The organism is Polaribacter sp. (assembly GCF_036480315.1).
Classification (GTDB): domain Bacteria; phylum Bacteroidota; class Bacteroidia; order Flavobacteriales; family Flavobacteriaceae; genus Polaribacter.
Map to the genome: position 1 here is coordinate 57,672 of NZ_JAZGGG010000021.1, position 46,039 is coordinate 103,710.

A 46,039-nucleotide genomic window follows, 5' to 3' on the forward strand; every position below is an offset into this window, starting at 1 on the left:
AATACATTTCTTAATGTTTAATTTTGTGCAAAAATAATTTTTTTGCTGAATTATGCAAGTCTTTTTTAAGAAATTTATTGTGAAGTAAATTTATTTTTTTATTATCTACTCAAAATCAATTGTTTATATGATAAATAAAATTTTTAATTTTCTTCTAATCGATAAAAAAAGAACTTATGATTTTTTTTCAGGAATCCATTTGATTTCCTCTACTGATAAGTCTTTAGACAACTTTCGTGCCAACGTAAAAAGATAGTCAGAAAGTCGGTTTAAGTATTTTAATATGTCATTGTTTATGTTTTCTTGGTCGTTTAATTCTACAGAAAGACGTTCTGCTCGCCTACAAACACATCTTGCTACGTGACAGAATGACACTGCTTGATGACCACCAGGAAGTATAAAATGAGTCATTTGAGGAAGTTCTGCATCCATCTTATCGATTTCATTTTCTAAAAAAAGAATTGAGTCTTCATCAATTTTAGGAATATTCAAACGTTCTTTTCCATTTTTTAAAGTTTCTTTTTCTGGTGGAGTTGCCAACATTGCGCCTAAAGTAAATAATTCGTTCTGAATTTTTAATAAAGATTCTTTAATAGCGTAACTTATTTCTTGATCTTTAATTAAACCTATATAAGAATTCAATTCGTCTACATTCCCGTAACTTTCTATGCGTAAATTATATTTTTTTACTCTTGTTCCTCCAAAAAGTGCAGTTGTACCAGTATCACCAGTTTTTGTGTATATTTTCATTTTTTTAATAGTTGCAAAGTTAGAAAGTATCAAAGTTACAAAGTTTAAGAATTCTGTGGATAACCACTTATACGATTTAACACTTAAACTTTTAGACTCTTATTTTAAAATGTTCTTTTGCTTGTTCATTTCTTAAAAATACAATTCCAAAATAAAAAACATCTACAGTTACTGTAACTTTTGGGTGTGCTTTTATTTCTAACCAAGTTTCTTTCATTTCTTTACTCCAATATATATCATCAAAAACCCAAACAGAGTTGTTGTTTATAGTTTGTAAGCAAGTTTCAAAATATTCTAAAGTTGCTTTTTTTGTATGATTTCCGTCAAAATATATGAAATCGAATTTATTATTAATTACGGCTTTAGGAAGTGTTTCTTTAAAATCACCTGAATGAACATCAATGCTTTTGAAATTGTTTTTGATGAATAATTCTTGTGCAATAGTACTAGTTTCTGAACAACCTTCTAGTGTTGTGATTTTAGTGTTGTTATTTCCTATTTTTATAGCTGATGTTCCTAAACCTAAAGATGTACCAATTTCTAAAACACTTTTAGGTTGAAAGAAGTGTACTAAACGAATTAATAATTTAGCTTTCTTATTAGAAATCCCTGCAACTTTAGCAATCTTTGAAACTTCTCTTTCATCGTTTTTAAAAACTTTAGAACCAGAACCAAAATCTGTGACTTTTATACTTTTTTTGTTGTCTAATAAATGATATCTAATTTTTAAGAAAGAATTCCAAAAATTATGATCTGTTTTTTTATAAAAACATTTAGTAACAAGTTGATAAACAAAAGGAGAGTGCACTCCATGTTGATTACTAGATTTTAATAAAAATTTTATGTATTCTATTTGTTGGTATAACATTCTTTGAAATGAAGAACGAAAATAAAATAAAATTATAGGAAACCACTTATAAAAAGTATATTTGTCCTTACTCTATTATAATAAATAAAAATGAAAAAATACTCCTTACTAATTTCACTAACAGTTATCTTTTTTTCATGTGTGCCTAATAAAGATTTAATATATCTACAAGGTGAACCAACTACAAATAAAGAAATTCAAAGAATAAATGATATACCTTATAAATTACAGGTAGATGATATGATTCGAATAGATATTAAATCTACAGAAGAAAATTTGGTAAATATTTTCAAAAAAGGAGGAAGTCAAGGTGGTGGTTCTAGTCAAGGTTCTTCCAGTTATTTTACTGACTATAGTGTAGATAGCTACGGAAATATTCGAATTCCTACAATTGGAGATTTAAATGTGTTGGGTTATACAACAGTAGAAGTAAGAAAAAAGGTAGAAAATGAATTGAAAAAATACATTAAAAGCAAAGAAAATTTATTTGTTGATGTAAAATTATCTGGAATAAAATATACGATATTAGGAGAGATTGGTAGTCCAGGTCCAAAAACGATCTTTCAAAATAAAGTATCTATTATAGACGCAATTGCAAACTCTGGAGATATTACAATTGTTGGTAATAGAAAAGAGGTAGAAATTATAAGAAAAACAATAAACGGTATTGAAAAATATACTGTTGATTTAACAGATATAAATATATTGAATTCGAATAAATTTTATATTAAACCTAATGATTATATTAATATAAGAGCTTTAAAACAAAAATCTTGGGGTACTGGTACTACAGGTTTACAATCTTTTACCACAATTATTTCTATTTTTACTTTAATCACATCAACTATCGTTATAGCTAGAAACTTATAAATATCATGGATAGCAAAACAAATTTTAGTGCTAACTCTGCCCAAAATAATATAGATGTTAAAGGTTATTTATTTAAAGTTTTAGCGTATTGGCAACTCTTTTTAGTAACAATTATAATATCTTTTATTGTTGCAAAATTTCTTGTAGGCTACAAACAAAAAATTTATAGTTTAAATACCACTATTTCTGTTAAAGAAGAAAATAACCCTTTATTTTCTACTGGAACTAGTATTGCCTTTAATTGGGGAGGCTCCAGTAATGAAATGGAAACAGTAAGAGTTATTTTAACATCTAGATCTCACAATGAAAAAGTAGTTAAGAAACTTAATTTTTTTATAGAGTACTTAAAAGAAGGAAGATATAGGTTAGAAGACGTTTACGGTTATACACCATTTACTGTAAATATTAATGCAAAAAAAACTCAATTATACGGAAAGTTAATTGAAGTTGAAATAACAGGAGAAAACACCTATAAATTATCTTTTGATTATAACCTTTCAGGAGCTAATAGTTTAATTACCTATGATACGAATATAGTAAGTGGTTTTAATACATCTGAAGTAAGATTCTCTAAAGAGTTTAGAGTTGATGAAAAAATTGATACACCCTACTTAAATTTTGTATTAAAAAAAGTGAGTAAGTTTAATGTTGGTGAAAAATATTTTATAAAATTTTCTAGTTTTGATGGAGCGGTTGGAGCAAATAGAGGTATTGGTGTTGGTACAATTACCAATGCGGCTTCTATGCTTACTTTAACAAAAAATGGGTCTAATAAAAGAAGAATTGTAGATTATTTAAATGCTACTGTACAAGTTTTAGAGAAAGATAAAAAGGATCAAAAAATTGCATACGCTGTAAAAACTAGAGAATATATTGATACTCTTTTTATACAAGAATCTGAAAAATTAAAAAGAATAGAAAAAGATTTAGGAAACTTTAAAGAATCTAACAATATTTTTAATTTATCTACCGAAGGAGATAATGTCTATCAAGAAATACAGGATTTAGATAAAGATAAAAAGGAATTACAAGAATTTAATGATTATCTAGAGAATTTAAGAACTTATATCTTAACTCATAATAAATACACAGAAACTATACCTGTACCTGCATTAATTACAATACAAGACTCAAAAATTTCAAGTGAAATAAGTGTTTTAATTACGAAATCTAGTTTAAGAGAAACTTTAAGAAATTCAGTTACAGAGAATCATCCAGATTTAATTAAATTAAATAATGAAATAACAATTGCAAAAAATAATTTATTTGAGAACATATCTACTTTAAAAAGAGTAAATATCAACAGCATTAGCAAAATTAGTAGTAGGTTATTAAATTATAGTAGTAAATTAAAGAAACTTCCTAGAAAGGAACAGGGCTTAATTGGTTATCAAAGAAATTATGAAATATCTGAAGCAAATTATAATTACCTAAAACAAAAAAAGTATGAAGCTGGTACTGTTATAGCTGCAAATGTTTCTGATGTTAAAATTATAGACACGGCTAAAGATTTAGGTCAAGGACCTTTTTTTCCAAAACCAAGTTTTAATTATTTAGTTGCTTTAATGATTGGTATTATTATTCCATTATTTTACATTATATTAAAAGAAGTTTTAGATAATAAAATACATACAGCCGAAGAAATACAAAACAATTACGCAATACCAGTATTAGGTGTAGTTGGTAGAAACAAAGGGGAGAATAATCTTGCTGTTTTTGAAAGACCAAAATCATCAGTAGCAGAATCTTTTAGGGCAATAAGATCTAATATTCAATTTTTATTTAAAAATGCTCAAGAAGATGAATGTAAAACCTTAGTATTAACCTCATCGGTTAGTGGTGAAGGAAAAACGATGATATCTATAAATATGGCTACAGTTTTTGCTTTAAGTGGTAAAAAAACTGTTTTAATTGGTTTAGATTTAAGAAAGCCAAAAATTTATGGAGATTTTGGATTTACAAATGAAGTTGGTGTGGTTAATCATTTAATTAAACAAAAAACATTAGATGAAATAATTAGACCAACAAAAATTCCTAATTTAGATGTTATTTTATCAGGCCCAATCCCTCCAAACCCATCTGAATTACTTTTAAACAAAGTGACAGATGATATGATCTTGCAACTTAAAAAAGATTATGATTATGTTATAATTGATACACCACCAGTAGGTTTAGTATCAGATGCTTTAGAGTTATTTAAATATGCAGATGCTATAGTATATGTTATACGTCAGGATTATTCTGAAAAAGGAATGATGAAAATGATAGACGATAAATATAGGAATAAAGAAGTGACAAATATAAGTTATATTTTAAACGACTTCTCTATTAAAAATAGGTACGGTTACGGTTACGGTTATGGATACGGCTATGGATATGGTTATGGGAAGTATGGTAATGGATACCATGAAGAAGAAGAAACTAAAGGTTTTTTATCTAAAATTTTAAGTTTTATTAAACCAAAAGAATAATAAAAAAAGCATCGTTAGTTCGATGCTTTTTTTCCTTTTAAGTAAACTGTTTCTATTAAATTAGTACCAAAACTATAAGGAATAAAACCATAACTCGGTATTTCTTTTGTAATAATAAAATTTGCAAGTTTACCTTTTGTAATACTTCCAACTTTTTCTGATAAATTCATTGCAAATGCTCCGTTTATTGTAGCGGCATTTATTGCTTCTTCTGGTGTCATTTTCATTTTTATACAAGCTGTAGCAACTACAAAGTTCATATTTCCTGAAGGAGTGGAACCGGGGTTGTAATCTGTAGCTAAAGCCAAAGGTAAATTTGCCTCAATTACTTTTCTTGCTGGAGTATATGGTATACTTAAAAAATAAGAGCAAGAAGGTAATGCTACTGGCATTGTTTTAGATGTTTTTAATACTTCTAAATCTTCATTAGATAATACTTCTAAATGATCTACAGATAAAGCATTATGTTTAACTGAAACCTTTATACCGCCTATTGAATTAAATTGATTGACATGTGTTTTAGGAATCAATCCATATTTCTTACCTGTCGATAAAATTCTATCAGTATCTTCTACAGTAAAGTAACCAACTTCACAAAAGATATCTATAAAATCTGCTAAATTTTCTTTGGCAATTTTAGGTAACATTTCATTAATTATTAAATTTAGATATCCTTCTTTATTTTTTTTATATTCTTGTGGTATAGCATGTGCGCCTAGAAAAGTTGCCTTTATAGGTATATTAAAGTTATTTTTTAATTTCTTAATTACACGAAGCATTTTAATTTCTGCATCGACTGTTAATCCGTAACCAGATTTTATTTCAATAGCACCAGTACCCAAAGCAATTACTTCTTCTAATCTTTTTGCAGATTGTTGGTATAAATCTTCTGCTGATGTTTTTTGTAATTTTTTAGCAGAATTTAAAATTCCACCACCATTATTAGCTATTTCTTCATAGGATAAACCGTTAATTCTATCTACAAATTCTTGTTCTCTATTTCCAGCAAAAACAATGTGCGTATGAGAATCACACCAAGTTGGTAAAATCATTTTACCAGAACAATCTATAGTTTTATCAATAGAAAAATTTGTTATTTCATTCATCAAACCAAAATCCGTTATTATATCGTCCTTAATCAATAGAAAAGCATTTTTTATTGTTGGTAAAATGCTCATTTCTTTACCAGAAACTTTTTTTATTGAAGCATCTCTGACTTGAATTAACTCTTTAATATTGATAAATAATTGGGTCATTAGAATTCTTTATTTACAACAAAATTACACAATTTGATTCAAAAAAAAATTCAGTGTAATTACATTGATTTTTTATTTGTTTAATATTCAGTTTTATCTTGCTTTTCTGCCCATTTGTTAAATGGTTCAAGTGCAATTTCTCTTCCTATTTGTTCAAAAGGAATGCTCCTTTTCTCATAGGGTAAAGGAATTTCTTTATAAATAAATTCATCATCAAAGCCAATATTTGCTGCGTCTTGCTGATTACTTCCATAATACACTTTATCTGGTCTTGCCCAGTAAATTGCACCTAAACACATTGGGCAAGGTTCACAAGAAGTATAAATAATACATCCATCTAACTGAAAAGAATCAATATTTTTACAAGCATCTCTAATCGCTGTGACTTCTGCATGTGCAGTTGGATCATTTGTCGAAGTTACTTTGTTATTTCCACGCCCAATAATTTCTCCATTTCTTACAACAATACAGCCAAATGGTCCACCTTCATTGTTACTCATTCCTTTTAAAGCTGCTTTTACAGCTTCACTCATAAATTCTTCGTGTTTGTTCATCTTCATTTTCTAATATTATGATTATTCCTTTTCGCTAAAAAAAAAGGCTGTAAAATTAATTACAGCTTTTAAAATAGTGTAATTTTTAACTTATTTCAAACCTCCAATCATATTCTCTGGTTTTACCCATTCGTCATATTGTTCTGGAGTTACATATCCTAAACGAACAGCTTCTACTTTTAAGGTAGTTCCGTTTGCGTGTGCAGTGTTTGCAATTTCAGCAGCTTTATAATAACCTATTTTGGTATTTAATGCGGTAACTAGCATTAATGAATTATTAACTAATTCTTTAATTCTTACGTGATTTGGTTCAATACCAGCAGCACAATTTTCATCAAAAGATCTACAAGAATCTCCAATTAATTGAGCAGATTGTAAAACGTTTGCTGCCATCATTGGTTTAAAAACATTTAATTCGTAATGACCTTGCGTACCACCAACAGTTACAGCAACATCGTTACCCATAACTTGCGCACAAACCATGGTTATTGCTTCTGCTTGTGTAGGGTTTACTTTTCCTGGCATAATAGAAGAGCCTGGTTCGTTTGCAGGAATTATGATTTCTCCAATTCCTGAACGTGGTCCAGAAGCCATCATTCTAATATCGTTTGCAATTTTATTGATAGAAACTGCTAGTTGCTTTAAAGATCCATGAGTTTCAACAAAAGCATCATGCGCAGCTAAAGCTTCAAATTTATTTTCGGCAGTTATAAATGGTAACCCTGTAAATTCTGCAATATATTTTGCAACTAAAACATCGTAACCAGCTGGTGTATTTAAACCTGTACCAACTGCTGTTCCGCCTAAAGCTAATTGAGATAAATGCTCTAATGAATTTCTTAATGCTTTTAATCCGAAGTTTAATTGCGCTACATAACCAGAAAACTCTTGACCTAAAGTTAATGGAGTTGCATCCATTAAATGCGTTCTTCCAATTTTTACGACATCTTTAAATGCTTCTGATTTTGCTTTTAATGTATCGCGTAATTGTTCAACTCCAGGAATTGTTACTTCTACAATTTTCTTGTAAGCAGCAATGTGCATTCCTGTAGGAAAGGTATCGTTAGATGATTGCGATTTGTTTACATCATCATTTGGTTGAATAGTTTTGTCTCCTTCACCAATTACTTTTCCAGCAATTTCGTGTGCTCTGTTTGCAATTACTTCGTTCACATTCATGTTAGATTGTGTACCGGAACCTGTTTGCCAAATTACTAATGGAAATTGATCATCGTGTTTACTAGCTAAGATTTCATCACAAACTTGTGCAATTAAATCTCTTTTTTCTTCTGCTAAAACTCCTAATTCTGCATTTGTATAAGCAGCTGCTTTTTTAAGATAAGCAAAACCATATACAATTTCTAATGGCATAGAAGCGGCTGCACCAATTTTAAAGTTGTTACGAGATCGCTCTGTTTGAGCTCCCCAATATTTGTCTGCAGGTACTTCTACGTTACCCATTGTATCTTTTTCTATTCTGTATTTTGACATTTTGTGTTGAATTTAGATATTACAAATTTACGAAAAGTAAGCGAAAACATTATATACAATCTATTAAATAGTCTTGAAAAAAAATAAATTTTGATAGTGATTTTTAAAAATATATGCTATTTTTGCAATAATAATTTACAAAAAGAGATAAATGTTAGATTTTTCAGAATTTTCAGGATTGGTTTTATTCATGTTTGTTTTTACAACTGGTTTCTGGTTGTTAATTTTCTTATTAACATTTGTGGTTCCTTATTGGATTGGTGGTACTATTTGGGAGAATTTAAAATTAAAGAAAGAAGCAAAACAAGCTGCTGAAGGAAAGTAGTAGTTTTATACAATATATTTTAATAAAAAACTCGTTCAAGAAATTGAACGAGTTTTTTTGTGGATTTGAGTTTATAGAATTGTTAAAATATTTTCTGTTGGTCTACCAATAACAGCTTTATTACCATTAATTACAATGGGTCTTTCAATTAGTTTTGGGTTGTTTAACATTGCTTTAATAACCTCTGAATCAGATAATTCTTTGCCTTTAAATTCTTCTTTCCATATTTTTTCATTTTTACGAACCAATTGTATTGGAGAAATTTTTAAAAGTTTAATAATTTCTTTCAATTCTTGTTCTGTAGGAACTTCTTCTAAATATTTAACTATTTCAAATTCTTTTCCTGAATTTTCTAAAATCTCTATTCCGCAGCGAGATTTGCTACATCTATTATTGTGGTATATTTTAATCATAAAAAAAGCCCATATTAATCTTCCTTTCGGTAAGAAACACTCTTGTGGGAAAAGAAATGTTTTAATTAATTATTCTATTTGTTTATAAAAAGTTTAGCCCTGATTGTAGCAATTGCTTGAGCTCTTTTTTATTTTTTTTCTAAATAAAAAAAGCGAGTGTGGAAAGCAGGAAATAGCTTCTTATTCTTATTGTTAAACTGCAACTGCAACTGCAACTGCAACTGCTAACTGCTAACTGTCAACTGACTTCTGCCCATTTAGCATTAAATAAGATTTTAAAAATGGATCTATATCTCCATTCATTACATTATCTACATTACCAGTTTCATGTGCAGTTCTTACATCTTTTACTAATTTATAAGGATGCATTACGTAATTTCTAATCTGACTTCCCCATTCAGTTTTTAATTTTCCAGATTCAATTTCATCTCTAGTTGCTTGTTGTTTTTGTAGTTCTATTTCATACAATTGAGATTTTAGCATTTTTAATGCAGTTGCTCTATTATCATGTTGAGAACGAGAATTTGAGCAAGAAATCTGAATTCCTGTTGGTTTATGAGTAAGTTGAACTTTAGTTTCTACTTTATTTACATTTTGACCTCCAGCGCCACTTGAACGAGCTGTTACAATTTCTATATCTGCAGGATTTACTTCTATTTCAATAGAATCATCTACTACTGGAAAAACATACACAGAGCCAAAAGTTGTATGGCGTTTTCCATTAGAATCAAAAGGTGAAATTCGTACCAATCTGTGTACACCGTTCTCTCCTTTTAGCCAACCAAAGGCATAATCTCCTTCAATTTCTATGGTTATTGTTTTTATGCCAGCAACATCACCAGCTTGGTAATTAAGTGTTTTTAATTTAAAACCTTGCTTTTCTGCCCACATAGTATACATTCTTGAAAGCATTTCTACCCAATCGCAACTTTCAGTTCCACCAGCACCAGCATTAATTTGTATGGTTGCAGAAAGTGAATCGCCTTCTTCAGAAAGCATATTTCTGAATTCTAAATCTTCTAAAAAAGTACTTGCTTTTTCAAATTGCTCAATTATTTCTGATTCTTCAACTTCTCCTTCTTTATAAAAATCATATAAAATAGTTACATCTTCATTTAAGGTAATTGTTTTGTTATAATCTTCTACCCATTTTTTTTTGAACCGTAATTCTTTCATAAAGATTTCCGCAGCTTTTGGATCATTCCAAAAATTTGGATCTAGAGTTTTTTCTTCTTCATTGGCTATTTCAATCAGTTTTTTATCAATATCTAAATAAGATTTTAATTTACCGATTCTAGTAGTTATATCTTTAAGCTGGTCTTGTGTAATCATAAGTTGAACAAAAATAAATGAAATTTTAAGATTTCTCGTTTTAAAAGTTAACAGATATTTTATAGATTTATAGAAAATATACCAAACATGAAAAAATCAATACTAATTTTACTTTTTGTTAGCTTTTCAATCAATGGATTTTCTCAATTTTTTATTGAAAAATCAACTAAAGACTTACAAAAAGGAATTACAAAATATGAAGGCTATTTTACGTTTTATTATGATGATAATGCTGATAAAATTTTTATACAAATTGATGACTTAAATAAAGATTTTCTTTATGTACGTTCACTTTCTGAAGGAATTGGCTCTAACGATATTGGTTTAGATAGAGGTCAATTAGGTGGTGGAGTAGTTGTTCATTTTAAAAAAGCAGGTAATAAATTGTTGCTAATTCAGCCCAACCAAAATTTTAGAGCAATTACAGATAATAAAGAAGAAAAACAGTCTGTAAAAGAAGCATTTGCAAAATCGGTTTTACATGGTTTTATTATCAAAGAAAAGAAGAATGGAAGCTTTTTAGTAGATGCAACATCCTTTTTTATGAGAGATGCACATGGTGTTGCAAGAAGTTTGGCAAGGAATAAACAAGGAAATTATAGTTTAGACAAAAGTAAATCTGCTTTTAATTTAGAACGAACAAAAGCGTTTCCAAAAAATATAGAATTTGATGTTTTACTTACTTTTAAAGGTTCACCAAAAGGATACAATATTAGAAGTGTAACGCCAGATGCAAGTTTAGTAACTGTAAATCAACATCATTCATTTTTAGAATTACCAGATAATAATTACAAACCAAGAAAATTTGATGTTCGTTCGGGAGGTTATGCAATGTCTTATTTAGATTATGCGACTCCAGTAAATGAATCTATTGAAAAACGATTTGTTTACAGACATCGTTTAGAAAAGAAAAACCCAAATGCAGCAATTTCTGAAGCAACAGCACCAATTATTTATTATTTAGATAGAGGAACACCAGAACCGGTTCGTTCTGCATTATTAGATGGAGGTCGTTGGTGGAATGAAGCATTTGAAGCTGCAGGTTATAAAAATGCATTTCAAATGAAAATGTTACCAGATGGCGCAGACCCTTTAGATATTCGTTATAATATGGTGCAATGGGTTCACAGATCTACAAGAGGTTGGAGTTATGGAGGTAGTATTTCAGACCCAAGAACTGGCGAGATTATAAAAGGTCATGTAAGTTTGGGGAGTTTAAGAATTCGTCAAGATTTTTTAATTGCACAAGCTTTACAAGCGCCTTATAAAAAGAATACAGTTGAAGATAATTTTGCATTACAAATGGCAATCGCAAGAATTAGACAATTGTCTGCACATGAAATTGGTCATACTTTAGGGTTTGCGCATAATTTTGCTGCAAGTACAAACGGACGTGCTTCTGTGATGGATTATCCACATCCAAAATTTACAATGAATAATGGTAAAATTGATTTTTCTGATGCTTATGACACTAAAATTGGAGCTTGGGATAAAGTGACAGTTGCCTATTTTTATCAAGATTTTCCTTCAGATAAAAATGAAGAAAATGAATTGAATTCCATTTTAGAAAATGCGACTAAAAACGGATTAAAATATTTATCAGACCAAGATGCAAGATCTCAAGGAAGTGCAAGTATTTCTGCACATTTATGGGATAATGGAGGAAATGTTCATGATGAATTATACAATGTTTTAAAAATTAGAAAAAATGCAATAACAAATTTTTCTTCGGATAATATAAAAAGCGGGCAGCCTTATTCTGTTTTAGAAGATGTGTTTGTTCCGTTGTATTTTTTCCATAGATTTCAAACAGAAGCAACTGTAAAACTAATTGGTGGTTTAGATTATTCTTATGCTGTAAAAGGTGACAATCAAACCATAGTAAAAAGAGTTTCTGGTGCAACAGAAAGAATTGCTTTACAAGCAATTTTAAAAACAATTGCTGTGGATGAAATTGCAATACCTAAAGAAAAATTAGCTTTATTTCCACCAAGAGCAATTGGTTATGGAAGAAGTAGAGAATCTTTTAAAAGTGATTTGGGGGTAGAGTTTGATGCTTTTGGGGCTGTTGAAACTGCGTCTGAAATGACGTTGAATTTATTATTGAATTCACAAAGAGCATCAAGATTAATAAATCATAAAAGTTTAAGTAAAAGACAGCTTGGTTTAGATGAATTACTTGATGAATTGATAACGAAAACTATCAAAAAAACACATAAAGATAGTTATTATCAAGAATTACAAAATGTAATAAATACAACCGTTTTAGAACAGTTATTCTATTTAATGGCTAATAAAAACCAATACAAACAAGTAAATGCAATTGTTGGTTTTAAGTTAGAAGAAATCAAATCAATTTTATCAAATAAAAAATCAACAGGAATTCAAAAAATTTATGACAAAGCAATGGTGAAAATGATTGATAATTTCTTTAAAAATCCTACTGCATTTAAGAAAACGCAAGCGCCACAAATTCCTGATGGATCACCTATTGGAAGTGATAAGTTTTAATGAATAGGAAAATAATAATTACTGGAACAACATGTACTGGAAAAACAACTTTGGGTAAGAAATTAGCTAAAGAGTTTTTGATTAAACAAATAGATTTAGATGATATTCACTTCTTATCAAATTGGATTGAAAAAGAAAATACTGCTTTTGTAAAGGATGTAAATTCAGAAATTGAAAAACACTTAGAATGGATTGTTACTGGTAGTTATCAAACCTTATTAAAAGATACAGTTTGGCAAGAAGGAACTTTAATTGTTTGGTTAGATTATCCTCTAAATTTAATTTTAAGAAGGTATTTTATAAGAACCTATAGAAGAGTTTTTTTGAAAGAAAGATGTTGTGGAGAAAACTATGAAACATTAAAAAGTACTTTTTCAAGTGAAAGTCTATTTCTTTGGATTTTTAAAACGTATTGGCACAGAAAAAGAAGAATGCATCATTGGAAAAACACATTATTTTCTCATAAAGAATGGCTAATTTTAAAGCATCCAAAAGAAGAACAAAAATTAAGAAATTTATTATATGATAATTGATTTAATATCTGATACAGTAACCAAACCAACACCAAAAATGTTGGAAGCAATGATGAATGCTAAAGTAGGTGATGATGTTTTTAAAATGGATTCAACCACAAATGAATTGCAAGAAAAAGTTGCAAAAATGTTTGGTATGGAAGATGCATTGTTTTTTCCTTCAGGAACAATGGCAAATCAAGCAGCCATAAAATTACATACACAACCAGGAGATAAGTTAATTTGCGATAAATACGCACACGTTTATAATTATGAAGGTGGAGGAGCAGCTTTTAATTCTGGAGTAACATGTAAATTAATTGATGGAAATAGAGGGATGTTTACTTCAAATCAATTAGAAGCAGCAATTGGTGGAAGATCTGATATTCACGTTCCGTTTACAAGTTTAGTTTGTATAGAAAACACAACAAATAAAGGCGGTGGAGCTTGTTGGGATTTTTCTGAATTAGAAAAACTTCAAAAAATTTCAAAAGAAAACAAATTAGCCTTTCATTTAGATGGCGCACGTTTGTTTAATGCATTGGTTGCTAAAAATGAAACTCCAAAACAATATGGAGAATTGTTTGACACAATTTCAATTTGTTTGTCTAAAGGTTTAGGAGCGCCAATTGGTTCAATTTTATTAGGTTCTAAAGAGCATATTGCAAAAGCGTTAAGAATTAGAAAATTATTTGGAGGTGCAATGAGACAAGTTGGTTTTTTAGCTGCTGCAGCAATTTACGCATTAGATAATCATGTAGAAAGATTAGGAGAAGATCATCAAAAAGCACAAGAAATTGGTGAAGTTTTAAAATCGATTTCTTATGTTACAAAAATTGAACCTATTGAAACAAATATTGTTATTTTTTATGTGGATAAAAAAATAGGAGCAGACAATTTTATCAATAAAATGAAAGACAAAAATATTCTTTTAACACCAATGGGAGAAGGTAGAATTAGAATTGTTACACATTTAGATTATACTGATAAAATGCATGAAATTTTACTAAAAGAATTAAGAACTTTTTAGAAATAAAACCTTATAATTGGCGAAAATGGAGAAGCATATACGCTTTTAGTATCGTCATATAAAACATCATATCTAAACCCGAATGCAAATCGACCACTATTATAAGCTGCTCCTAGATATAAAGCAGGAAAATTTGTATTAACAGAACCAAAGCCATTTGATTGTTTTGCAAAAGATTGCTCAAATTCTCCAGAAAGTTGAATGCCTATATTTGGTATTTGATATAAAGAAATAATACTACCACCATAAATATTAGTTGTAGTGCTTCCTATTTCATTATAAACATAGGTTAAACCTGTACCAAAAGCAAAACCATTATCAAAATTATAAATTGCACTTGGTGAAATTCCTATGGTTGTTTGTGAACCAAAGCTGGCAGTAAAACCACCACCAAATTGCACGTTGTCCCAAAAATCTTGTTTTTGTGCAATAGAGCCAATAGTAAAACTTAACAAGAATATTAATACAACTTTTTTCATAGAAGGTAAATTTAATTTATCCTGTTCAATTTAGCAATTTCTTTATAATTTCTATTCAGTTTTTTTAATAAAATTCCATATAGTAGTTGGTAGAACAACCATAAAACACCTAATACAACTAAAGTAACAACTAGTGTTAGTAGAATAATTAATAATATTTGTTTAGTTTCTAAATCTTCAAATTTAAAATTTATTTCGGCAACCATAACAATAATCATTAATAAGACCATATATCCTAAATTAAAAAGGACGTAATTTCTTACCGTTTTTCTAGTTTTAATTATTTTTTTCATTAAAACTCGAGTAGAATCTGAAGTCGATATTTTTTTATAATTCAAATAAAACATCACTAAATAATATAGTATTATAATGTAAGCTAAAACTTGAGAATAGTAAATAAAGTTTTCGAGGCCTATTTTTTTGTATTCAGCATAGGCATCATCCATATCTACGAAAAAGTACATAGAATTTAAGATTATAAATTCTAGAATACCAATAATAAATATCCATTTAACAATTGAAGAAGATTTAGATTGCGCCAATTTGTATATTTCTATTGCAGAAATTTTATTGGTTTCTTCGGGTTGATTGTCCCACGCTTTTTTATAGTTGTCTAATAAATCCATATTTATGGGTTTAAAATGTTTTTTAATTTTTCTTTTGCTCTGTTCATTTTCACTCTTGCGTTTACACTAGAGATTCCTAATGTTTCCGATATTTCTTTATAAGGCTTTTCTTCTAAATATAAAAAAATCAGCGCTTTATCTATGTCGTTTAATTGATGAACTGCTTTGTATAATGCTTTTAATTGCACTTCTTCAGTATCATCATAATCTGTTGATTTAATTTTATAAGCAACATCACTAAAATCTTGTGTTTTCACTTTTCGTGTAGATTTTCTATATAATGAAATTGCGGTATTTAAAGCAACTCTATACATCCACGTACTAAATTTGGAATCTCCTCTAAACTTTGAGTAGTTTTTCCAAACCTGAATGGTTATTTCTTGAAACAAATCATTATGAGCATCTTGATTTGTAGTGTAAAGTCTACAAATTTTATGTGCTATATTTTGGTTTGTTTCAAAGTCCAATAAAAATTTTTTCTCTAAATCTTTCTGCACTTGTGTAAATTAGTTAGTTATCTATAAGTAGTATAAATGTATAAAATGTTACAGATTTATTGAACTTAATTTAATTTAATTAGATTTGTTGAATCATAAACTTATTAGATTGAACAATATTAAGCAAGATTTTACCATAAAGGACTTGGAGAATATCTCTGGAATTAAAGCACACACCATTAGAATATGGGAAAAGAGATATAACTTATTGTCACCTCAAAGAACCGATACAAACATTAGGTATTATTCAAATGAAAATTTACAGAAGCTTTTAAATATTGTTTTATTAAACAAAAATAATTTTAAGATTTCTAAAATTGCGGCAATGTCTAATGAAGAAATTATATTTCAATCTAGAGAATTAGCTTTTGATGTTGCGGTTAATGATGAAGCTATAAATTCTTTAAAACTTGCAATGCATCAGTTCGATAAAACTCTGTTTAATAATACTTATAATAATTTACTGCAAAAAAAAACGTTTAGAGAAGTCTTTAAAGATGTATTTATCCCTTTTTTAAATCATATTGGTTTGTTATGGCAAACAGATGCTTTACTACCTGCTCATGAGCATTTTATATCAAATTTAATAGCTCAAAAAATTCAAGTAAATACAGAGAAACTTCAATATAATGTTTCAAATACTAAAAAAACGTATGTTTTGTTTTTACCAGAAAATGAAATTCATGAATTGGGTTTATTGTATTTGAACTATGAATTAGTTTTAAGAGGCTGTCAAACAATCTATTTGGGACAGAGTTTACCTTTAAGTAATTTAGAATGTTTTTTTAATAATCATAAAAATATTTGTTTCATTACTTCTCTTACCATAATGCCTTATGATGATAAAGTTGAAGACTATTTTAATATAATTAATAAAATTTTAGTGGAAACAAATCATGAATTTATTGCTGTTGGTAAAAAAATTGAACTACTTAATAAAGATAATTATTCTCCACAAATTAGCTTTTATACCTCTATATCAGATTTGTTAAAAGTATTGTAAAGTTAATAAAATCATTTATTTTTGTTTAATATTTACATACATTTGTTAAACAAAATAAATAATGATTAAAACAATACATATTATTGGTTCAGGTTTTTCTGCTTTATCAGCTTCTTGTTATTTGGCAAAAGCTGGCTATAATGTTACTGTTTTAGAGAAAAATGATACTGTAGGAGGAAGAGCAAGACAATATAAAAAAGATGGTTTTACTTTTGATATTGGTCCTTCTTGGTATTGGATGCCAGATGTTTTTGAACGTTTCTTTGCAGATTTTGATAAAAAACCTTCAGATTATTATATTCTGGATAAGCTAAATCCTGGTTATGAAGTATATTTTGGAGAGAATTCTTCACTTAAAATTTCTAGCGAACTTTCTAAAATTTACAACCTTTTTGAAGATGAAGAAAAAGGAAGCGCAAAGCATTTAAAATCTTTTTTAGATTCTGCTAAATCTAATTATGATACAACCATAAAAGATTTAGTTTATCAACCAGGAGTTTCGCCTTTAGAATTAGTTAATACAACTACGATTGCAAGAGTTTCTCAATTTTTTTCTACCATAAGAAAACAAGTTAGAAAGAATATAAAAAGTAATAAATTAATAAAAATTTTAGAATTTCCTGTTTTGTTTTTAGGAGCAAAACCAAATAACACACCTGCATTTTATAACTTTATGAATTATGCAGATTTCGGATTAGGAACTTGGCATCCAAGAGGAGGTATGTATACTGTTATTGAAGGAATGATTTCTTTAGCGGAAAGTTTAGGAGTAAATTTTCAAGTAAATGCAAATGTTGAAAAAATTATAACAGATAAATCTGAAGATATTATTGGTTTACTTGTAAATGGTAAAGTCCTAGATGCTGATTTAGTTTTAAGCGGTGCAGATTATCATCACACAGAAACATTATTAGATGGAAATTTAAAACAATATTCAGAAAAATATTGGGATAAGAAAACGTTTGCACCTTCGTCTTTGTTATTTTATGTTGGTTTTGATAAAAAGATAGAAAATGTAAGTCATCACACGTTGTTTTTTGATACAGATTTTGATGTTCATGCAAAAGAAATTTATGACAATCCACAATGGCCAACAGATCCTTTGTTTTATGCAAATTTCACTTCAATTACAGATAATACTTCTGCTCCAGAAGGAAAAGAAGCTGGCTTCTTTTTAATTCCTTTAGCTCCAGGAATTGAAGATACAGAAGAATTACGAGAACAATATTTTCATAAAATTATGGATAGGTTTGAGAAATTAACAAATCAAGAAGTAAAAGAACATGTATTGTTTAAGAAATCATTTTGCGTAAATGATTTTAAAAGTGAATACAATTCTTATAAAGGAAACGCTTATGGAATGGCTAATACATTGTTACAAACTGCTTTTTTAAGACCAAAAATTAAGAGCAGTAAAGTAGATAATTTATATTTTACAGGGCAATTAACAGTTCCTGGACCTGGAGTTCCACCAGCATTAATATCAGGAAAAATTGCATCAGAATTAATCATGAAAAACCAAAACTAAATGAAAGAATTATTTGACAGTGTTTCTAATGATTGTAGCAAGTTGGTCACTAAAAAATACAGCACTTCGTTTTCTTTGGCAGTTAAAATGTTATCGCCAAAGATTAGAGCAGATATTTATAATATTTACGGTTTTGTGCGTTTTGCTGATGAAATTGTAGATACATTTCACAACTTTGATAAAGAGGTTTTAATGGAGCATTTTGAAAGGGATTATTACCTTGCAAAAAAGCAAGGAATTAGTTTGAATCCTATTTTAAACTCTTTTCAACAAACGGTAAATAAATATAATATTCCTGATGAAATGGTGCAAGTTTTCTTAAAAAGTATGAAAGCAGATTTGTACAAAACAGAATATCATACAAAAGAAGAATATGATGTCTATATCTATGGTTCTGCAGACGTTGTAGGTTTAATGTGTTTAAAAGTTTTTGTTGATGGAGACGATAAAAGGTTTGATGAGTTAAAACATGCTGCAATGCGTTTAGGATCTGCTTTTCAGAAAGTGAATTTTTTACGTGATTTAAAAGACGATTATGAAGTTTTAAATCGTACTTATTTTCCTAATATCGATTTAGGGAAATTAGATCAAGTTTCAAAACAACTTATTATTGATGAAATTGAGTCTGATTTTAATTTTGCATTCAAAAACGGAATTCTTAAATTACCAGTTGAAGCAAAGTTTGGGGTGTATATAGCTTTTAGGTATTACAGAAGGTTGTTAAAAAAACTGAAGAAAGTTCCATCAGAAAAAATTATGGACACTAGAATTCGGATTTCAAACTCAATGAAAATTAATTTATTAGCTAGAAGTTACGTAAAATATAAACTAAATATAATTTAAGATGTTTGCCTTAATTACTCTTTGTGTTTTTTTATTTATGGAATGTGTTACTTGGTGCACACATAAATTTGTAATGCATGGTTTTGGTTGGTATTTACATGAAGACCATCATCAGCCAAAATATCAAGGGATTTTTGAAAAAAATGATGCCTTTTTTGTCGTTTTTGCTACACCAAGTATTTTACTATTTTACTTTGGTACTTATACGCACTATACTTTTTTATTTTTTATTGGTTTAGGTATCTTATTTTATGGAATCGCTTATTTTTTAGTTCATGACGTGTTAATTCATCAGCGTTTTAAATGGTTTAAAAACACAAATAATTGGTATTTAAAAGGTTTAAGAAAAGCTCATAAAATTCATCATAAACATCTAGGAAAAGAAGAAGGAGAGTGTTATGGAATGTTGTTTGTACCTTTTAAATACTTTCAAAAACCGAATGTCTAGTGTTTCTATATCTGCTTTTAAATCTAGGTTCTATTTGTGTTCCATTTTTATATTCTTTCGAGAAAAAAATGCGATTCATTCAACATTGGAAAGCAGTTTTTCTATCATTAACAATAGTTGCCACCGTTTTTTTAATTTGGGATGCGATCTTTACAGTAAATGGAGTTTGGGGGTTTAACCCAGATTATCACTTGAATATTTTACTTTTAGGAATGCCAATTGAAGAATGGATGTTCTTTTTTTGTATTCCGTATGCAAGTTTATTTATTCATTATTCTTTAGCATATTTTAAACCGAATTTGCTTTTATCAAAAAAGATTACAAAGTTTATTACCCTTTTTTTTATTGCTATTTTATTGCCCGTAATTATTTTAAATACAGACAAGGCTTATACGTTTGTAAATTATAGTTTTCTTGTTTTTGTTTTGTTGATGAGTTTTTTCTTCGGAATAAAACATTTGCAAAGATTTTATATTGCTTTTTTAATTATTCTGGTTCCGTTCATTATTGTTAACGGAATTCTTACAGGAACAGGAATTGAAGAACCTGTAGTTTGGTATAACAATGCAGAAAACCTTGGAATTCGCATATTAACAATACCAATTGAAGATATTGGGTATGCTTTTACAATGATTTTTGGTAATATTTTGTTGATTGAAAAATTTAAAAAATAGTTTAGTTAATTTTAAATTTGATTTCAGTATTAAAAAGTAATTCACCATTAAATTATAAATAATTTAAAGAAGAATAATATGAAGTACTTATCTATATCCATAATTTTATTTTCTATGATACTTTCAAAAACAATATTTGATTTTAATAAAAAAGCGAATATCCAAAATTGGATAGTTGTAAATGATGTTGTAATGGGAGGAAAGTCTACAAGTAGTTTTAAATTAAATGCTGATGGTAATGGTGCTTTTGTTCTTGCTTTTACAATAAAATCGGCAAAATATGCTTCTCTTTTTTTGGTGCTTTCTTTTACCTTTTTGCCTGCACCTATCATAGCCGCTTTTTCATAAGTACCACCAGAAACTTCTATCATATCCATTCCTTCAGCAGAAAGTATATCTATAACTTCTAAAGATTCTTCTTCTGTAAATGCACTTCTTTGAAAATCTGCAGAGTTAATTTTAATTCCAATAGGATACTCTGCACCAACTTTCTTTCTCATATTTCTATAGATTTCTAAAGCAAAACGTGCTTTATTTTCTAAAGAACCTCCCATTTATCTATTCGTAAATTGGTGAGTGTAGACAAAAACTGACTTACCAAATATCCATGAGATCCATGTATTTGTACACCTTTCCAACCTGCTTTTTTAGCAACTAAAGCACAATCTCCAAAACCATCTATGGCTTTCCAAATTTCATTTTCTGTCATTGGTCTTGGTTTAGGAAGCATCGATTTCATTGGTAATTAAACATCAGAAGCACTCACTACATCTTTATTAAATTTAGGAGATTGCCTTCCTGGATGATTAATTTGCATCCAAAGATGACTACCATGTTTTTGTGCAACAGTTGCCCATTTTTTTAGTTCTACCAAGTGTTTTTCATCCTCTACAACCACATTTTTAGGCTCATTTAATGCTTTACTATCCATCATTATATTACCAGAAATTAAAATAGCAATACCATCTTCTCCCCAAGTTTTATAATACGTTCAGAAGGTTTACCTTCTTTATCTGCATTGTTTTCGCTCATCGCAGATTTTACGATTCTATTAGGAAACATAACACTACAAGGTAAAGTATAAGGTTGTTGTAGAATATTTGCTGATTTCATTAGGATGTTAGATTTTTTTTTAATGGAAATTTTGATTTTGCAAATTACCTAATACTATTGAATTTTAAAGTGTACTTGTTTTAGAAAATACTATAGAAAAGGTGTTTTTCCCCTTGACTTTGTAGTTTAAAAAGCCGAACTTCGCTAACTACGTTTATAAAACGTTGCATAAACGTGTTAACGTTGGCAACAAGCTAAATGAACATCGAACTAAAAGAAATATCATCATTTTTTGAAACCGAATATCCGCTAAATAAAGATGGCTTGCGGAAGCTGCTTTCGCTATTCAAATTAGAAAAGGTAAAAAAAGGAACACAAATTCTAAATTCGGGAACCGAAGAAAAAAAATTACGTTTTTTAAATAAAGGTGTTGTAAGAGAATATTATGCGAGTTCTGACAAAGAGACAAATATCAATTTCTATACTGAACCTCAATTTATTACAGACTTATCTTCTTTCAATAGTAATTCTAAAACTAAAAAATATCAAGAAACGTTTAGTGAAAGCGAACTTCTTGTAATCGAAAAAAGTGACTTTAGAGAACTGCTAAATGAATATGATTGTGGAAAATCTTTCATAGATTTATCTTTTCAACGATTGTTAAAAAATAAAGAACTTTTTGAGTATAACAGAATAACAAAGAGTGCAGAAGAACTTTATAATGAACTTTTCATTTACAGACAAAATTGGCTCGAAAAAATTCCACAGTATCACATTGCATCTTATCTAAATATTACACCAGAAACTTTAAGTAGAATCCGTAAACGCATTTCTTGATTTAAATCAATGAAAAGTAAGCTATGGTATTTTAATTTTGTTTCTTAAAGCAAAATTATGAAAATACACCACTTACGAAATGCCACAATGGTAATAGAAACTAAAGACGAATTTATTTTAGTTGACCCAATGTTAGGTAAGAAAGGAACTGCTGGACCACCTTTTACTCTTTTTAGATTTAAACCAAAAAGAAATCCAATTCTTGATTTACCTGCTAATGCTATGGATATAGTAACTAAAACAACACATTGTCTTATTACTCATTTACATCCTGACCATTTAGACAAAGAAGCAGAGAAATTTTTAAAATCAAATAACACACCAATTACTTGTAGTACTAAAGACGAAAAAACACTTAAAAAACGAGGTTTAAATGTTGTTAACACAGTAAATTATTGGGAAGAATCCAAATTTTTAGATGGAAATATTAAAGGAATTCCAGCAAAACACGGTTACGGTTTTGTAGCTAAACCAATGGGAAATGTAATGGGATTCTATATACAAATTCCAAATGAAAAAACCATTTATTTAAGCGCTGACACTATTTACACAGATGATGTAGATAAAGTTTTAAAACAATACAAACCAGAGGTTAATGTTGTTGCTTGCGGAACTGCACAGTTAGATATTTTTAAGCCATTATTAATGACAATGGACGATATTATAAAATTTACCAAAAACGCAACAGGAACTGTTATAGCAAATCATTTGGAAGCTGTTAATCATTGTCCGACTACAAGAACGCAATTAGCAAATGAACTTGAAAGACAAGGGCTAATGGAAAAAATAAGAATTCCGAATGATGGAGAAACAATTGTAATCGGATAAAGCCAGTTGCCAACACCGTGTATAATTCATTGCTAGTTATAGCTTACTTACGAAAGTCCTCGCGGACTTTCTATCTGTGATTTATTTGCTAACTTTAGTGCTTAAACACGCAACGAAATCATACACTAACACGTTAGCGAATTTCTCTAATTTTGAGGATATTTCACACGAATTTTATCTAAAGATAAATTATGAATACTACCCACATGAGAATGTTGTTTTCCTAAATCTGGTTTGTAAGTTCCTGCTTGCACTTGACCTCCAATTTTTTGGTATGCTTCTCTAAAAGACATTCCTTCAACCACTAAATTATTGATGCTATCAACCGTAAATAAATATTGATATTTTTCATCATTCAAATCGATGTCTTTTACAATTACTTGCTGAATTGAATAATTAAAAATGTCTAAAATATCTTTTATATCTTCAAAAGCTGCAATAATATTTTCTTTCAATAATTGAAAATCTCTGTGATAACCTGTTGGTAAATTATTGGTAATCATCACCATTTCTGTGTGTAATGCCTGAATTTTATTACATTTTCCACGAATCAATTCAAAAACATCAGGGTTTTTTTTGTGTGGCATAATGCTACTTCCTGTTGTTAATTCATCAGGAAAAGAAATAAAATTAAAATTCTGACTCATATACAAGCAAACATCCATTGCAAAACGAGACATAGTGTTACACAAGCCACCTAAAGCAGAAGCAATTGAACGTTCACTTTTTCCTCTACTTAATTGTGCAGCAACCACATTGTATTTTAGTGTTGCAAATTCTAATTCTTTGGTGGTTAATTCTCTATCAATAGGAAAAGAAGAACCATAACCAGCAGCTGAACCTAAAGGGTTTTGGTCAACTACTTTAGCAACTGCATTTAGCATATAAACATCATCGATTAACAATTCTGCATAGGCAGAAAACCATAATCCGAAAGAAGATGGCATTGCTACTTGTAAATGCGTATAACCAGGTAAAAGGCTTTCTTTATGCGTTTCAGCAAGATTTAATAACGTATCAAAAAGAGTTTTAACTTTTGAATTAATCAACCTTAGGTTGTCTTTATAATACAATTGTAGAGCAACTAAAACTTGATCATTTCTAGAACGAGCTGTGTGTATTTTCTTACCAACTTCACCTAATTTATTGGTTAGTTCCCACTCAATTTTAGAATGTACATCTTCAAAAGATTCCTCTATAACAAAAGTTCCATTTTCGATATCTGAAGCTAATTCTTTAAGACCTCTTTTTAAATCCTTTAATTCATCAGCAGTAATAATACCAATAGATTTTAGCATTATTGCGTGTGCTAAAGAAGCTTGAACATCATATTTTGCAATATGTATATCAATTTCTCTATCATTACCAATTGTAAATTTTTCTATTTGTTTGTCTATTGAAAATCCTTTATCCCAAAGTTTCATATGAAAATTGTTTAATTGTGTATTTGTTTAATCGTGTAATTGTTGAATGATTTTGTGTCCTTTTTTTGCGTGTTATCTTTTAAACGATTACACGATTCAACAATTCAACGTATAATTCAATTCCTTCTTCAATTTCTGCAAGATAAATAAATTCATCAGCAGAATGAGAACGTGTACTATCTCCAGGGCCTAATTTTAAAGATGGACAACTTAATACAGCTTGATCTGACAAAGTTGGAGATCCATAGGTTTCTCTTCCCATTGCAATTCCTGCTTTTACTAAATCGTGTTCTGTTGAAATAGAAGAGGAGTTTAACTTTAAACCTCTTGGAGTAATTTTTGTACAAGGTGAATTTTCTTGTAAAATGTCCGCAATTTCTTGATTAGAATAGGCGTCGTTTACACGAACATCAACCACAAAACCTACATGCGCAGGCACAACATTATGTTGAGAACCAGCAGCAATTTGTGTAACTGTCATTTTTACATCACCTAAAGCAACAGAGGGTTTTTCGAATTTGAAATCTTTAAACCATTGTAAAACTTCTATTGTATTGTAAATTGAATTGTTATTATTTGGATGTGCAGCATGACTTGGAGTTCCTTCAACCACAGCATCAAAAACTACCAAACCTTTTTCAGCAACGGCTAAATTCATTAAAGTTGGTTCGCCAACAATTGCCACATCAATATGTGGGATTATTGATAACATAGAATTTAATCCATCAGGACCAGAATTTTCTTCTTCTGCAGAAGCTACAATGACTAAATTGTATTTTAAATTTTCTTGTGCGTAAAAGTTAGTGAAAGTTGCGATTAAAGAAACCAAACATCCACCAGCATCATTAGATCCTAAACCATATAATTTACCGTTTTCAACAATCGCTTTTAATGGATCGTTTGTATACGCAGAATTTGGATACACAGTATCGTGATGAGAATTCAGCAACATAGTTGGTTTGCTTTTATCAAAATGTTTGTTGGTTGCCCAAATGTTGTTTTTTGTTCTTTTAAACGGAATTTTGTTTTCAATAAACCAAGCTTCAATCAGTTTTGCAGTATTTTCTTCTTCTGTAGAAAATGATTGCGTTTCAATCAGATTTTTTAAAAGAGAAATTGCGTTTTCTGTTAATTTTTCAATATTCATTTTTATAATGTTATTGTTGTAAAATTGTCGTTTTCTTTTGTCAACATAGAAGTATTTCCAATATGTACTTTAGAGACACCATTGTTTAATGCATCAAAGCAATTGTCTATTTTAGGAATCATTCCATCAGTAATAATGCTAGTTTTTAATAACTCTTTATAGGTTTTGGAATCGATGTTTTTAATTACTGATTTTTTATCGTTAAAATCTTTTAAAACACCATTTAATTCAAAACAATAATAGATTGATGTTTCATAGACTTCGCTCATTCCTACAGCAATTGTACTTGCAATAGTATCTGCATTTGTGTTTAATAATTGTCCGTTTCCATCGTGAGTAATTGCACAAAAAACAGGTGTAAAAGTTGCTTTTATAAGTTTATCTATAGAATTGGAAGCTACTTTTTTCACATCACCAACAAAACCAAAGTCGACTTCTTTTACAGGTCTTTTTTCTGATTTTATACTGTTGATATCTGCACCCGTTAAACCAATTGCATCAATATTTAAAGCTTGTAATTTAGCGACTACATTTTTGTTTACTAAACCACCATAAACCATTGTAATTACTTCTAATGTTTCAGCATCTGTAATACGTCTACCGTTTATCATTTTTGATTCAATACCTAATTTTAATGCAATGAGAGTAGCACGTTTACCACCTCCATGAACAAGAATTTTCTTTCCTTCTAAATTAGAGAATAATTGTAGAAAAGCATTTAATGAAGTTTCATCTTCAATGATATTTCCCCCAATTTTTATGATTGATAATTTTTCTTTAAACATTTTCTAATATTTTTTTCAAGACCAATTGTGCTGCAAAAGTTCTGTTATTTGCTTGTTCTATAACTAAAGAAGCATCAGAATCTAAAACAGCATCTTCAACAACAACATTTCTTCTAACTGGTAAACAGTGCATAAACTTTGCACTTGCTAGTTTATCTTTTGTAATCATCCAATTAGTATCAGTATTTAATATTTTCCCATAATCTTCATAAGAACTCCAGTTTTTAGTATACACAAAATCAGCATCTTTAAAAGCTGCTGACTGATCGTGATAAATTTTAGTGTCTTTGGTAATTTCTTTACTCAAATTATACCCTTCTGGGTTTGCAATTACAAACTCTACATCCATTTTTTGCATTGCTTGCGTAAAACTATTTGCAACCGCATGCGGTAAAGCTTTAATATGTGGCGCCCAACTTAATACTACTTTTGGTTTCTTTTTGGTTGTGTTTTCTGAAATAGTAATAGCATCAGTTAAACCTTGTAAAGGATGCCCAGTTGCACTTTCCATACTAATAACTGGTACAGAAGCAAATTCTACAAATGAATTCAAAACTTGTTCAGATTCATCTTTTTCTTTGTCTGTTAAACTAGGAAATGCTCTTACAGCAATTACATCACAATATTGAGAAACTACAGCTGCAGCCTCTTTAATATGCTCTGCAGTGTTTCCATTCATAACAGTTCCATCACCAAATTCAATTCCCCAAGCATCACCAGAAACATTCATTACTATAGGATTCATTCCTAAATTTAAAGCTGCTTTTTGTGTGCTTAAACGTGTACGTAAACTCGAATTGAAAAATAACAATCCTAAAGTTTTATTTTTTCCTAATTCAATATTTTTTAAAGGATTTGCTTTTATCTCTTTTGCTTCTTTAATCCAAGAATTGATATTGTTAATGTCATTTATAGATGTGAATTTTTTCATGATAATTCACTTTTTAAAGCATCAAAAAATAAATCGATATGTTCTTTTTTAACAGTTAATGGAGGAAGAATTCTTAATAAATTCGGGTTCTTTGCATTCCCTGTAAATATTTTATGCTTAAAAATTAATTTTTTTCGAAGTTCAGCAATTGGAAAACTAAATTCTAAACCTAACATTAATCCCCTTCCTTTAACAGTCTTTAAATTAGGAACAGTTAATGTTTTTTGCAAGAAATATGTTGATACTTCTAAAGCATTTTGCATTAATCTTTCCTCTTCAATCACATTTAAAACTGTTAAAGAAGCTACACATGCCAAATGATTTCCGCCAAAAGTGGTTCCTAATAAACCAAAAGAAGCATTAATTGAAGGATGAATTAAAATTCCACCAATAGGAAAGCCATTTCCCATTCCTTTTGCCATAGAAATAATATCTGGAGTTACTTTATATTTTTGAAAAGCGAAAAAACCGCCAGTTCTACCAAATCCAGACTGAACTTCATCAGCAATAAAACACGTATTGTATTTTTTACACAGCTTGTCAGCACCTTCATAGAATTCAGTTGTACTTTCGTCTAAACCACCAACACCTTGAATAAATTCAACAATAACTGCACAAACATCATTTTTAATTAATGATTTTTCCAAACCAACTAAATCTCCTAATTCTAAAATTTCTACTTCTTGTTGAGCATTTATTGGTGCAATTATTTTGAGATTGTCAGTTACAGCAACAGCAGCAGAAGTTCTACCATGAAACCCATTTTTAAAAGCAACAACTTTCTTTTTATTTGTATGAAAAGAAGATAATTTTAAAGCATTTTCATTTGCTTCTGCACCAGAATTACATAAAAATAATTCATAGTCTTTACAACCAGATACTTTTTCTAGTTTGTTAGCTAGTTTTTCTTGTAATGGATTCTGAATAGAATTGCTATAAAACCCTATTTTGGCAACTTGTTCGCTAATATTTTTTACATATTTTAGATGCGAATGTCCAATTGAAATTACTGCATGACCACCATATAAATCTAAATATTTGGTTTCATTTTCATCAAAAACATACATACCTTCTGCTTTTACAGGAGTTATGTCAAATAAAGGATACACATTAAATAAACTCATATTTGTTCTTTTTTAATATTATTGATTTTATTGAAAGAAGCAACCATTCCTTGTATCAAAGAAGAACTCAAACCTTTGTGTTCCATTTCATTTAGACCAGTAATTGTACAACCTTGTGGAGTGGTAACTCTGTCTATTTCTTCTTCTGGATGATTGCCATTAGTAATTAACAAATTCGCAGCACCTTCACTCGTAAACATTGCTAGTTCTTGTGCTTCTCTTGCATCAAAACCTAATTGAATAGCAGCTTGAGTTGTTGCACGAATCAATCGCATCCAAAAAGCAATCCCGCTTGCACAAACCACAGTTGCAGCTTGCATTTGAGATTCAGGAATAGATAAAGAATGACCTAATCTATTAAAAATTGCTTCTGCAAGTTGAATACGTTTTTTACCTTGTTCGTTTGAGCATAAACAAGTCATAGATTTACCAACAGCAATTGCGGTATTTGGCATTGCTCTAATAATAAATTTGTCTGTACCAATTATTGCTTCAATTTTTGGAATTAAAAATCCTGTAATTGTAGAAATTATTATATGTTTTTCAGTTAAAAGATGCTTTGTATTTTCTAAAATTCCTTCAAAATATGCAGGTTGAACTGCAAATATTAAAATGTCAGAATTCTGAACAGCTTCTTTATTATCAGTTGTTAAGAACACGTTTTTGTATCCTTCAAATTCAGATATTCCATCTAAATTTCTTTTAGTTAAATACAAAGAAGTAATTGCATTATTGGTGATTAAACCTTTTGCAATAGATTTTCCTAAATTTCCTGTTCCTATAATTGCTATTTTCATAATATTATTTTTTAAAAATAATTAGCTTTTAATTTTAAACCTAAAGTTTCTTCAAAACCATACGTTAAATTCATATTCTGTATTGCTGTCCCAGAAGCTCCTTTTAAAAGGTTGTCTATTGTACTTGTTATTAATAATTTATTACCGTGTTTTTCTAATTGTACCAAACATTTATTTGTGTTTACAACTTGCTTCATAAAAATGCTTTCATCAGAAACAAATGTAAAAGCAGCATCTTTATAATACTCTTTATACATTTCTTTTGCTTCTTCTATACAACCATTAAACTTTGTGTACGTAGTTGCAAAAATTCCTCTAGAAAAATCGCCTCTATTTGGTACAAAATTGATTTCAGAATTGAAATCACTTTGTAATTGATTTACAGTTTGATTAATTTCACCTAAATGTTGATGATTAAAAGCTTTATAATGAGAAAAATTATTATCTCGATACGTAAAATGCGTTGTTGCAGATAATGAAGTACCTGCACCAGTAGCACCAGTAACAGCGTTTACATGAATGTCATTTTGTAACAATCCATTTGCTGCCAAAGGTAGAATTGCCAATTGCAAAGCAGTTGCAAAACAACCAGGATTTGCAATGTATTTAGCCGTTTTAATAATTTCTTTATCTAATTCTGGTAAACCATATACAAAATCTTTTCCTTCGAAATTTTTATCAGCAAGTAATCTAAAATCATTACTTAAATCAATGATTTTTGTGTTGCCTGAAAAGCTATTTTTCTGTAAAAAAGCAGTCGAGTTTCCATGCCCTAAACACAAGAATAATACATCAACATCAGCATTAATATCGCTAGAGAAACTAATTTCTGTAGAGCCAATTAAATCTTGATGCACTTTATACAATTTGTTACCAGCATTAGAAGTACTGTACACAAAATTGATATTCGTTTCTGGGTGATTTAATAATAATCTTATTAATTCACCAGCTGTATAACCTGCGCCACCAATAATTCCTACTTCTAACATAATTATGAGTTTACTTGTCTATATATTTTATTCTGATTTCCTAAAATCTTAATAAATCCTTTTGCGTCATCTGCTGTCCAAGCTTTATTTTCTTCGCCATAGGTACTAAATGCACTAGACATTAAATCATGATCAGAAATAATTCCGTCTAAAGAAAAATGATAAGGTTTTAAAGAAACTACAACATTACCAGAAACCATTTTTTGAGTACTTTGTAAAAAAGCTTCAGTATCTCTCATTACAGGATCTAAATATTGACCTTCATGCAAATGCATTCCGTAGAAACTAGATAAATATTCTTTGTGTTGTAGTTGCCATTTTGTTAAGGTGTGTTTTTCCAACAAATGATGTGCTTTTACCGTAATTAAAGCAGCAGCAGCTTCAAAACCAACGCGCCCTTTTGTACCAACAATAGTATCTCCAACATGAATATCTCTACCAATTGCATATTTAGATGCAATATTGTTTAAGTTTTCAATATTTACTTCTGGTTTGTTTTCTTGTCCGTTTAAGGCAACAAATTCACCATTTTTAAAAGTCATTGTTACTTTTTCTTCACCTTCTTTTTCCAATTGAGATGGAAATGCTTCACTTGGTAAAGGAAGTTCAGATTTTAAAGTTTCTACACCACCAACACTTGTTCCCCAAAGCCCTTTGTTTACAGAATATTTAGATTTTTCCCAAGGCATATTTACTCCTTCAGATTTTAAATATTCTATTTCTTGTTCTCTTGTTAGTTTTTGATCTCTAATTGGTGTTATGATTTTAATTCCAGGAGCCAACGTTTGAAAAATCATATCGAAACGAACTTGATCATTTCCTGCACCAGTACTGCCATGCGCAATATACTCTGCATCAATACTTTTAGCATATTCAATAATTTCTATGGCTTGGATAATTCTTTCTGCACTTACAGAAAGAGGATACGTACTGTTTTTTAATACATTACCAAAAATTAAATACTTTACTACTTTATTGTAAAATGTGGCAACTGCATCAATATTTTTATACGTTGTAACACCCATTTTATAAGCATTACTTTCTATCTGTTTAATTTCTTCAGTAGTAAAACCACCTGTGTTTACACTTACAGCATGCACATCATATTCTTTTGATAAACTTACTGCACAATAAGAAGTATCTAAACCACCACTGTAGGCAATTACTAATTTTCCTTTATTTTTTGACATTGTTTTCTTTTTTTAAAAACTTTTGTTTTAATTTTTGAAATCTACTCTCTTTAATTTCTTTTGGTTCTTCTTTATTTTGATTTTTTGGATCGAACAACATTCCTGTACACAAACACATTTGTTGTGATGTTCTGGTTAAAACATCGTAATTTTTACACGTTTGGCAACCTTTCCAAAAAGATTGATCATCTGTCAATTCAGAAAAAGTAACAGGTTTGTAACCTAAATCGCTATTTAACTTCATAACTGCTAAACCAGTTGTAATACTAAATACTTTAGCATCAGGAAACTTGGTTCTTGAATGATTGAAAATTACAAGTTTTATTTTTTTTGCTAATCCTAAATTTCTATAATCAGGATGTACAATTAAACCTGAATTGGCAACAAACTTTCCATGTCCCCATTGTTCTATGTAACAGAACCCTGCAAATTTATGACCATCTAAAGCAATTACAGCATTTCCGTTTTCCATTTTAGTGGCAACGTATTCTGGTTTACGTTTTGCAATACCAGTTCCTCTTACTTTAGAAGCTTCTTCTATTGTTTTACAAATAATATCTGCGTAAACAGTATGTGATTTGTTAGCAATTACAATTTCCATTGTATTGATATTTTAAAGTTGAATGTATTTAATTTTTTGCTTTGAAATGCAGAATTGGACTCACCTAATTCCATAATAGTTATACACCCAAAGGGCGAGGTGAGAAAAAGCGGCGTACAGAATTCTTATTATTTAAAGAAATAATATTGTTTTGTTGGCTTTTAAAGTTTGTTGAATTGTGATTGTACATGATAAAAAATAAAAATTACGGTTTCAGTTTATTGCTAAATTTAGAATTAGCGAATTACATTGCGAAAGCGCAATCTGACAACCATAGTATTTGTTTTATTTTTTGTAGTAAACATGGTGTAAATGTAAAATATTTTTTCAATTGATAATGAAAATTGAACGTTTTTTTGAAACTTTTATCAATTTAGTAATAAATCAATTTATTATTCATGAAATTAGTAGTAAACACTTTTATAAGTCTATTGATATTGTAGATTGTATTTCTTGAGACACCAAATACTATATATTATTAAAGGAAAAACCACTTTTTATGCTTGTTTTTTACAATTCATCCTAAAAAAAATACAGTTCGGTGTTCTTTAATTTAAAAAACTATGGTTGTATTGCATCTTTGTAACATCAATAACCACTAAAACAAAATATTATGAAATTTTTATTATCAATTATAGTCGTAGCAATGTTATCAATTACAAATAGTATAACAGCACAAAACAATAAAATTACTGTAACTGTTGTAAATGCAACTTCAGATACCGGGAAAATAGGATATGCATTATATACCAAAGATAATTTTATGAGAGTACCCGTAGTTGGTACAAATGGTAAAATTGTAAATGGAAAAGTACTATCGTTTTTGAAAACATTCCTTCAGGAGAATATGCAGTTATCTGTTATCATGATAAAAATAACAATGATAAAATGGATTTTTCACCAAACAGAATGCCATTAGAAGATTTTGGAGCATCAAATAACGTTATGGCTTTTGCGCCACCTACTTTTGAAAATGCTAAATTTGTAGTGAAGGATAAAGAAGTATCTTTAGAAATTAAATTTTAGTAAATTTATTTTAAAATAATTTTTCCCATAATGAATACATCAAACACTTTTAAAGAATTAAAAAAAGACTTTATAATTTGTACAAAACTAACAATAATATTTGGTGTTCTTTTTACAATTATAAATCAACAATTTAGTATTAAAGGAATTGGTTTAGTCTTTTTAATCTCTGCAATGTATTCTTATGTTTTAGGTTTAGGGAACGGAATTATTAATAATTTTTTAAACTCTAAATGGGATTGGGTAAAAGAAACTAATAAAAGAGTTTGGGCAGGAATTATAGGAACAGTTCTGTATACCGTAATTGCGGTTTTATTAATACATTATGTACAGTATATTTTAATTTTCGGATACAAATTTGAAAACTTTTTTAGTGGAACTTTAGTTTGGGTACACGCATTTGCAATTATATTTTCTTTGGGAGTAGCAGCGGTTTATCACGCAAAAGGTTTTATGGAGAATTGGAAATCTGCAATGACCCAAGAGACTACAAAACAAGAAATTGTTGCAAAAACAGAAACAGCAAAGTTTGAATCTTTAAAAAATCAATTAGATCCTCATTTTTTATTCAATAGTTTAAATGTATTAACGAGTTTAATTGGTGAAAACCCTAATCAAGCAGAAAGATTTACTACAAAATTATCTAAAGTTTATAGATATGTTTTAGAACAAAGAAATAAAGATTTAGTGCCTATTGAAGAAGAATTAAAGTTTGCGAAAACGTATATGGAATTGTTAGGAATGCGTTTTGAAGAAGCCGTTCAATTTAATATTCCGGATACTATTAGTACTAACGAATTAAAAATAGTACCGTTATCTCTTCAACTTTTATTAGAAAATGCGGTAAAGCACAATGTAGTTTCTACTTCTAAACCATTAACCATTACTATTTATGAAGAAGACAATTATTTAATTATAGAAAACAATATCAATCCTAAAGAAGCAATAGGGAAAAGCACCAAAGTTGGTTTGCAAAATATTGCTGATAGATATGGATTAATCACTGAAAAAGTAGTGAAAATAGAAAACAATAACAAAACATTTAAGGTGAGTTTACCTCTCTTATATAAAATGAATAATATTATGTACACAGACGATTTAGAAAATAGCAAATATGTAAAAGCAGTAGAAAGAGTAGAAAAATTGAAAGAATTTTATCAAAATTTAGCTTCTTACTGTATAGTAATACCATTTTTAATCTTTATTAATTTAAGATTTTCACCAGGTTTTAACTGGTTTTGGTTTCCAATTTTTGGGTGGGGAATCGGTTTAGCATTTCATTTTTTAGAAGTAAATAATTATAATATTTTCTTGGGAAAAAACTGGGAAGACAGAAAGATTAGAGAAATGATGGAAGAAGAGAATCAAAATAAAAGAGCTAGATAATGGAAAGAAATCTTACACAAGAACAAAAATATATTTTAGCAAAAAAAAGAGTTGAAAAAATCAGTAAATTTTACAAACATTTAGCAACCTATATTATTGTAAACATCTTTTTGACTGCCATTTTTATTGTGGGAGATGTAAATGACGGAGATACTTTTAAAGAAGCATTTTTAGATTATCATAATTATAAAATCTGGCTTTTTTGGGGAATAGGAATCGTTTTTCAGGCTTTAAATACTTTTGGATTGAGTTTGTTTATGAACAAAGATTGGGAAGAGAAAAAGATAAAAAAATATATGGAAGAAACAAATTATAAAAGATAGTGATGGAAATAAATTTTAAAGAACAACAGCGTTACTATAAGGCTCAAAAAAGAGTAAAAGCTATTAAAGGTTTTTACACACATTTAACAGTTTACTGCGTTATAATACCAGTAATTATTTTTATGAATTTAAAGTTCGAACCACATTTTCATTGGTTTTGGTTTTCTGCATTAGGTTGGGGAACAGGGCTTTTCTTTCACTGGTTATCAGTTTTCGGATTTAACTTATTAGGAATTGGTGAAAACTGGGAAGAAAGGAAAATCAGAGAATTTATGAACAAGAATAATTAATAAAATGCAAAATATAAATCATTCAATAAACTTAAAAGTTAAAAAAAGAATTAAAGATCTAAAAGGTTTTTACACGCATTTATTTTCAACATTTTTAATTATTCCTTTTATAATTTTTATCAACTTAAAAACTGTACCACAATTTCATTGGTTTTGGTATGCAATTATTGCTTGGTGTATAGGTCTTTTTATTCATTGGTTAAATGTGTTTGGTTTTTCTAAAAATAATTTTAAAAACACTTGGGAAGAAAGGAAAATGAAAGAATCTATAGATATAAAGAATCAAAATGAAGGAAAATATATTCAAGAGCAATATTTTTTAAAAGCAAAAAAACAAGCTAAAGAGATGAAAGGTTTCTATATTCATTTATTTATAACATTATTTTCATCTGCAATTATAATTTTTATTAATCTACAATTTGTACCTGGTTTTCATTTCTTTTGGTTTGCAATCGGAGGTATGTTTATTGCGGTTTTTTTACACTGGTTAGGTGTTTTTGGATTTGGTTTTTTAAGTTTAGGAAAAAAATGGGAAGAAAGAAAAATGAAAGAATTAATTAAAAATTATCAATAAAAATGCAACAAGATTTTACAAAAGAAGCTAGTTTTATTAGAGCTAAAAAAAGAGTAAAAGCCATTAAAGGTTTCTACGTTCATTTAATAGTTTATATTTTAGTAAATATTTTTATTAGCGGTGTTGTTATATTTGGGTTAATGCAAAACGATTATAGCTTTAAAGATGCTATTTCTAATTTTGGTGTTTATTCTACTTGGCTTTTTTGGGGAATTGGAATGTTCTTTCATTGGTTAGGCGTTTTCGGATTTCAATCCTTAGGATTTGGTAAAGATTGGGAGGAAAAGAAAATTAAAGAAATGATGGATAAAGAAGATGAAAGAAATAAAAGATTTTAAAATGATGGAAAACACAACAGATAAGAGGTTTATAAAAGCAAAAGAAAGAATAGAAGAACTTAAAGAATTCTACAAACATGTTTCTGCTTACGTTTTAGTAAATTTGTTTTTAGCATTTGTTTGGAATTTCTCCTTCAAGATATTTGGTAACTTTATTATTAGTAATCAGTTTGATGGTGACGGATTTACACACATACCTATTTGGCTAATTTGGGGAGTTTTCTTACTATTTCATGCCTTAAAAACTTTTGGATTTTTAAATTTATTTAATAAAGATTGGGAAGAAAAAAAGATAGAAGAATTTATGAAAGAGTGAAAAAGAGTTGTAGAGTAACAACGTTTCAAAGACGCAAAGTTTCAAAGTAGCAAAACTGTTAAGTAAAACAGTTTCAGAGCCTAAAAGTTTACTTTTCTTTAATTCTGATAAATGGAGAAATCAAACAACCAACAACTTAACACTAATAACTAACAACTATTATATGAACGTACTAATTATTGAAGACGAAAAACCAGCAGCAAGAAGATTAAATAGAATGTTAGCTGCTTTAGATATAGAAGTACAGCAAATGTTGCATTCTGTAGAAGAGTCTTTAAATTGGTTGCAAAATAATGAACATCCAGATTTAATATTTTTAGATATTCAATTATCAGACGGTTTGTCTTTTGAAATTTTTGAAGAAATTGAAGTCAATTCTGCTATAATTTTCACCACTGCGTATGATGAATATGCACTAAAAGCGTTTAAATTAAATAGTATCGATTATTTACTAAAACCTTTAGATGAAGATGAGTTAAAAGTTGCGGTTGATAAATTTAAAAAAAACAGACCAAAGCAAACAGATGTTCAGGTTAATTTAGATGATATTCGTAAGTTATTAGTAAACCCTGTTGATAGAAAATTTAAAAAACGTCTGACCATTAAAGTCGGGCAGCATATAAAAATCATTCATATAGATGAGGTTGAGTGTTTTTATAGCGAAAACAAATCTAGCTATATTTATACCAAAGAAAATAGAAATTATTTATTAGACAACTCTTTAGAATATTGGCAAGAACAATTAAATCCAGAACATTTTTTTAGAGTAAACCGTACTTTTATCATTCATATAAATGCTATAAAAGACATTATTGCCTATTCTAATTCTCGCTTAAAACTGATTTTACATTCTTATTCCGAAACTGAAATTATTGTGAGTAGAGAGCGTGTAAAAGATTTTAAGAATTGGATTGATTAGAATTTATCTTTAAAAGATGCTAATCTATATTTTGAATAAATAACTTACTTTTGATATCTTATAAAATTACATTAAATGAGAATATTAACATTAAAAAGTAATAAGGTTATTATAACTGTTTATGTAGTTATTTCTTTAATTACTACTTTTTCTATCTATAAAGACTATGGTATTAGTACAGATGAGGTAGTACAGCGCGGAACAGCTAAGATAAATATGGCTTATGTTACTAATAAAAATAAGTCCTTAAAAACATGGGTAGATAGAGATTATGGAGTGGTTTTTGAGGCCCCTTTAGTTATTTTAGAAGAAATTTTTAATTGGGAAAAACCAGGCAAGGATGAAAGAGATATCTATGCTTTTAGACATTTGTTTACAAATTTGTTCTACCTAATTGGAGGTGTTTTTCTTTTCTTGTTAATTGATCAATTATTTAATTCAAAAATTTATGGAATTCTTGCTTTGCTTCTATATACAATAAATCCAAGAATTTATGCTCATTCCTTTATTAATTCAAAGGATATACCTCTAATGGTAATGTTTATTATTTGTTTTTATATTTTTTTAAAATTCATAAAAAAGAGAAATTTTAAAAACATTTTATTAATGTCTTTTGTTAGTGCATTATTAATAAATATTAGAATCCTTGGAGTATTGTTTCCAGTAGCAGTGATTTTTTATTTGTTAATTTTTGATTGTATTGATTTTAAATTTAATTTAAAGAAAACTTTTAAAGATAGTTTTCTTTATATTATTATAACACTAATTTTTGTTTATGCTTTTTGGCCAAATTTATGGTCAAACCCTATTGATAATTTCTTAAAATCTTTTTCTAATATGTCTCACTTTAGGCATAATCCATTTGAATTAACTTATGGAGAAATGATCAGGTCTACTGATGATAATAGTTATTTTTTTAAATGGTTTTTTGTTTCAAATCCATTTTTATATTTAGTGTATGGATGTTTTGGATTAGCACTTCTAGTAGTATCTGTTGTAAAAAATAAAGGTGAATTTTTAGTTAATAAGCAAACAAGAAAAATAGCTTTTTTGGGTTCCTTTTTTGTAATTACTATAGCAATAATTTTAATTAAAAATTCTGTAATTTATAATAGTTGGAGACAATTGTTTTTCTTGTATCCAAGTTTTATTATTTTTATTTTATTTTTCATTTATTTTTTCAAAGAAAAAAGAATTCATAATTTTTTAATTTTATTTTTGTTAGTTTACCAAGTGTTTGTTCTTTATAAACAAATAGATATTCATCCATATCAGACTGTTTACTTTAATGAGTTTATTAGCTCTAAGAAAAATTATAGGGCAGAACAATTTAAACTTGATTATTGGGGGCATTCATACAAAGAAGCATTAGAAAAGTTAGTTTCTATAGATAAATCAAAGGAAATAAAAGTAGTTTTTTCGGGGCTTATTGGATTTCAAAATACTAAAACTTTACCTTTAGAAGATAAAATAAGAATTATTAGAAGTGAAAACCTAGATGATGCAGATTATTTTATTTCTAATAATTATTTAGAAGCCATTAAGATTGATTTTAAGAAACGTATTTTTACAATTGAAAGAGATAATAGTTCAATTTTATCTATATATAAATTGAGATGATGAAAACTTGTATAATAATCCCTTGTTATAATGAAGAAAAAAGGTTGCCAAAACAACTTTTCTTAAATTACATAAACAAAAATGAAACTCATTTTTGTTTTGTAAATGATGGAAGTATTGATAAAACAATAGGTGTTTTAGATTCTATTAAAGATAAAGAACCAAAAAAAACTATAATAATTAATTATGATGAAAATGTAGGTAAGGGAGAAGTGATTAGAAAAACTATATTAGAATTATATGATAGAAACATATATGATTATATAGGTTACTTTGATGCAGATTTGGCGACACCTTTATTTGAAATAGAAATTTTCGAAAAGTATTTTATTCAAAATAAAAATTTAATTTTAGTTATGGGGTCAAGAATAAAAAGATTAGGCTCTAATATTGATAGAAAATTTCATCGTTTTTTCTTGGGAAGAATCTTTGCAACTATTATAAGTTCATATGTTTTAAAATTATCAGTTTATGATACTCAATGTGGTGCAAAATTATTTTCTACATCAATTCCAGTAAATGTTTTTAAGGAAAAGTTTATTACTAAATGGTTATTTGATGTCGAATTTATTTGTAGGTTAAAGAATCTTTTTGGTACTAATTTACTTAAAAAAGTGTTAGAACATCCTTTGACAGAATGGGTTGAAAAAGGGGAGTCTAAAGTTAAATTTACCGATTTTTTAAACACACCAAAAGAAATATTAAAAATAAAAATAAAATATAAATAATTTAGATTAAGAGGATTTAAACTATTTTATAATAAACTGAACTGAATACCCTATAAAATAGATATAATTGCTCTTTCTATTAGTAATTAAAAAAGCTATTAAGTAATTATAGAGTTTATAATTATAAAGTTTTTTTTATGGTTAAATTACGGAAGAAGATTAAAACTATTGATTCAGAAAATATTTCTTGTTTTTATTATGGATAAAGCTTTGTACTTAAATACATCAGATTGAAATTATATTATAAATCATTATTTAAATTAGTTAAAAAAATGATTTAATCACTATATTTTTTTTAGAGTAAACCGTCTTTTATAGTGCATATAAATGCCATAAAAGACATTATAGCCTATTCTAATTCTCGCTTAAAATTGATTTTACATTCTTATACTGAAACTGAAATTATTGTGAGTAGAGAACGTGTAAAAGATTTTAAGAATTGGATTGACTAAAGCTTGTAATTTGACTTGTTTCTAAATTTAAATTCTGTTAAATTAGCGATTAAGTCTAATAATAGAATTCATTGAGTGAAAATTATATAAAATATCCAACTGCATTTAATAAACTAACTGAAAAATTAGTAAATATCGCTAATGCGACTAAAGAGAATAAAGCAAACTTAATTTGTAAAGATTGTGGAGAGAGTTTTAATGCTGTTCTTAATTACCAAACTCCTCACTTTAGACATAAGCCAAATTCAAGTTGTGAAGGTACTGTTGAATCTTATATCCATTGGTTAACAAAAGAAGTGTTTAAAGAAATTATGGTAATTGAAGTCCCTGGACTTTTAATCAGTGATTTAGCAGAAAAGCAAAGAGAAAAATTTCAATTAGTGTACAACAAAATAATAGATCCCAATATACCTGAAGAATTACGCTCTCATTTTAAAAGTGAACTGAAAAGAAATTTAACTGAAATCAAAGTTTTAAGAATAGAAAACACGGTTATTGAAAAAGTTATCAAAACTGGTTTAGGTGATATCAAAGTAGATATTGTTACTTTTTTTAAAAACAAAAATATATTTTTTGAACCTTTCTTTTCGAACCCAATTGACAAAGAAAAAAAGAATAAAATATTATCAACTGATACTACTACATTCTCCATAGATTTAAATAAATTTATATACAATTTCACCCAAGGTTTTTCAACTCAAGAATTAAAAAAATACCTAGCTTCAGATAAAAGTAAGAAGTGGGAATATATAAGTAAAGAAGAATTTGATAATTGTTTATTGAGCTATGAATTATATTTAAATGATGAAATCAAAAAATTTAGTCCTTATATTGAGTTATATCAAAATATTAGCAAGGATATTTCGAGTATTGAAAAACAAAAAGTTGATTTAAACCGTAAGCTGAATATAATTAGTTTAAAAATTTCAAAATTGGAAAGTGAAGTAGACGATTTAAATAATCAAAGAGATCGTATCTTTTTAGATTATGAATTAAAATAGATTTTTTCTAACAAATAAATCAAATAATTTAGCTACAATTATATTTTAATCACTTCCTTTCTCAAACAAATAATAAACCTAACTTCGTGTCTTCATAAAAAAGATACAATTGCCAGAGAATTGGTAATTGCATAAAAAACAATTCATGAATATTTACAAACAAATTGAAGCAGAAATACAAGCAGCTTCTAATATCGTTATTACAGCACACAAATCTGCAGATGGAGATTCTATTGGTTCATCATTAGGTTTGTTTCATTTTATAGAAAAACTTGGTAAAAAAGTAGTGGTTTGTCATCCAGATAAAGCGCCAGATTTTTTAGATTGGTTAGATACTTCGTCAATTCTTTTAATGGACGGAAATCCAGATGAGGTTACCGAAGCAATGCAAAATGCAGATTTAATTTTCTGTTTAGATTATAATGCAACCAATAGAGTAGGGCCAGAAATGCAAGTTTTGTTAGAAGAAGCAACTTGTAAGAAAATAATGATAGATCATCATTTAAATCCAGAAGAATTTCCAACAATAACGGTTTCAGAAACAACAGCATCATCAACTTCTCAATTAATTGTAGATTTAATAGAACAATCTGGTCATTTAGAATTATTAGATGAAAAAATTGGAACGCCTTTGTATTTAGGAATTTTAACAGATACTGGTAGTTTTAGATTCAATTCTGTAAAACCAAGAACACATGAAGTTTTAGGGAAAATATTAGCTGCAGGCGTAGAACATCATTTAATTCACGAAAAATTAAATGACAATAATACAGAGAGTCGTTTGCGTTTGCAAGGCTATGCAATGAGCGCAAAATTAGAAATTTTATACGATTATAATGTTGCAATTATTTCTTTATCAAAAGAAGAATTGGCAAAATATAATTACAAAAAAGGAGATACAGATAGTCTGGCAAATTTAGTTTTGTCTATAAAAGGAATGAAAGCGGCAATTGTGTTTACAGAAAGAGACGGAATTATGAAAATTTCTTTCCGATCTAAAGGCGCAGAAAACCCTGTAAATATGTTGGCAAAAGAACATTTTAACGGTGGCGGTCATGCAAATGCATCTGGCGGAATGAGCGATTTAACTGTAGACGAAACTTTAGAGAAATTAAAAGGATTAATTCCTGAATATTTTCAGAAATAATAAAGCTAAAATTGCCATAAAGGCACGAATTGAATTTAGTGAATTTGTGGCAATTTTAGTTTACTTTAATTTTCATTTTTAAATATTGATGAAAACTATTTTCAACAAAATCTACAAATAATTTCACATCCATTAAACTTTGATTATTTTTAACAAAATTTACGAAGATGAGCCAGAAGGAAGAATTTTTCGAGTACATTAATAACGGTTACAAAACCAAAGGAGATTTTATTGAATTAGGTGCAGCAATGTTGGGTGAGGAAACCATAACAGATGCCATTGTAAAAATACCTCTTAAAACACTTAATAGACACGGTTTAATAGCTGGCGCAACAGGTACAGGGAAAACAAAAACACTTCAAGTTTTAGCAGAAAATTTATCAGAAAAAGGAATTCCTGTCTTGTTAATGGACATAAAAGGAGATCTTTCTGGTTTGGCAAAACCAAGTCCTGGACACGCAAAAATAGATGAACGTCACGCAAAAATTGGTATACCGTTTGATGCTAAAAAATTTCCGATAGAGATTTTAACCATTTCTGAACAAGACGGAACTAAAATGCGTGCAACGATTTCTGAATTTGGGCCTGTTTTATTATCAAGAATTTTAGATTTATCAGAAACACAAAGTGGAATTGTTGCTATTATTTTTAAATATTGCGATGATAATAAATACGCTTTATTAGATATTAAAGATTTCAAAAAAGTCTTACAATATATTACTAATGAAGGTAAAGAGGAAATACAAAATGAATACGGGCGAATTTCATCTTCTTCTACAGGTGCAATTTTGCGTAAAATTGTAGAAATAGAACAGCAAGGTGGCGATTTATTCTTCGGAGAAAAATCTTTTGAAGTAGAAGATTTAACCAGAGTAGATGAAAACGGAAGAGGAATTATTTCAGTTTTAAGGTTAACAGATATTCAAGACAAACCCAAATTGTTTTCAACATTTATGTTGCAATTATTAGCAGAGGTTTATGAAACTTTTCCGGAACAAGGAGATTCTGGTAGACCAGAACTAATTATTTTTATAGACGAAGCACATTTGGTGTTTGAAGAAGCTTCTAAAGCTTTATTAAATCAGATTGAAAGCATTGTAAAACTAATTCGTTCTAAAGGAATTGGGTTGTATTTTGTAACTCAAAACCCTAAAGATGTGCCAGAAGATATTTTAGCGCAATTAGGTTTAAAAGTACAACACGCATTAAGAGCATTTACAGCAAAAGATAGAAAAGCAATTAAGTTAGCAGCAGAAAATTACCCTTCTTCAGAATATTACGATACAAAAGAGGTCTTAACTCAATTAGGTATTGGTGAAGCATTTGTATCCGTTTTAAATGAAAAAGGAATTCCGACACCATTAGCTAGAACGATGTTGCGTGCGCCAATGAGCAGAATGGATGTTTTATCAGAAAAAGAAATAAAACAAGTAATTGGTAATTCTAGATTGGTACATAAATACAATCAAGATTTAGATAGAGAAAGTGCTTATGAACTGCTAAATTCTAAAATTGATAAAATTAATTTAGCAGAAGCAAAAGCAATAAAAGATGCTGCCGAAAAAAAGGAAAAAGTAAAATTAGCCAAAGAAAAAGAGAAGAAAAGAGCTAGAGAAGAAAGATCTAGTAGAAGTTATTCTAGAAGAAGTACAAGACAAAACCCTTTAATAAAGGTATTAACAAGTGCAACTTTTATTAGAGCTGCATTTGGCATATTAAAAAAAGTATTGAAATAACAAATTAGAAAATAAAACGTTTAATAAACGTATTTAAACCAAACAAAATGATTAAAAAGAACGCTCAAGTGGCAATATTAGCTTTATTTACTTTAGTATTAGTGAGTTGTGGTAATAACAATAAATTTAAAATAGAAAAAGGAAAAGTTGGTCAATTAACTTCAAAAACAACAGTTTTAGATTTAGATAATTTGTTTAAAAATGATTCTATTGTAAAGAATTTAAGTGAAGGAGCATTAGGAGATAATTATTTTCAGGATGATGATGAGTATTTAGTTTATGAAAAAGGAGGGAAGTTACTTTTAACGATTATGCCAAAAGAACAATTAGATTCTACATCTACAATTAAAAGTATAGAAATACATGACGCACGTTTTAAAACGGAATCTGGTATTCATTTTAATTCTACTTTTGCAGATATTAACATGGTAAACAAACCAAGAGTTGAATCTACTCTGTCTTCTGTAATCTTATTTTTAGATGATTTAAACGCAACAGTTGCAATTGATAAAGAAGAATTAGGACTTAAGAATTTTAGTGCTCAAAAAGTAACTTTAGAGCAAATTCCTGATTTAGCTAAAATGAAATCTTTTGTAGTTTGGTTTAACTAAACGTGTTTTTTGGGCGTATTTTCCCTTTCTTAAAAAAGGCAAAACTGCGCTTTCCATTTTATCTTTTTATTCCAAAAGGTTTTAGAAAGTCTTAAACACTTATTTATTAATTATAATTCTGTTATTATTAATAAATAAGTGTTTTGCATAAAAAGGATGCCATTTCAATCGCTTACGCAAAACCAAACTTTATGGATAAAAAAAATCATTCAAAATAGCACTTTTATTATACCAACTAAAAATACATTATGTAAAATAAATAATTTTCAACCTAACAAGTAAGTATCTATTTTCTATAGATGTTCAAAATTTTAGGAAAATTACTAAAACTTATTTAACTATTTCTTTCACAAGCTAATAAGGTGTTTTTTAGCAACATAGCAATTGTCATTGGTCCAACTCCACCAGGAACTGGTGTAATAAAAGCGGCTTTTTTAGAAACCTCTTCAAAAGCAACATCACCTAATAAACGGTAACCGCTTTTCCTTGAAGAATCTCCAACTCTTGTAATACCAACATCAATAATTGTTACATTTTCTTTTACCATATCTGCTTTTACAAATTCTGGAATACCGATTGCAGCAACTATAATATCTGCTTGTAAAGTGAATTCTTTTAAGTTTTTAGTTCTACTATGGCACATTGTTACTGTAGCATTACCAATTTTTCTTTTTTGCGATAGAAGAATACTCATTGGGCTACCAACAATATGACTTCTTCCTAAAACAACTACGTGTTTTCCTGAAGTCTCAACATTATATCTATCTAATAATTCTAAAATTCCATAAGGTGTTGCAGAAATAAAAGTAGGTAAGTTTAAAGCCATTTTACCAACATTTGTTGGGTGAAAGCCATCTACATCTTTATCTGGATCTACAGCCATTAAAATCTTTTGTTCGTCTATGTGTTTTGGTAGTGGGAGTTGAACTATAAAACCATCAATATCATTATCAACATTTAAAACAGCAATTTCGTTTAATAATTCTTTTTCTGTTGTTTCTTCTGATAAACGGATTAAAGAAGACTCAAAACCTACACGTTCACAAGCTTTTACTTTTGCGTTTACATAAGTAATACTAGCACCATCATTACCAACGATTACTGCTGCAAGATGAGGTGTTTTTTTTCCTCTGTTTTTTAAATCTCTAACATCTAAAGCAATTTCTTCTTTAATGTCTGCTGCTGTTTTTTTACCGTCTAATAGAATCATGTTTGTTTATTTTAATTTCAATAAAAGTTGTCTTTTAATAGAAATTTTAAACTTTTTTAATTATTTACTTTAAGTTTCAAAGTTTCAAAGTTTCAAAGTTTCAAAGTTTCAAAGTTTCAAAGTTTCAAAGTTTCAAAGTTTCAAAGTTTCAAAGTTTCAAAGTTTCAAAGTTTAA

General features: G+C 28.5%; 52 protein-coding genes and 1 pseudogene (1 of these 53 running past the window's edge). 29 read left to right on the plus strand and 24 right to left on the minus strand.

Features of this window, described 5'->3' with window-relative positions:
- The 3 genes from V3V28_RS04160 to V3V28_RS04170 all read right to left on the minus strand — a co-directional run.
- A protein-coding gene (locus tag V3V28_RS04160; RefSeq protein WP_265724938.1) for a DUF2795 domain-containing protein crosses the window boundary here: on the minus strand, positions 1-7 show its beginning. It extends 215 nt beyond the left edge of the window; the window shows 7 of its 222 coding nt (coding positions 1-7); the start codon lies at positions 5-7; its stop codon lies beyond the left edge, outside the window.
- A gap of 167 nt (positions 8-174) precedes the next feature.
- The gene (locus V3V28_RS04165; protein ID WP_331363769.1) at positions 175-750 is read right to left on the minus strand and encodes a cob(I)yrinic acid a,c-diamide adenosyltransferase; all 576 of its coding nucleotides are present in this window, start codon (positions 748-750) and stop codon (positions 175-177) included.
- Positions 751-841: 91 nt separating this feature from the next.
- Positions 842-1,618: an O-methyltransferase gene (locus V3V28_RS04170; protein ID WP_331363770.1), complete on the minus strand. Its 777-nt coding sequence runs from the start codon at positions 1,616-1,618 to the stop codon at positions 842-844.
- Between the two features lie 90 nt (positions 1,619-1,708).
- On the opposite strand from V3V28_RS04170, the gene V3V28_RS04175 reads away from it, so the two are divergent.
- Both V3V28_RS04175 and V3V28_RS04180 read left to right on the plus strand, forming a co-directional pair.
- Positions 1,709-2,488 carry a polysaccharide biosynthesis/export family protein gene (locus V3V28_RS04175; protein WP_331363771.1) on the plus strand — a complete coding sequence of 260 codons (780 nt, stop codon included), beginning with the start codon at positions 1,709-1,711 and terminating at the stop codon, positions 2,486-2,488.
- 5 nt (positions 2,489-2,493) lie between these two features.
- Positions 2,494-4,959, plus strand: a complete 2,466-nt coding sequence (locus V3V28_RS04180) for a GumC family protein (RefSeq protein WP_331363772.1) — start codon at positions 2,494-2,496, stop codon at positions 4,957-4,959.
- Between the two features lie 14 nt (positions 4,960-4,973).
- On the opposite strand, the gene hutI is transcribed toward V3V28_RS04180, so the two are convergent.
- The 3 genes from hutI to fumC all read right to left on the minus strand — a co-directional run bounded on the left by hutI (position 4,974) and on the right by fumC (position 8,260).
- The gene (gene hutI, locus V3V28_RS04185; RefSeq protein ID WP_331363773.1) at positions 4,974-6,215 is read right to left on the minus strand and encodes an imidazolonepropionase; all 1,242 of its coding nucleotides are present in this window, start codon (positions 6,213-6,215) and stop codon (positions 4,974-4,976) included.
- Between the two features lie 80 nt (positions 6,216-6,295).
- On the minus strand, positions 6,296-6,769 hold the full coding sequence (locus V3V28_RS04190; RefSeq protein WP_331363774.1) for a nucleoside deaminase: 474 nt from the start codon (positions 6,767-6,769) through the stop codon (positions 6,296-6,298).
- Between the two features lie 90 nt (positions 6,770-6,859).
- Positions 6,860-8,260: a class II fumarate hydratase gene (gene fumC, locus V3V28_RS04195; protein WP_331363775.1), complete on the minus strand. Its 1,401-nt coding sequence runs from the start codon at positions 8,258-8,260 to the stop codon at positions 6,860-6,862.
- A 151-nt stretch (positions 8,261-8,411) separates the two neighbouring features.
- On the opposite strand from fumC, the gene V3V28_RS04200 reads away from it, so the two are divergent.
- Positions 8,412-8,585, plus strand: coding sequence for a hypothetical protein (locus V3V28_RS04200; RefSeq protein WP_331363776.1), 174 nt, complete (start codon positions 8,412-8,414; stop codon positions 8,583-8,585).
- Between the two features lie 71 nt (positions 8,586-8,656).
- On the opposite strand, the gene arsC is transcribed toward V3V28_RS04200, so the two are convergent.
- Both arsC and prfB read right to left on the minus strand, forming a co-directional pair.
- Positions 8,657-8,998, minus strand: coding sequence for an arsenate reductase (glutaredoxin) (gene arsC, locus V3V28_RS04205; protein ID WP_331363777.1), 342 nt, complete (start codon positions 8,996-8,998; stop codon positions 8,657-8,659).
- 231 nt (positions 8,999-9,229) lie between these two features.
- Complete coding sequence (gene prfB, locus V3V28_RS04210; RefSeq protein ID WP_331363778.1) at positions 9,230-10,330, minus strand: peptide chain release factor 2; 1,101 nt, start codon at positions 10,328-10,330, stop codon at positions 9,230-9,232.
- Between the two features lie 87 nt (positions 10,331-10,417).
- On the opposite strand from prfB, the gene V3V28_RS04215 reads away from it, so the two are divergent.
- Genes V3V28_RS04215 through V3V28_RS04225 form a run of 3 tightly spaced genes read left to right on the plus strand, consistent with a single transcriptional unit; the run spans position 10,418 to position 14,383 of the window.
- The gene (locus V3V28_RS04215) at positions 10,418-12,841 is read left to right on the plus strand and encodes a zinc-dependent metalloprotease (RefSeq protein ID WP_331363779.1); all 2,424 of its coding nucleotides are present in this window, start codon (positions 10,418-10,420) and stop codon (positions 12,839-12,841) included.
- Complete coding sequence (locus tag V3V28_RS04220; protein ID WP_331363780.1) at positions 12,841-13,374, plus strand: AAA family ATPase; 534 nt, start codon at positions 12,841-12,843, stop codon at positions 13,372-13,374. The genes V3V28_RS04215 and V3V28_RS04220 overlap by 1 nt, the downstream gene beginning before the upstream one ends.
- Positions 13,364-14,383, plus strand: a complete 1,020-nt coding sequence (locus V3V28_RS04225; RefSeq protein WP_331363781.1) for a threonine aldolase family protein — start codon at positions 13,364-13,366, stop codon at positions 14,381-14,383. The genes V3V28_RS04220 and V3V28_RS04225 overlap by 11 nt, the downstream gene beginning before the upstream one ends.
- On the opposite strand, the gene V3V28_RS04230 is transcribed toward V3V28_RS04225, so the two are convergent.
- Genes V3V28_RS04230 through V3V28_RS04240 form a run of 3 tightly spaced genes read right to left on the minus strand, consistent with a single transcriptional unit; the run spans position 14,380 to position 15,985 of the window.
- Entirely contained in the window at positions 14,380-14,862 is a 483-nt protein-coding gene (locus V3V28_RS04230; RefSeq protein WP_331363782.1) for a hypothetical protein, read from the minus strand. The two genes, V3V28_RS04225 and V3V28_RS04230, sit on opposite strands and share 4 nt — an antisense overlap.
- A gap of 11 nt (positions 14,863-14,873) precedes the next feature.
- Positions 14,874-15,488, minus strand: coding sequence for a hypothetical protein (locus V3V28_RS04235; RefSeq protein ID WP_331363783.1), 615 nt, complete (start codon positions 15,486-15,488; stop codon positions 14,874-14,876).
- Between the two features lie 2 nt (positions 15,489-15,490).
- A complete protein-coding gene (locus V3V28_RS04240; protein ID WP_331363784.1) occupies positions 15,491-15,985 on the minus strand; it encodes an RNA polymerase sigma factor in 495 nt (164 codons plus the stop codon).
- Positions 15,986-16,094: 109 nt separating this feature from the next.
- On the opposite strand from V3V28_RS04240, the gene V3V28_RS04245 reads away from it, so the two are divergent.
- The 5 genes from V3V28_RS04245 to V3V28_RS04265 all read left to right on the plus strand — a co-directional run bounded on the left by V3V28_RS04245 (position 16,095) and on the right by V3V28_RS04265 (position 20,481).
- A complete protein-coding gene (locus tag V3V28_RS04245; RefSeq protein ID WP_331363785.1) occupies positions 16,095-16,988 on the plus strand; it encodes a MerR family transcriptional regulator in 894 nt (297 codons plus the stop codon).
- A gap of 61 nt (positions 16,989-17,049) precedes the next feature.
- The gene (locus V3V28_RS04250; RefSeq protein WP_331363786.1) at positions 17,050-18,516 is read left to right on the plus strand and encodes a phytoene desaturase family protein; all 1,467 of its coding nucleotides are present in this window, start codon (positions 17,050-17,052) and stop codon (positions 18,514-18,516) included.
- Positions 18,517-19,359 carry a phytoene/squalene synthase family protein gene (locus V3V28_RS04255; protein WP_331363787.1) on the plus strand — a complete coding sequence of 281 codons (843 nt, stop codon included), beginning with the start codon at positions 18,517-18,519 and terminating at the stop codon, positions 19,357-19,359. It abuts the gene before it with no gap.
- A 1-nt stretch (position 19,360) separates the two neighbouring features.
- Positions 19,361-19,807, plus strand: coding sequence for a carotene hydroxylase (locus V3V28_RS04260; RefSeq protein ID WP_331363788.1), 447 nt, complete (start codon positions 19,361-19,363; stop codon positions 19,805-19,807).
- Positions 19,807-20,481 carry a lycopene cyclase domain-containing protein gene (locus V3V28_RS04265; RefSeq protein ID WP_331363789.1) on the plus strand — a complete coding sequence of 225 codons (675 nt, stop codon included), beginning with the start codon at positions 19,807-19,809 and terminating at the stop codon, positions 20,479-20,481. Before V3V28_RS04260 ends, V3V28_RS04265 begins: the two co-directional genes overlap by 1 nt.
- 47 nt (positions 20,482-20,528) lie before the next feature.
- Here the strand turns inward: V3V28_RS04265 and V3V28_RS14650 are convergent.
- The 3 genes and pseudogenes from V3V28_RS14650 to V3V28_RS04285 form a co-directional block, all read right to left on the minus strand.
- Positions 20,529-21,220, minus strand: a pseudogene (locus tag V3V28_RS14650) (oxidoreductase).
- Between the two features lie 6 nt (positions 21,221-21,226).
- Positions 21,227-21,412 (minus strand): hypothetical protein, encoded by a 186-nt coding sequence (locus V3V28_RS04280; RefSeq protein ID WP_331363791.1) that lies wholly within the window; start codon positions 21,410-21,412, stop codon positions 21,227-21,229.
- A 17-nt stretch (positions 21,413-21,429) separates the two neighbouring features.
- Positions 21,430-21,594: a hypothetical protein gene (locus V3V28_RS04285; RefSeq protein WP_331363792.1), complete on the minus strand. Its 165-nt coding sequence runs from the start codon at positions 21,592-21,594 to the stop codon at positions 21,430-21,432.
- 198 nt (positions 21,595-21,792) lie between these two features.
- Here V3V28_RS04285 and V3V28_RS04290 point away from each other — a divergent pair, with 198 nt between their 5' ends.
- Positions 21,793-22,371, plus strand: coding sequence for a Crp/Fnr family transcriptional regulator (locus V3V28_RS04290; protein WP_331363793.1), 579 nt, complete (start codon positions 21,793-21,795; stop codon positions 22,369-22,371).
- 57 nt (positions 22,372-22,428) lie between these two features.
- Complete coding sequence (locus V3V28_RS04295) at positions 22,429-23,199, plus strand: MBL fold metallo-hydrolase (RefSeq protein ID WP_331363794.1); 771 nt, start codon at positions 22,429-22,431, stop codon at positions 23,197-23,199.
- A 146-nt stretch (positions 23,200-23,345) separates the two neighbouring features.
- Here V3V28_RS04295 and argH read toward each other — a convergent pair whose 3' ends face one another.
- The 9 genes from argH to V3V28_RS04340 form a co-directional block, all read right to left on the minus strand.
- Positions 23,346-24,623: an argininosuccinate lyase gene (gene argH, locus V3V28_RS04300; RefSeq protein WP_331363795.1), complete on the minus strand. Its 1,278-nt coding sequence runs from the start codon at positions 24,621-24,623 to the stop codon at positions 23,346-23,348.
- A 79-nt stretch (positions 24,624-24,702) separates the two neighbouring features.
- On the minus strand, positions 24,703-25,770 hold the full coding sequence (locus V3V28_RS04305) for a M20 family metallo-hydrolase (RefSeq protein ID WP_331363796.1): 1,068 nt from the start codon (positions 25,768-25,770) through the stop codon (positions 24,703-24,705).
- A gap of 2 nt (positions 25,771-25,772) precedes the next feature.
- Entirely contained in the window at positions 25,773-26,555 is a 783-nt protein-coding gene (argB, locus tag V3V28_RS04310; RefSeq protein ID WP_331363797.1) for an acetylglutamate kinase, read from the minus strand.
- Positions 26,548-27,486: an N-acetylornithine carbamoyltransferase gene (locus tag V3V28_RS04315; protein ID WP_331363798.1), complete on the minus strand. Its 939-nt coding sequence runs from the start codon at positions 27,484-27,486 to the stop codon at positions 26,548-26,550. The genes argB and V3V28_RS04315 overlap by 8 nt, the downstream gene beginning before the upstream one ends.
- Positions 27,483-28,610: an aspartate aminotransferase family protein gene (locus V3V28_RS04320; protein ID WP_331363799.1), complete on the minus strand. Its 1,128-nt coding sequence runs from the start codon at positions 28,608-28,610 to the stop codon at positions 27,483-27,485. The genes V3V28_RS04315 and V3V28_RS04320 overlap by 4 nt, the downstream gene beginning before the upstream one ends.
- On the minus strand, positions 28,607-29,407 hold the full coding sequence (gene proC / locus V3V28_RS04325) for a pyrroline-5-carboxylate reductase (protein ID WP_331363800.1): 801 nt from the start codon (positions 29,405-29,407) through the stop codon (positions 28,607-28,609). Before proC ends, V3V28_RS04320 begins: the two co-directional genes overlap by 4 nt.
- 11 nt (positions 29,408-29,418) lie before the next feature.
- Positions 29,419-30,396 (minus strand): N-acetyl-gamma-glutamyl-phosphate reductase, encoded by a 978-nt coding sequence (gene argC / locus V3V28_RS04330; protein WP_331363801.1) that lies wholly within the window; start codon positions 30,394-30,396, stop codon positions 29,419-29,421.
- Positions 30,397-30,398: 2 nt separating this feature from the next.
- Entirely contained in the window at positions 30,399-31,586 is a 1,188-nt protein-coding gene (locus V3V28_RS04335; RefSeq protein WP_331363802.1) for an argininosuccinate synthase, read from the minus strand.
- Positions 31,573-32,187 (minus strand): GNAT family N-acetyltransferase, encoded by a 615-nt coding sequence (locus tag V3V28_RS04340; RefSeq protein WP_331363803.1) that lies wholly within the window; start codon positions 32,185-32,187, stop codon positions 31,573-31,575. The genes V3V28_RS04335 and V3V28_RS04340 overlap by 14 nt, the downstream gene beginning before the upstream one ends.
- Positions 32,188-32,800: 613 nt before the next feature.
- On the opposite strand from V3V28_RS04340, the gene V3V28_RS04345 reads away from it, so the two are divergent.
- The 16 genes from V3V28_RS04345 to V3V28_RS04415 all read left to right on the plus strand — a co-directional run bounded on the left by V3V28_RS04345 (position 32,801) and on the right by V3V28_RS04415 (position 44,654).
- The gene (locus V3V28_RS04345; RefSeq protein WP_331363804.1) at positions 32,801-33,106 is read left to right on the plus strand and encodes a hypothetical protein; all 306 of its coding nucleotides are present in this window, start codon (positions 32,801-32,803) and stop codon (positions 33,104-33,106) included.
- On the plus strand, positions 33,043-33,213 hold the full coding sequence (locus tag V3V28_RS04350) for a DUF2141 domain-containing protein (RefSeq protein WP_331363821.1): 171 nt from the start codon (positions 33,043-33,045) through the stop codon (positions 33,211-33,213). Before V3V28_RS04345 ends, V3V28_RS04350 begins: the two co-directional genes overlap by 64 nt.
- Before the next feature lie 30 nt (positions 33,214-33,243).
- On the plus strand, positions 33,244-34,599 hold the full coding sequence (locus V3V28_RS04355; RefSeq protein WP_331363805.1) for a 2TM domain-containing protein: 1,356 nt from the start codon (positions 33,244-33,246) through the stop codon (positions 34,597-34,599).
- Positions 34,599-34,922 (plus strand): 2TM domain-containing protein, encoded by a 324-nt coding sequence (locus V3V28_RS04360; RefSeq protein WP_331363806.1) that lies wholly within the window; start codon positions 34,599-34,601, stop codon positions 34,920-34,922. Before V3V28_RS04355 ends, V3V28_RS04360 begins: the two co-directional genes overlap by 1 nt.
- 2 nt (positions 34,923-34,924) lie before the next feature.
- Positions 34,925-35,212 (plus strand): 2TM domain-containing protein, encoded by a 288-nt coding sequence (locus tag V3V28_RS04365; protein ID WP_331363807.1) that lies wholly within the window; start codon positions 34,925-34,927, stop codon positions 35,210-35,212.
- A 4-nt stretch (positions 35,213-35,216) separates the two neighbouring features.
- Positions 35,217-35,786, plus strand: coding sequence for a 2TM domain-containing protein (locus V3V28_RS04370; RefSeq protein WP_331363808.1), 570 nt, complete (start codon positions 35,217-35,219; stop codon positions 35,784-35,786).
- A gap of 2 nt (positions 35,787-35,788) precedes the next feature.
- Positions 35,789-36,124 carry a 2TM domain-containing protein gene (locus tag V3V28_RS04375; protein ID WP_331363809.1) on the plus strand — a complete coding sequence of 112 codons (336 nt, stop codon included), beginning with the start codon at positions 35,789-35,791 and terminating at the stop codon, positions 36,122-36,124.
- The gene (locus tag V3V28_RS04380) at positions 36,102-36,440 is read left to right on the plus strand and encodes a 2TM domain-containing protein (protein ID WP_331363810.1); all 339 of its coding nucleotides are present in this window, start codon (positions 36,102-36,104) and stop codon (positions 36,438-36,440) included. Before V3V28_RS04375 ends, V3V28_RS04380 begins: the two co-directional genes overlap by 23 nt.
- Before the next feature lie 163 nt (positions 36,441-36,603).
- Positions 36,604-37,359, plus strand: coding sequence for a LytR/AlgR family response regulator transcription factor (locus tag V3V28_RS04385; protein WP_331363811.1), 756 nt, complete (start codon positions 36,604-36,606; stop codon positions 37,357-37,359).
- Positions 37,360-37,434: 75 nt separating this feature from the next.
- The gene (locus V3V28_RS04390; protein ID WP_331363812.1) at positions 37,435-38,979 is read left to right on the plus strand and encodes a glycosyltransferase family 39 protein; all 1,545 of its coding nucleotides are present in this window, start codon (positions 37,435-37,437) and stop codon (positions 38,977-38,979) included.
- Positions 38,979-39,707 carry a glycosyltransferase gene (locus tag V3V28_RS04395; RefSeq protein ID WP_331363813.1) on the plus strand — a complete coding sequence of 243 codons (729 nt, stop codon included), beginning with the start codon at positions 38,979-38,981 and terminating at the stop codon, positions 39,705-39,707. The genes V3V28_RS04390 and V3V28_RS04395 overlap by 1 nt, the downstream gene beginning before the upstream one ends.
- A 317-nt stretch (positions 39,708-40,024) precedes the next feature.
- Complete coding sequence (locus V3V28_RS14655) at positions 40,025-40,159, plus strand: LytTR family transcriptional regulator DNA-binding domain-containing protein (protein ID WP_442957518.1); 135 nt, start codon at positions 40,025-40,027, stop codon at positions 40,157-40,159.
- 71 nt (positions 40,160-40,230) lie between these two features.
- Entirely contained in the window at positions 40,231-41,160 is a 930-nt protein-coding gene (locus tag V3V28_RS04400) for a hypothetical protein (RefSeq protein WP_331363814.1), read from the plus strand.
- A gap of 145 nt (positions 41,161-41,305) precedes the next feature.
- Positions 41,306-42,307 (plus strand): DHH family phosphoesterase, encoded by a 1,002-nt coding sequence (locus tag V3V28_RS04405; RefSeq protein WP_331363815.1) that lies wholly within the window; start codon positions 41,306-41,308, stop codon positions 42,305-42,307.
- Between the two features lie 167 nt (positions 42,308-42,474).
- A complete protein-coding gene (locus V3V28_RS04410) occupies positions 42,475-44,043 on the plus strand; it encodes a helicase HerA-like domain-containing protein (RefSeq protein WP_331363816.1) in 1,569 nt (522 codons plus the stop codon).
- Positions 44,044-44,090: 47 nt separating this feature from the next.
- Entirely contained in the window at positions 44,091-44,654 is a 564-nt protein-coding gene (locus V3V28_RS04415; protein ID WP_331363817.1) for a hypothetical protein, read from the plus strand.
- Positions 44,655-44,988: 334 nt separating this feature from the next.
- On the opposite strand, the gene folD is transcribed toward V3V28_RS04415, so the two are convergent.
- Complete coding sequence (folD, locus tag V3V28_RS04420; RefSeq protein ID WP_331363818.1) at positions 44,989-45,864, minus strand: bifunctional methylenetetrahydrofolate dehydrogenase/methenyltetrahydrofolate cyclohydrolase FolD; 876 nt, start codon at positions 45,862-45,864, stop codon at positions 44,989-44,991.
- Positions 45,865-46,039: the final 175 nt, after the last annotated feature.

What these genes read in the sequence shown, in the direction of transcription:
- V3V28_RS04165 (WP_331363769.1), bottom strand. Translation starts at nt 750, where the DNA reads ATGAAAATATACACAAAAACTGGTGATACTGGTACAACTGCACTTTTT.
- V3V28_RS04170 (WP_331363770.1), bottom strand. Translation starts at nt 1,618, where the DNA reads ATGTTATACCAACAAATAGAATACATAAAATTTTTATTAAAATCTAGT.
- V3V28_RS04175 (WP_331363771.1), top strand. Translation starts at nt 1,709, where the DNA reads ATGAAAAAATACTCCTTACTAATTTCACTAACAGTTATCTTTTTTTCA.
- V3V28_RS04180 (WP_331363772.1), top strand. Translation starts at nt 2,494, where the DNA reads ATGGATAGCAAAACAAATTTTAGTGCTAACTCTGCCCAAAATAATATA.
- hutI (WP_331363773.1), bottom strand. Translation starts at nt 6,215, where the DNA reads ATGACCCAATTATTTATCAATATTAAAGAGTTAATTCAAGTCAGAGAT.
- V3V28_RS04190 (WP_331363774.1), bottom strand. Translation starts at nt 6,769, where the DNA reads ATGAACAAACACGAAGAATTTATGAGTGAAGCTGTAAAAGCAGCTTTA.
- fumC (WP_331363775.1), bottom strand. Translation starts at nt 8,260, where the DNA reads ATGTCAAAATACAGAATAGAAAAAGATACAATGGGTAACGTAGAAGTA.
- V3V28_RS04200 (WP_331363776.1), top strand. Translation starts at nt 8,412, where the DNA reads ATGTTAGATTTTTCAGAATTTTCAGGATTGGTTTTATTCATGTTTGTT.
- arsC (WP_331363777.1), bottom strand. Translation starts at nt 8,998, where the DNA reads ATGATTAAAATATACCACAATAATAGATGTAGCAAATCTCGCTGCGGA.
- prfB (WP_331363778.1), bottom strand. Translation starts at nt 10,330, where the DNA reads ATGATTACACAAGACCAGCTTAAAGATATAACTACTAGAATCGGTAAA.
- V3V28_RS04215 (WP_331363779.1), top strand. Translation starts at nt 10,418, where the DNA reads ATGAAAAAATCAATACTAATTTTACTTTTTGTTAGCTTTTCAATCAAT.
- V3V28_RS04220 (WP_331363780.1), top strand. Translation starts at nt 12,841, where the DNA reads ATGAATAGGAAAATAATAATTACTGGAACAACATGTACTGGAAAAACA.
- V3V28_RS04225 (WP_331363781.1), top strand. Translation starts at nt 13,364, where the DNA reads ATGATAATTGATTTAATATCTGATACAGTAACCAAACCAACACCAAAA.
- V3V28_RS04230 (WP_331363782.1), bottom strand. Translation starts at nt 14,862, where the DNA reads ATGAAAAAAGTTGTATTAATATTCTTGTTAAGTTTTACTATTGGCTCT.
- V3V28_RS04235 (WP_331363783.1), bottom strand. Translation starts at nt 15,488, where the DNA reads ATGGATTTATTAGACAACTATAAAAAAGCGTGGGACAATCAACCCGAA.
- V3V28_RS04250 (WP_331363786.1), top strand. Translation starts at nt 17,050, where the DNA reads ATGATTAAAACAATACATATTATTGGTTCAGGTTTTTCTGCTTTATCA.
- V3V28_RS04255 (WP_331363787.1), top strand. Translation starts at nt 18,517, where the DNA reads ATGAAAGAATTATTTGACAGTGTTTCTAATGATTGTAGCAAGTTGGTC.
- V3V28_RS04260 (WP_331363788.1), top strand. Translation starts at nt 19,361, where the DNA reads ATGTTTGCCTTAATTACTCTTTGTGTTTTTTTATTTATGGAATGTGTT.
- V3V28_RS04280 (WP_331363791.1), bottom strand. Translation starts at nt 21,412, where the DNA reads ATGGATAGTAAAGCATTAAATGAGCCTAAAAATGTGGTTGTAGAGGAT.
- V3V28_RS04285 (WP_331363792.1), bottom strand. Translation starts at nt 21,594, where the DNA reads ATGAAATCAGCAAATATTCTACAACAACCTTATACTTTACCTTGTAGT.
- V3V28_RS04290 (WP_331363793.1), top strand. Translation starts at nt 21,793, where the DNA reads ATGAACATCGAACTAAAAGAAATATCATCATTTTTTGAAACCGAATAT.
- V3V28_RS04295 (WP_331363794.1), top strand. Translation starts at nt 22,429, where the DNA reads ATGAAAATACACCACTTACGAAATGCCACAATGGTAATAGAAACTAAA.
- argH (WP_331363795.1), bottom strand. Translation starts at nt 24,623, where the DNA reads ATGAAACTTTGGGATAAAGGATTTTCAATAGACAAACAAATAGAAAAA.
- V3V28_RS04305 (WP_331363796.1), bottom strand. Translation starts at nt 25,770, where the DNA reads ATGAATATTGAAAAATTAACAGAAAACGCAATTTCTCTTTTAAAAAAT.
- argB (WP_331363797.1), bottom strand. Translation starts at nt 26,555, where the DNA reads ATGTTTAAAGAAAAATTATCAATCATAAAAATTGGGGGAAATATCATT.
- V3V28_RS04315 (WP_331363798.1), bottom strand. Translation starts at nt 27,486, where the DNA reads ATGAAAAAATTCACATCTATAAATGACATTAACAATATCAATTCTTGG.
- V3V28_RS04320 (WP_331363799.1), bottom strand. Translation starts at nt 28,610, where the DNA reads ATGAGTTTATTTAATGTGTATCCTTTATTTGACATAACTCCTGTAAAA.
- proC (WP_331363800.1), bottom strand. Translation starts at nt 29,407, where the DNA reads ATGAAAATAGCAATTATAGGAACAGGAAATTTAGGAAAATCTATTGCA.
- argC (WP_331363801.1), bottom strand. Translation starts at nt 30,396, where the DNA reads ATGTTAGAAGTAGGAATTATTGGTGGCGCAGGTTATACAGCTGGTGAA.
- V3V28_RS04335 (WP_331363802.1), bottom strand. Translation starts at nt 31,586, where the DNA reads ATGTCAAAAAATAAAGGAAAATTAGTAATTGCCTACAGTGGTGGTTTA.
- V3V28_RS04340 (WP_331363803.1), bottom strand. Translation starts at nt 32,187, where the DNA reads ATGGAAATTGTAATTGCTAACAAATCACATACTGTTTACGCAGATATT.
- V3V28_RS04345 (WP_331363804.1), top strand. Translation starts at nt 32,801, where the DNA reads ATGAAATTTTTATTATCAATTATAGTCGTAGCAATGTTATCAATTACA.
- V3V28_RS04355 (WP_331363805.1), top strand. Translation starts at nt 33,244, where the DNA reads ATGAATACATCAAACACTTTTAAAGAATTAAAAAAAGACTTTATAATT.
- V3V28_RS04360 (WP_331363806.1), top strand. Translation starts at nt 34,599, where the DNA reads ATGGAAAGAAATCTTACACAAGAACAAAAATATATTTTAGCAAAAAAA.
- V3V28_RS04365 (WP_331363807.1), top strand. Translation starts at nt 34,925, where the DNA reads ATGGAAATAAATTTTAAAGAACAACAGCGTTACTATAAGGCTCAAAAA.
- V3V28_RS04370 (WP_331363808.1), top strand. Translation starts at nt 35,217, where the DNA reads ATGCAAAATATAAATCATTCAATAAACTTAAAAGTTAAAAAAAGAATT.
- V3V28_RS04375 (WP_331363809.1), top strand. Translation starts at nt 35,789, where the DNA reads ATGCAACAAGATTTTACAAAAGAAGCTAGTTTTATTAGAGCTAAAAAA.
- V3V28_RS04380 (WP_331363810.1), top strand. Translation starts at nt 36,102, where the DNA reads ATGAAAGAAATAAAAGATTTTAAAATGATGGAAAACACAACAGATAAG.
- V3V28_RS04385 (WP_331363811.1), top strand. Translation starts at nt 36,604, where the DNA reads ATGAACGTACTAATTATTGAAGACGAAAAACCAGCAGCAAGAAGATTA.
- V3V28_RS04390 (WP_331363812.1), top strand. Translation starts at nt 37,435, where the DNA reads ATGAGAATATTAACATTAAAAAGTAATAAGGTTATTATAACTGTTTAT.
- V3V28_RS04395 (WP_331363813.1), top strand. Translation starts at nt 38,979, where the DNA reads ATGAAAACTTGTATAATAATCCCTTGTTATAATGAAGAAAAAAGGTTG.
- V3V28_RS04405 (WP_331363815.1), top strand. Translation starts at nt 41,306, where the DNA reads ATGAATATTTACAAACAAATTGAAGCAGAAATACAAGCAGCTTCTAAT.
- V3V28_RS04410 (WP_331363816.1), top strand. Translation starts at nt 42,475, where the DNA reads ATGAGCCAGAAGGAAGAATTTTTCGAGTACATTAATAACGGTTACAAA.
- V3V28_RS04415 (WP_331363817.1), top strand. Translation starts at nt 44,091, where the DNA reads ATGATTAAAAAGAACGCTCAAGTGGCAATATTAGCTTTATTTACTTTA.
- folD (WP_331363818.1), bottom strand. Translation starts at nt 45,864, where the DNA reads ATGATTCTATTAGACGGTAAAAAAACAGCAGCAGACATTAAAGAAGAA.